This is a genomic window from Nocardia sp. NPDC051787, from assembly GCF_040681325.1.
In the GTDB taxonomy this organism is placed as follows: domain Bacteria; phylum Actinomycetota; class Actinomycetes; order Mycobacteriales; family Mycobacteriaceae; genus Nocardia.
Window position 1 is genome coordinate 112937 of sequence record NZ_JBFAYO010000014.1, and the last position, 55785, is coordinate 168721.

58 protein-coding genes and 2 pseudogenes (2 of these 60 only partly in view) are annotated in these 55785 nt (G+C 67.6%); 33 read left to right on the forward strand and 27 right to left on the reverse strand.

What is annotated here, in order from left to right:
* Positions 1-865, forward strand: the 3' portion of a protein-coding gene (locus tag AB0M45_RS17190; protein ID WP_364329355.1) for a DHA2 family efflux MFS transporter permease subunit. 674 nt of this gene lie to the left of the window's left edge; only the last 865 of its 1539 coding nucleotides appear in the window; its start codon lies beyond the left edge, outside the window; the stop codon is at positions 863-865.
* Positions 866-1033: 168 nt separating this feature from the next.
* Here the strand turns inward: AB0M45_RS17190 and AB0M45_RS17195 are convergent, their stop codons facing one another.
* A complete protein-coding gene (locus AB0M45_RS17195; RefSeq protein WP_364329357.1) occupies positions 1034-1465 on the reverse strand; it encodes an SRPBCC family protein in 432 nt (143 codons plus the stop codon).
* Positions 1466-1471: 6 nt separating this feature from the next.
* Between AB0M45_RS17195 and AB0M45_RS17200 the strand changes: the two genes are divergently transcribed.
* From AB0M45_RS17200 to AB0M45_RS17245, 10 genes are all read left to right on the forward strand, one after another.
* Positions 1472-1804: a hypothetical protein gene (locus AB0M45_RS17200; RefSeq protein ID WP_364329360.1), complete on the forward strand. Its 333-nt coding sequence runs from the start codon at positions 1472-1474 to the stop codon at positions 1802-1804.
* 190 nt (positions 1805-1994) lie between these two features.
* Positions 1995-3365 carry an ATP-binding protein gene (locus AB0M45_RS17205; RefSeq protein ID WP_364329363.1) on the forward strand — a complete coding sequence of 457 codons (1371 nt, stop codon included), beginning with the start codon at positions 1995-1997 and terminating at the stop codon, positions 3363-3365.
* Entirely contained in the window at positions 3365-3790 is a 426-nt protein-coding gene (locus AB0M45_RS17210; protein WP_364329366.1) for a roadblock/LC7 domain-containing protein, read from the forward strand. The genes AB0M45_RS17205 and AB0M45_RS17210 overlap by 1 nt, the downstream gene beginning before the upstream one ends.
* A gap of 73 nt (positions 3791-3863) precedes the next feature.
* A complete protein-coding gene (locus tag AB0M45_RS17215) occupies positions 3864-4214 on the forward strand; it encodes a DUF742 domain-containing protein (RefSeq protein ID WP_364329369.1) in 351 nt (116 codons plus the stop codon).
* The gene (locus AB0M45_RS17220; RefSeq protein ID WP_364329373.1) at positions 4189-4794 is read left to right on the forward strand and encodes an ATP/GTP-binding protein; all 606 of its coding nucleotides are present in this window, start codon (positions 4189-4191) and stop codon (positions 4792-4794) included. Before AB0M45_RS17215 ends, AB0M45_RS17220 begins: the two co-directional genes overlap by 26 nt.
* A gap of 35 nt (positions 4795-4829) precedes the next feature.
* Positions 4830-6065 carry a cytochrome P450 gene (locus AB0M45_RS17225; protein WP_364329551.1) on the forward strand — a complete coding sequence of 412 codons (1236 nt, stop codon included), beginning with the start codon at positions 4830-4832 and terminating at the stop codon, positions 6063-6065.
* A 12-nt stretch (positions 6066-6077) separates the two neighbouring features.
* Positions 6078-7307 (forward strand): cytochrome P450, encoded by a 1230-nt coding sequence (locus tag AB0M45_RS17230; RefSeq protein ID WP_364329376.1) that lies wholly within the window; start codon positions 6078-6080, stop codon positions 7305-7307.
* Positions 7308-7615: 308 nt separating this feature from the next.
* Complete coding sequence (locus AB0M45_RS17235) at positions 7616-8914, forward strand: cytochrome P450 (RefSeq protein ID WP_364329379.1); 1299 nt, start codon at positions 7616-7618, stop codon at positions 8912-8914.
* A 197-nt stretch (positions 8915-9111) separates the two neighbouring features.
* Entirely contained in the window at positions 9112-10374 is a 1263-nt protein-coding gene (locus tag AB0M45_RS17240) for a cytochrome P450 (RefSeq protein WP_364329382.1), read from the forward strand.
* A gap of 9 nt (positions 10375-10383) precedes the next feature.
* Complete coding sequence (locus tag AB0M45_RS17245; RefSeq protein ID WP_364329385.1) at positions 10384-11613, forward strand: cytochrome P450; 1230 nt, start codon at positions 10384-10386, stop codon at positions 11611-11613.
* Between the two features lie 43 nt (positions 11614-11656).
* On the opposite strand, the gene AB0M45_RS17250 is transcribed toward AB0M45_RS17245, so the two are convergent.
* Positions 11657-12604 (reverse strand): hypothetical protein, encoded by a 948-nt coding sequence (locus tag AB0M45_RS17250; protein WP_364329387.1) that lies wholly within the window; start codon positions 12602-12604, stop codon positions 11657-11659.
* 542 nt (positions 12605-13146) lie between these two features.
* Between AB0M45_RS17250 and AB0M45_RS17255 the strand changes: the two genes are divergently transcribed.
* Entirely contained in the window at positions 13147-13647 is a 501-nt protein-coding gene (locus tag AB0M45_RS17255; protein WP_364329390.1) for a flavin reductase family protein, read from the forward strand.
* A gap of 24 nt (positions 13648-13671) precedes the next feature.
* On the opposite strand, the gene AB0M45_RS17260 is transcribed toward AB0M45_RS17255, so the two are convergent.
* On the reverse strand, positions 13672-14532 hold the full coding sequence (locus AB0M45_RS17260; protein WP_364329393.1) for a TIGR03619 family F420-dependent LLM class oxidoreductase: 861 nt from the start codon (positions 14530-14532) through the stop codon (positions 13672-13674).
* Positions 14529-14903, reverse strand: a complete 375-nt coding sequence (locus AB0M45_RS17265) for a MerR family transcriptional regulator (protein ID WP_364329396.1) — start codon at positions 14901-14903, stop codon at positions 14529-14531. The genes AB0M45_RS17260 and AB0M45_RS17265 overlap by 4 nt, the downstream gene beginning before the upstream one ends.
* 152 nt (positions 14904-15055) lie before the next feature.
* On the opposite strand from AB0M45_RS17265, the gene AB0M45_RS17270 reads away from it, so the two are divergent.
* On the forward strand, positions 15056-17317 hold the full coding sequence (locus AB0M45_RS17270; RefSeq protein WP_364329399.1) for a hypothetical protein: 2262 nt from the start codon (positions 15056-15058) through the stop codon (positions 17315-17317).
* A gap of 201 nt (positions 17318-17518) precedes the next feature.
* On the opposite strand, the gene AB0M45_RS17275 is transcribed toward AB0M45_RS17270, so the two are convergent.
* Complete coding sequence (locus AB0M45_RS17275; RefSeq protein ID WP_364329402.1) at positions 17519-18379, reverse strand: alpha/beta hydrolase; 861 nt, start codon at positions 18377-18379, stop codon at positions 17519-17521.
* 52 nt (positions 18380-18431) lie between these two features.
* On the opposite strand from AB0M45_RS17275, the gene AB0M45_RS17280 reads away from it, so the two are divergent.
* Positions 18432-19028: a TetR/AcrR family transcriptional regulator gene (locus AB0M45_RS17280; protein WP_364329405.1), complete on the forward strand. Its 597-nt coding sequence runs from the start codon at positions 18432-18434 to the stop codon at positions 19026-19028.
* A gap of 204 nt (positions 19029-19232) precedes the next feature.
* Here AB0M45_RS17280 and AB0M45_RS17285 read toward each other — a convergent pair whose 3' ends face one another.
* Positions 19233-19829 carry a TetR/AcrR family transcriptional regulator gene (locus AB0M45_RS17285; RefSeq protein WP_364329408.1) on the reverse strand — a complete coding sequence of 199 codons (597 nt, stop codon included), beginning with the start codon at positions 19827-19829 and terminating at the stop codon, positions 19233-19235.
* Positions 19830-19894: 65 nt separating this feature from the next.
* Here AB0M45_RS17285 and AB0M45_RS17290 point away from each other — a divergent pair, with 65 nt between their 5' ends.
* Positions 19895-21193: a DUF3533 domain-containing protein gene (locus tag AB0M45_RS17290; RefSeq protein WP_364329411.1), complete on the forward strand. Its 1299-nt coding sequence runs from the start codon at positions 19895-19897 to the stop codon at positions 21191-21193.
* Positions 21194-21408: 215 nt separating this feature from the next.
* Here AB0M45_RS17290 and AB0M45_RS17295 read toward each other — a convergent pair whose 3' ends face one another.
* Positions 21409-21672, reverse strand: a complete 264-nt coding sequence (locus AB0M45_RS17295; RefSeq protein ID WP_364329414.1) for a hypothetical protein — start codon at positions 21670-21672, stop codon at positions 21409-21411.
* Positions 21673-21859: 187 nt separating this feature from the next.
* Positions 21860-22474, reverse strand: a complete 615-nt coding sequence (locus AB0M45_RS17300; RefSeq protein ID WP_364329417.1) for a TetR/AcrR family transcriptional regulator — start codon at positions 22472-22474, stop codon at positions 21860-21862.
* A gap of 72 nt (positions 22475-22546) precedes the next feature.
* Here AB0M45_RS17300 and AB0M45_RS17305 point away from each other — a divergent pair, with 72 nt between their 5' ends.
* Complete coding sequence (locus AB0M45_RS17305) at positions 22547-23116, forward strand: maleylpyruvate isomerase family mycothiol-dependent enzyme (RefSeq protein ID WP_364329420.1); 570 nt, start codon at positions 22547-22549, stop codon at positions 23114-23116.
* A 24-nt stretch (positions 23117-23140) separates the two neighbouring features.
* Here the strand turns inward: AB0M45_RS17305 and AB0M45_RS17310 are convergent, their stop codons facing one another.
* From AB0M45_RS17310 to AB0M45_RS17335, 6 genes are all read right to left on the reverse strand, one after another.
* Positions 23141-23473 carry a metalloregulator ArsR/SmtB family transcription factor gene (locus AB0M45_RS17310; protein WP_364329423.1) on the reverse strand — a complete coding sequence of 111 codons (333 nt, stop codon included), beginning with the start codon at positions 23471-23473 and terminating at the stop codon, positions 23141-23143.
* Positions 23463-23894: an SRPBCC domain-containing protein gene (locus tag AB0M45_RS17315; RefSeq protein WP_364329426.1), complete on the reverse strand. Its 432-nt coding sequence runs from the start codon at positions 23892-23894 to the stop codon at positions 23463-23465. The genes AB0M45_RS17310 and AB0M45_RS17315 overlap by 11 nt, the downstream gene beginning before the upstream one ends.
* Before the next feature lie 218 nt (positions 23895-24112).
* Complete coding sequence (locus AB0M45_RS17320; protein ID WP_364329429.1) at positions 24113-24523, reverse strand: RNHCP domain-containing protein; 411 nt, start codon at positions 24521-24523, stop codon at positions 24113-24115.
* Between the two features lie 9 nt (positions 24524-24532).
* Positions 24533-24916, reverse strand: a complete 384-nt coding sequence (locus tag AB0M45_RS17325) for an RNHCP domain-containing protein (protein WP_364329433.1) — start codon at positions 24914-24916, stop codon at positions 24533-24535.
* Between the two features lie 245 nt (positions 24917-25161).
* Positions 25162-25725, reverse strand: a complete 564-nt coding sequence (locus tag AB0M45_RS17330) for a TetR/AcrR family transcriptional regulator (RefSeq protein ID WP_364329436.1) — start codon at positions 25723-25725, stop codon at positions 25162-25164.
* Between the two features lie 41 nt (positions 25726-25766).
* The gene (locus tag AB0M45_RS17335) at positions 25767-26252 is read right to left on the reverse strand and encodes an OmpA family protein (protein WP_364329439.1); all 486 of its coding nucleotides are present in this window, start codon (positions 26250-26252) and stop codon (positions 25767-25769) included.
* A gap of 322 nt (positions 26253-26574) precedes the next feature.
* Here AB0M45_RS17335 and AB0M45_RS17340 point away from each other — a divergent pair, with 322 nt between their 5' ends.
* Positions 26575-27150, forward strand: a complete 576-nt coding sequence (locus AB0M45_RS17340) for a potassium channel family protein (RefSeq protein ID WP_364329441.1) — start codon at positions 26575-26577, stop codon at positions 27148-27150.
* Positions 27151-27164: 14 nt separating this feature from the next.
* Here the strand turns inward: AB0M45_RS17340 and AB0M45_RS17345 are convergent, their stop codons facing one another.
* The 6 genes and pseudogenes from AB0M45_RS17345 to AB0M45_RS17370 all read right to left on the reverse strand — a co-directional run bounded on the left by AB0M45_RS17345 (position 27165) and on the right by AB0M45_RS17370 (position 31364).
* Positions 27165-27563, reverse strand: a complete 399-nt coding sequence (locus tag AB0M45_RS17345) for an NUDIX domain-containing protein (RefSeq protein WP_364329444.1) — start codon at positions 27561-27563, stop codon at positions 27165-27167.
* 55 nt (positions 27564-27618) lie between these two features.
* Positions 27619-28386, reverse strand: coding sequence for a glucose 1-dehydrogenase (locus tag AB0M45_RS17350; RefSeq protein WP_364329447.1), 768 nt, complete (start codon positions 28384-28386; stop codon positions 27619-27621).
* 75 nt (positions 28387-28461) lie between these two features.
* Positions 28462-29316, reverse strand: a complete 855-nt coding sequence (locus tag AB0M45_RS17355) for a helix-turn-helix transcriptional regulator (RefSeq protein WP_364329450.1) — start codon at positions 29314-29316, stop codon at positions 28462-28464.
* A 31-nt stretch (positions 29317-29347) separates the two neighbouring features.
* Positions 29348-29641 carry a cytochrome P450 gene (locus AB0M45_RS17360; RefSeq protein ID WP_364329453.1) on the reverse strand — a complete coding sequence of 98 codons (294 nt, stop codon included), beginning with the start codon at positions 29639-29641 and terminating at the stop codon, positions 29348-29350.
* Between the two features lie 184 nt (positions 29642-29825).
* A pseudogene (locus AB0M45_RS17365) lies at positions 29826-30536 on the reverse strand (cytochrome P450); the annotation flags it as partial.
* A 411-nt stretch (positions 30537-30947) separates the two neighbouring features.
* Positions 30948-31364: a hypothetical protein gene (locus AB0M45_RS17370; protein ID WP_195130169.1), complete on the reverse strand. Its 417-nt coding sequence runs from the start codon at positions 31362-31364 to the stop codon at positions 30948-30950.
* A 167-nt stretch (positions 31365-31531) separates the two neighbouring features.
* Between AB0M45_RS17370 and AB0M45_RS17375 the strand changes: the two genes are divergently transcribed.
* The 3 genes from AB0M45_RS17375 to ald all read left to right on the forward strand — a co-directional run bounded on the left by AB0M45_RS17375 (position 31532) and on the right by ald (position 33770).
* On the forward strand, positions 31532-31945 hold the full coding sequence (locus AB0M45_RS17375; RefSeq protein ID WP_364329457.1) for a TIGR03668 family PPOX class F420-dependent oxidoreductase: 414 nt from the start codon (positions 31532-31534) through the stop codon (positions 31943-31945).
* A gap of 79 nt (positions 31946-32024) precedes the next feature.
* Complete coding sequence (locus AB0M45_RS17380) at positions 32025-32456, forward strand: nitroreductase family deazaflavin-dependent oxidoreductase (protein WP_364329460.1); 432 nt, start codon at positions 32025-32027, stop codon at positions 32454-32456.
* A 207-nt stretch (positions 32457-32663) separates the two neighbouring features.
* Positions 32664-33770: an alanine dehydrogenase gene (gene ald / locus AB0M45_RS17385; protein WP_364329463.1), complete on the forward strand. Its 1107-nt coding sequence runs from the start codon at positions 32664-32666 to the stop codon at positions 33768-33770.
* 23 nt (positions 33771-33793) lie between these two features.
* Here the strand turns inward: ald and AB0M45_RS17390 are convergent, their stop codons facing one another.
* The 5 genes from AB0M45_RS17390 to pruA form a co-directional block, all read right to left on the reverse strand.
* Positions 33794-34279: an Lrp/AsnC family transcriptional regulator gene (locus tag AB0M45_RS17390; RefSeq protein ID WP_364329466.1), complete on the reverse strand. Its 486-nt coding sequence runs from the start codon at positions 34277-34279 to the stop codon at positions 33794-33796.
* Positions 34276-35682, reverse strand: coding sequence for an amidase (locus AB0M45_RS17395; RefSeq protein WP_364329469.1), 1407 nt, complete (start codon positions 35680-35682; stop codon positions 34276-34278). The genes AB0M45_RS17390 and AB0M45_RS17395 overlap by 4 nt, the downstream gene beginning before the upstream one ends.
* 199 nt (positions 35683-35881) lie before the next feature.
* Entirely contained in the window at positions 35882-37330 is a 1449-nt protein-coding gene (locus AB0M45_RS17400) for an amino acid permease (RefSeq protein ID WP_364329472.1), read from the reverse strand.
* Between the two features lie 249 nt (positions 37331-37579).
* A complete protein-coding gene (locus AB0M45_RS17405; protein WP_364329475.1) occupies positions 37580-38536 on the reverse strand; it encodes a proline dehydrogenase family protein in 957 nt (318 codons plus the stop codon).
* A complete protein-coding gene (gene pruA / locus AB0M45_RS17410) occupies positions 38536-40173 on the reverse strand; it encodes an L-glutamate gamma-semialdehyde dehydrogenase (RefSeq protein WP_364329479.1) in 1638 nt (545 codons plus the stop codon). The genes AB0M45_RS17405 and pruA overlap by 1 nt, the downstream gene beginning before the upstream one ends.
* A 151-nt stretch (positions 40174-40324) precedes the next feature.
* On the opposite strand from pruA, the gene AB0M45_RS17415 reads away from it, so the two are divergent.
* From AB0M45_RS17415 to AB0M45_RS17425, 3 genes and pseudogenes are all read left to right on the forward strand, one after another.
* Positions 40325-41584, forward strand: a complete 1260-nt coding sequence (locus AB0M45_RS17415) for a helix-turn-helix domain-containing protein (RefSeq protein WP_364329482.1) — start codon at positions 40325-40327, stop codon at positions 41582-41584.
* A 57-nt stretch (positions 41585-41641) separates the two neighbouring features.
* Positions 41642-41866 (forward strand): annotated as a pseudogene (locus AB0M45_RS17420) (dienelactone hydrolase family protein); the annotation flags it as partial.
* A 27-nt stretch (positions 41867-41893) separates the two neighbouring features.
* Complete coding sequence (locus tag AB0M45_RS17425) at positions 41894-42208, forward strand: PQQ-binding-like beta-propeller repeat protein (RefSeq protein WP_364329485.1); 315 nt, start codon at positions 41894-41896, stop codon at positions 42206-42208.
* Positions 42209-42255: 47 nt separating this feature from the next.
* On the opposite strand, the gene AB0M45_RS17430 is transcribed toward AB0M45_RS17425, so the two are convergent.
* Complete coding sequence (locus tag AB0M45_RS17430) at positions 42256-42726, reverse strand: hypothetical protein (RefSeq protein ID WP_364329488.1); 471 nt, start codon at positions 42724-42726, stop codon at positions 42256-42258.
* Between the two features lie 604 nt (positions 42727-43330).
* Here AB0M45_RS17430 and AB0M45_RS17435 point away from each other — a divergent pair.
* The gene (locus AB0M45_RS17435) at positions 43331-44473 is read left to right on the forward strand and encodes an acyl-CoA desaturase (RefSeq protein ID WP_364329491.1); all 1143 of its coding nucleotides are present in this window, start codon (positions 43331-43333) and stop codon (positions 44471-44473) included.
* A gap of 256 nt (positions 44474-44729) precedes the next feature.
* The gene (locus AB0M45_RS17440) at positions 44730-46055 is read left to right on the forward strand and encodes an immunity 49 family protein (RefSeq protein WP_364329494.1); all 1326 of its coding nucleotides are present in this window, start codon (positions 44730-44732) and stop codon (positions 46053-46055) included.
* A gap of 379 nt (positions 46056-46434) precedes the next feature.
* Here the strand turns inward: AB0M45_RS17440 and AB0M45_RS17445 are convergent, their stop codons facing one another.
* A complete protein-coding gene (locus tag AB0M45_RS17445; protein WP_364329497.1) occupies positions 46435-46866 on the reverse strand; it encodes a MarR family winged helix-turn-helix transcriptional regulator in 432 nt (143 codons plus the stop codon).
* Between the two features lie 129 nt (positions 46867-46995).
* Between AB0M45_RS17445 and AB0M45_RS17450 the strand changes: the two genes are divergently transcribed.
* The 8 genes from AB0M45_RS17450 to AB0M45_RS17485 form a co-directional block, all read left to right on the forward strand.
* On the forward strand, positions 46996-48087 hold the full coding sequence (locus AB0M45_RS17450) for an alkene reductase (protein WP_364329500.1): 1092 nt from the start codon (positions 46996-46998) through the stop codon (positions 48085-48087).
* 120 nt (positions 48088-48207) lie between these two features.
* Positions 48208-49131, forward strand: coding sequence for a zinc-binding dehydrogenase (locus AB0M45_RS17455; RefSeq protein ID WP_364329503.1), 924 nt, complete (start codon positions 48208-48210; stop codon positions 49129-49131).
* A gap of 208 nt (positions 49132-49339) precedes the next feature.
* A complete protein-coding gene (locus AB0M45_RS17460; protein ID WP_364329506.1) occupies positions 49340-50656 on the forward strand; it encodes an FAD-dependent oxidoreductase in 1317 nt (438 codons plus the stop codon).
* A gap of 4 nt (positions 50657-50660) precedes the next feature.
* Complete coding sequence (locus tag AB0M45_RS17465) at positions 50661-51524, forward strand: alpha/beta hydrolase (RefSeq protein ID WP_364329508.1); 864 nt, start codon at positions 50661-50663, stop codon at positions 51522-51524.
* On the forward strand, positions 51521-53056 hold the full coding sequence (locus tag AB0M45_RS17470) for an aminotransferase class III-fold pyridoxal phosphate-dependent enzyme (protein ID WP_364329512.1): 1536 nt from the start codon (positions 51521-51523) through the stop codon (positions 53054-53056). The genes AB0M45_RS17465 and AB0M45_RS17470 overlap by 4 nt, the downstream gene beginning before the upstream one ends.
* Before the next feature lie 29 nt (positions 53057-53085).
* Positions 53086-54600 carry an FAD-binding protein gene (locus AB0M45_RS17475; protein WP_364329515.1) on the forward strand — a complete coding sequence of 505 codons (1515 nt, stop codon included), beginning with the start codon at positions 53086-53088 and terminating at the stop codon, positions 54598-54600.
* Positions 54601-54630: 30 nt separating this feature from the next.
* Positions 54631-55158 carry a nuclear transport factor 2 family protein gene (locus tag AB0M45_RS17480; RefSeq protein ID WP_364329518.1) on the forward strand — a complete coding sequence of 176 codons (528 nt, stop codon included), beginning with the start codon at positions 54631-54633 and terminating at the stop codon, positions 55156-55158.
* 79 nt (positions 55159-55237) lie between these two features.
* Positions 55238-55785 carry the 5' portion of an alpha/beta fold hydrolase gene (locus AB0M45_RS17485; protein ID WP_364329521.1) on the forward strand. 241 nt of this gene lie beyond the right edge of the window, so only the first 548 of its 789 coding nucleotides appear in the window; its start codon is at positions 55238-55240; the stop codon falls past the right edge of the window.

Here is a 55785-nt window from a genome sequence, read left to right on the forward strand (position 1 = left end):
GTTCCTGTTCGGTGTCTCCTCCATCCCCGGGGAGGGGACGGTGATCGCGGCGAAGGTGCTGATTCCCGCCGCCATCGGCGCGCTGCTGATGGTCGCGTTCGTGTTCCACGCGCTGCGCACCGAGCACCCGCTGATCGATCTGCACCTGTTCGGCAACCGCCCGCTGACCTTCGCGGTACTCACCATGGTGTTGTTCGCGATCGCGTTCTTCGGCGCGGGTCTGCTGCTGCCGACCTATCTGCAGCAGGTGCGCGGTGAGTCGGCGCTGCAAGCAGGTCTGCTGGTCGCGCCGCAGGGCATCGGCGCGATGCTCACCATGCCGGTCGCCGGTCGCCTGGTGGACAAGATCGGCCCGGGCAAGATCGTGATCGTCGGCATCACGCTGATCTCGATCGGGACGACCTACTTCGTCCAGCTCGACGCGCACAGCTCCTACCTTTTCATGATCGCCGCCCTGTTCGTGATGGGTCTCGGCATGGGCTGCACGATGATGCCGATCATGACCGCGGCCATCCAGACCCTGACCCACCAGCAGGTGGCGCGCGGCTCGACGCTGATGAACATCGTCAACCAGACCGCCGGTTCCATCGGTACGGCGACGATGTCGGTGGTGCTCACCAACCTGCTGAACAACGAGCCGCTCGCCCGTCCGGCGATCGCGGCGAACTTCGATCCAACGCTGGCGGACAAACTTCCGCCGGGTGCGGTGGGAACCGGTCTCCAGCAGGCGGCGCAGGCGTTCAGCCACACCTACGTGGTGGCGCTGGTGCTGATCGTGCTCACCTTGGTCCCGGCGTTCTTCGTGCCGCGGACCAAGCCGGCGAATCCGGAGGTCGCCGAGGCGGCCACCACGGTGTCCGCGTAGCTCCAGGGTCCCGAGATCGCCTGTTCGGCAGGCGATCTCGGGCGGTCGGCGGCGGATGGGGCGCGATGCCCTGCTGGAGTCCGCCGACGTGCATTGTGGTGGGAGGGTTGCGTCGATTCCCGGGATCGGTAATACCTGTTCGTTATAACAAAATTCGATTAATGATTCTCAGGCGTAAAGGGCGATGAAACGGTCGAGGGATCGTTGGATATCCCCTTTGACGGCGCGGGCGACGCCCGAGCCGATCGGGCCGAACAGCGGTGGGCCGCCGAGTTCGATGTCGACGGTGACCTCCGAACCCGAGCCCTTCGGAGCGACGAGCAGTTGCAGCCCCAGTTTGGTGCCGCCCTTCCCCGCGCCGGTCAGTTGTAGCCGGCGTGGCGGCTCGGCGGCCCGCACGGTCCAGGTCACCCGGTTGCGCAGGCCCTTCACGGACGCGATGCCGACCAGTTGGGTACCGACGGTCAATTCGGCGGGGACATCGCCGCGCCACGCTTCGTGCATGGTCAGCCACTTGTCGAGTTCGGCGAGGTTGGACGTGTGCGACCAGGCCTGCGCGGGGGAGATCGGGACGTCGACCGAGACCTTCAGCTTTGCCATGGGCGCATGGTATCCGGTACCGGCGGTCCGCCCTCATCGGTGAACCCGCGTTCTGCCGGTGGTTTCCTGGGGCCGGCGAAGGCGCAGCTTCCGGTATGGGCCATGCCTTCGCCGAATCACTCCAGCGGCCGGACCTCGCGCAGGGCAACGGTGATCGAGTTACACGGCAGCCCAACATTATTGCGCATCTATGTCGCGATCAGCGGCACCTATCGTCCCAGTTGGGGGAATCCGAAAAGTGTCGGCGGGATCGGCAGAGACTTTCTTGGAATGCTGCTAATGTGCGGATGGTCGGGTTCTGGTAACCGTTCGGACACGATTCGAGCGGTCGGCGATTGACGTGTAATCGCCTGTCCTGCGGGCACTGTGCGGTAGGCGCTCGGGTGAGCGCCGGCGTCGACGCGGGGCTCCGGGGCTCCGACGCGGACTCAACCGACCGGTCCGTCCATGGTCGGCAGGCGAGGGAAGGCGAGCGAAGCAGGATGGCAGAGGGCCGACTCCTCGAGACCAGTCAACGACGAAAGAACTGATGAATCAAGATATCGCCGTGGTGCTTTCATGGATCCTCGCCGTCGCTTTGGTGATCGCCGTAGCGGTGGCGTTGTACGCAGTGCAGTATGCCAAGGCTCAGCGGGTCAGGGTCGAGGCCCTGACCAGGGAACAGCGCGCGACGGAGGACACGCTGGAACGATTCGCGGCCACCACGCTACCCGCGGTGGCCGAGTCGATCCGCCGGTTCGAGTCGCAGGTGCCGCCGGTAGAAGTCCAGGCGGGCATGGAGAATTCGCGACTGGCGCAATGCCTGCGCTGGATTTCCGAGCGGTACGCCGACGATCTGAGCCTCATGCGCTCGGAGACCAGGGAACAGACCAACACCGAAGCGCACCAGGCGATCAAAGCCGCCGAGGAGACCGCGCGTAATGAGGTCGCCGCGGCGTCGCGCCAGGCGTCCAGCGCCGCGGTCCGCTCGTTCGGTACCTCCGTGGTCAGCCTCGGCGCCGACGTCAGCCAGGTGGTGAGCGCCGCGCTGCGCGAGCACCGCGATGACCAGGTGTACGAAACCCTTACCCGCATCGACCACACCGTGCAGCAGATGATCCGTCAGGCGCAGTCCTACGTGATCGTCTGTGGTGGCCTGCCCGGCCGTCGCTGGCCGGCCCAGACGCTGACCGACGTGGTCGGCGGCGCCATCGGCCGCGTCCGCGAATACCTGCGCGTGCGGCCGGGCCAGCTCGATCGCGTGGTGATCAGCCGTGCGGTGGAACCGCTCGTGCACACGCTGGCGACCTTGCTCGACAACGCGTTGCGGTATTCCCCGCCGACTTCCTACGTGGACGTCAGCTTCCAGGAGGGCCACCACGGCGTCACCGTGATCATCGATGACGCGGGCGTGCGGATGAACGCCGAGCAGATGGAGGAGGCCCGCCAGGTGCTCGCGCACGAGCGGCCCGTCGACATCCACCAGCTCGGCCCGTCGCCGAAGGTCGGCTTCCCGGGTATCGCCGCGCTGGCGCGCCGCTACGGCTTCACCGTCTACATCGACGGCCCGAACGTCTACGGCGGCATGCGCGCGATGGTCTACATCCCGGAGTCGCTGCTGGTCGCCCCGCAGAAGGTCCAGGAGGTCGCACCCGTGACGGAGGCACAACCCGAGCCGGTCACGGTTCCGGCTCCGGAGAGGCCGAGCGAGCAGTCCGGCGAGGACGAGCAGTCGCTCTCGGTGAGCGAGATAACCAGTGGCGGCCTGCCGAAGCGACGCCGTCGAACGGTCGCGTTGGCCCCGGTCGGGCCGCGCACCGAACCTGGTCTCGCTCGCCCCGAGATCGCCGCAGCTTGGCAGACGGGTTCCAAGAGCGGCCGCGCCGCCGCATCCGATGACACGGAAGGGATGACATCCTGATGGCCACACCCGTGACCGACAGCAGCAACAAACTGGGCTGGCTACTCGAAGATCTCAGTATCTCCGGGGTCAGATTCGCGGTATTGCTGTCCGAGGACGGCCTGCGGATCGCGCACTCCTCGGGGATCAGCCGGGACGAGGCGGAACGCTTCGCCGCCGCCGCCTCCGGCCTGCGCTCGCTCGGCAAGGCGCTGGGCGAGTTCTGCGGTGATGCCACCAACGGCGTGCGGCAGAACATGACCGAGTACGACCAGGGAATGATCCTCATCACCGCCGCCGGGGAGGGCGCGCTGCTCGGCGTAGCGACCACCAACGACATCGATGTGGCCCTCATTGCGCACCGGATGAACGAGCTGGCCGGCCGGGTCGGACGCGAGCTGGGCAGCCAGCCGCGCAGGCGGGTAGACGGCGGCGAAATGCCATGATCGAGCGCGGCGAGCGAGTCACAGGCACCGCGCCGCTGGGCATTACGGACCCGAGTAACCACGAGGTACCGTCATGAGCAAGCCACGGCGCGATCCGGACCTGGTCCGGGCTTACGTGCGCACCGGAGGACGTACCCGTCCCACTCGCGAGCTGGACCTGGTCACTTTGGTCCTGACCGCCAAAGATCCGCTCCCCGGCGCGTCGCCCGACGCGCGCCGGGTCATGGCCCTGTGCAGCCGTCGGGGTGCGCTGTCGATCGCCGAGATCGCCGCGTACCTCGACCTGCCGCCATCCGTCGTCAAGATCGTCGCGTCCGACCTCATGGACGGCGGAAATCTGGTCACCCCTACCCCGGCCGAGTCCCTGCCGGAGATCGCTCTGCTGGAGGAGGTACTCAATGGGCTCCGTGCTCTCGCCGTCTGATCGCGCCGTCGACTACGTGCCCGAGACCGTGACGCGCTCGGTGAAACTGTTGGTCGCGGGCAACTTCGGTGTCGGCAAGACCACGTTCGTGAGCAGCGTCTCGGAGATCAAGCCGCTGCGCACGGAGGAGACCATCACCGAAGCCAGTGTCGGTGTCGACGACATGGCCGGGCTGCCCGGCAAGTCGCAGACGACCGTCGCGATGGACTTCGGCCGTATCACCCTCAGCCCCAAACTCGCGCTCTACCTGTTCGGCACGCCGGGCCAGCAGCGTTTCGTCCCCTTGTGGGAGGAGCTGGCCCGAGGTGCGCTCGGTGCCCTTGTGCTGGTCGACACCCGCCGCATCGAGAAGTCCGACGAGGTGCTCTCGGTGCTCGAAGAACGCGGTGTCCCGTATTCGGTGGCGGTCAACCAGTTCGAAGGCGCACGGCCTTACCCGCTCGACGAGGTGCGCGATGCCCTCGACTTGGAACCCGGCACACCGCTGACGTCGCTGGACGCGCGTGACCGAGGCACCTGCCTGCGTTCGCTGATCACGCTTGTCGAATTCTTGTTCCATCGTTTGGAGTCTCGTCTTTGACCACGCCCCAGTCCTCGTCCACGCTCACCAGCCATATGGCCGCGGGCGGCTGCCCGGTCGCGCACGGATCGCCGATCGACACCAGCGGTCCCCGCATTCCGCTGTACTCGGAGGAATTCGCGGCCGATCCGCACGGGACCTACCGGGAGATGCGCAGACGTCACGGCTCGCTGGTGCCGATCGAGCTGTCGCCCGGTGTACCGGCCACGCTGGTGATCGGATACCAGGACGCCGTGCGGATCCTCAACGATCCCGAGCACTTTCCGGCCGATCCGCGCACCTGGCAGAAGAACATTCCCGAGGACTCGCCCATCCGCCCCATGATGGAGTGGTACCCGAACGCGCTGCGCAACAGCGGGGCGGCACATGCCCGCTATCGGGGTGCGTACACCGCGAGCATCGACGCCATCGACCTGCACGAAGTGCAGACGACCGTCGAGCGCATCGCCATCCCGCTGATCAACTCCTTCTGTCAGGCCGGATCCGCGGACCTGGTCACGCAATACGCGTTCCCGCTGGTCTTCGAAGTGCTCAACCGGATGGTGGGCTGCTCGGCGGAGCTGGGTCAGCGCGTCGCGACCGGCATGGCGATGCTCTTCGACACGGTCGAAGCCGCCAAGGGTATGCAGATGCTCTCGGAGGCGCTGATGGAGCTGGTCCACCTGCGCCGTGCGGATCCCGGCGACGACGTCACCTCGCGACTGGTCCATCACCCGGCCAACCTCGACGACGTGGAAATGCTGTCGCAGCTGATCAGCCTCTACGGGGCGGGAATAGAACCGCAGCAGAACCTGATCACCAACACGCTGCTGCTGATGCTCACCGACGACCGGTTCGGCGGCGAGGTCCTCGGTGGCAGCCTGTCGACGCGCGACGCGCTCGACGAGGTGCTGTTCAACGACCCGCCGATGGCGAATTTCTGCATCACCTACCCGCGCCAGCCCATCCTCATCGCCGACACCTGGCTGCCCGCCCATCAGCCGGTGCTGGTCAGTCTCGCGGCCTGCAACAACGATCCGGCGATCCGTGGCGGGGATCGTGCCGGTAACCGCTCCCATCTGGCGTGGGCGGTCGGACCGCACGCCTGTCCCGCGAAGTCCGTGGCCTCCGTGGTCGTCCAGGAAGCCATCGATCAGCTTCTCGATGCTCTCCCCGAAATGCGGCTGGCCGTGCCCGTGGACCAAGTGGTCTGGCGGCCCGGCCCGTTCCACCGGGCGCTGGCGGCCTTGCCGGTCGTCTTCCCCGCGTCCCCTCCGTTGAACCTGGTATAAGGAGAGCGTCCGATGTCGCAAGAACCGATTGTCCTGGACCTCACCGGTACCGATATCCAAGGCGAGTCCGCGCGGCTGCGCGAGCGTGGGCCGGTTGCTCTGGTGGAGCTACCCGGCGGGGTGCCCGCGTGGTCGGTCACCGACGCCGTCGTGCTGAAGAGCCTGCTGGCCGACCCGCGTGTGTCGAAGGATCCACGCCAGCACTGGGCGGCCTTCATGAACGGTGAGATCACCCAGGAGTGGCCGCTGCACCCCTGGGTGGCCGTGGACAACATGTTCACCGCGTACGGTTCCGATCATCGGCGGCTGCGGAAACTCGTCGCGCCCGCGTTCACGCACCGGCGCACCATGGCCCTGCGTCCGCGCATCGAGGCGATCACCCAAAGCTTGCTCGACCAGCTGGCCGCGACCCCGCCGGGGGAGGCGGTCGACCTGCGCGAGGGATATGCCTACCCGGTGCCGATCCAGGTCATCACGGAACTGATGGGTGTGCCCGAGCACCTCGGGCCCGCCGTGCGCACCTGTGTCGACGGGTTCTTCGACACCTCGTTCGGGCCGGAGGAGGCCCAGGCGAACTATCTCGAAATGTACCGGCTCATAAGCGAACTCGTGGCGTACCGGCGGGAGACCCCCGGCGAGGACATCACGAGCGTGCTGATCAGCACCCGCGACGAGGACGACGGCTCGCAGCTGACCGAGAAGGAACTCGTCGACACGCTGATGCTGGTCATCAACGCCGGGCACGAGACCACGGTGAACCTGCTCGACCAGGCCATCTTCGCGCTGCTGACCCGCGCGGACCAGCGCGCCGACGTGGTCGAGGGCCGGGTCGCCTGGTCCGATGTGGTGGAGGAGGCGTTGCGTTTCGAGGCGCCGGTCGCGCACCTGCCGCTGCGGTATGCCGTCGACGACATCGAGATCGCCGGTATCCGTATTCCCAAGGGCGAGGCGATTCTCGCCTCCTACGCGGCGGCCAACCGTGATCCGAAGGTGCACGGCCCGACGGCTGACCAGTTCGACGTGCGGCGCTCGGGCAAGGACCACTTGGCCTTCGGTTACGGCGCGCACCACTGCCTGGGTGCGCCACTGGCCCGGATGGAAGCCGAGATCGCGCTGCCCGCCATCTTCCGGCGCTTCCCGGACATGCGCTTGGCGGTCGATCCGTCCGAAGTCGGCACCGTGCTCAGTTTCATCTCCAACGGACACTCCGAACTGCCCGTCTTGCTGACGGCGCAGAACTAGTCCCGCACTGCCCGGCATCGAATACACACCGCGACAACGAACCTCGCTGACATGGCGTTCGAGACCGAAACCCGCGTAGCCCGGTGGGAGACGCGGGTACGGGTCTGTTCTCCCGTGCGGACGCAACCGCCGTCTCGGACCGCACTGCTGGTCTTGGCACGAGATATGCTGTGCCGCAAGGGAATACGACATCACGCCGGAGTCTGTCATGTCCGCTCCGGCCACCTCGACGCACGTGACCGAGGCACGTGCCGCGCGCTCTTGACCATGCTCGTCGAACGTTCTGCCCCCGTTTTGGAGTCACGTTTTTGACCACGCCCCAGTTCTCGCCGCACACTTCGGCAGCCGCGAACGGCTGCCCTGTCCAGCATGGTTCGCCGATCGACACCGACGGGCCGCGCGTCGCCCTGTACTCGGACGAATTCGCCGCGGACCCGCACCGTGTCTACCGCGAGATGCGCGGCAGATACGGGCCGCTGGTGCCGGTGGAACTGGCGCCCGGCGTACCGGCGACGCTGGTCGTCGGCTATCACACCGCGCTGCGAATCCTGAACGACCCCGACCACTTTCCGGCCGATTCGCGCACCTGGCAGGCGACGGTGCCCAGTGACTGCCCGGTTCTGCCGATGCTGGAGTGGCGTCCGGCCGCGATCCGCACCACCGGGGCGGCGCACACCCGCTACCGGCAGGCCACCGTCGCGGGCATCGACGAGATCGACCTGTTCGGTCTGCGCGCCACGGTCGAGCAGATCGCTGTTCCGCTGATCAACACCTTCTGCGGGGATGGCTCGGCCGACTTGGTCGCGCAGTACGCGTTCCCGCTGGCCTTCGCGGTGATCAACGCCATGCTCGGTTGCCCGCCGGACATCGGGCAGCGGGCGGCGATGGGCATGGCCGCGATGTTCGAAGGTATCGAGGCCGAGCAGGGTAACGCGATGTTCGCTTCGGCGATGGCAGACTTGGTCGCGCTCAAGCGAACTCAGCCCGGCGACGACATCGTCACGGGGCTGTTGCGGCACCCGGCCGGCCTCGACGACGCCGAGATGATCCACCAGGTGCTGTGCGTGTACGGCGCCGGTATCGAGCCCACGAAGAACCTGATCATCAACACCCTGCGGCTGATGCTCACCGACCAGCGACTCGCGGGCGGCATTCTCGGTGGCAGTCTCTCCACCCGCGACGCGCTGGACGAGGTGTTGTTCACCGATCCGCCGCTCTCCAACTACTGCGTCACCTTCCCGCGGCAGCCGATGCTGATCGACGGTGTCTGGCTACCGGCACACCAGCCCGTGGTCGTCAGCATGACCGCCTGCAACAACGACCCCCAGATCAACACGGGTGCGTACACCGACAACCGAGCGCACCTCGCCTGGAGTGTCGGTCCGCACGCCTGCCCGGCCAGGTCGGTGGCCTATCTGATCGTCCAGGACGCCATCGACCAGTTGCTCGATGCCCTGCCCGAGATGCGGCTCGCGGTCGCGGCCGAGGAGCTGGTCTGGCGGCCGGGTCCGTTCCAACGGGCGCTGACCGCGCTCCCGGTCGTCTTTCCGCCATCCCCTCCGCTGAACGTATTCCCGGATCATCCTCGAGGACCATCGGCGTCATAGCCTCGATCCGCTCGGCGGGGGGACACCGCACACCGATTCAGAAGGGAGGCAACGCCCAAGGGCGTGTACATCGAGGTACGCGCCGATCGACCTGGCACCCCGATACGCCTGTACCGAGTCGACTTCCGTGATCGGAGCGCGTGCCCGCATGCTCGACCGCGGTCGTCAACTGTCTGTTCGTTTCTGGAGTTACCTTCGTGACCACGCCACATTTCCCGCCGCCCGCCTCCCCGAGCGGTTGCCCTGTCCAGCACGGTTCGCCGATCGACACCGATGGGCCGCGTTACCCGTTGTATTCGGAGGAGTACGCCGCGGATCCCCATCGGGCCTACCGCGAAATGCGCCGCAAGTACGGCCCGCTCGTTCCGGTGGAGCTGTCCCCGGATGTGCCCGCCACCTTGGTGATCGGCTACCACACTGCGCTGCGCATCCTCAACGATCCCGAGCATTTCCCGGCCGACCCACGCACCTGGCAGAAGAACATTCCCGGCGAGTGCCCGATCCTGCCGATGCTGGAGTGGCGGCCGAACGCGTTGCGCAGCGCGGGCTTGGAACACCTGCGCTACCGGCAGGCGAACGTGGCGAGCATCGCGGAGATCGATCTGCACGCCCTGCACAGCACGGTCGAGCGGATCGCCATCCCGCTGATCAATGCCTTCTGCGAGGACGGCGCCGCGGATCTGATCAGCCAGTACGCTTTCCCGCTCACGTTCGCGGTGCTCAACGCCATGCTCGGCTGCCCGCCGGACATCGGTCAGCAGGTCGCGACCGGCATGGCCGCCATCTTCGAAGGTGTCAACGCGGACAAGGGCAACGCCATGCTCACCGACGCGCTGTTCGAGCTGGTGCAGATGAAACGGAAGGAACCGGGCGACGACGTCACCTCCCGGCTGCTGTGCCACCCCGCTGGCCTGAACGACGTGGAGATGATCCACCAGCTGGTCACCTTGTACGGCGCGGGCATCGAGCCGCAGCAGAACCTGATCGTCAACACTCTGCGGGTGATGCTCACCGACGACCGGTTCGCGGGAGACTTTCTCGGCGGAAGTCTTTCGACTCGCGACGCCCTCGACGAGGTCTTGTTCAACGACCCGCCGATGCACAACTACTGCGTCAGTTATCCGAAACAGCCGATCCTCATCGACGGCGTGTGGTTGCCCGCGCACCAACCAGTCTTGATCAGCATGGCGGGCTGCAACAACGACCCGGCGATCGGCGTCGGCAACCGCGTCGACAGCCGCGCGCATTTGTCCTGGAGTGTCGGACCGCATGCCTGCCCCGCCCGGTCGGCCGCGTACCTGGTGGTGCAAGACGCCATTGATCAACTCCTCGACGCACTGCCCGAGCTGAGATTGGCCGTCGTGCCGAACCAATTGACCTGGCGGCCCGGTCCGTTCCACCGCGCCCTGGTGTCCCTACCCGTCGTCTTCCCGAAATCCCCTCCGCTGACCGTGCTTTAAGGAGACCCGATGGACACACAGCCCCTAGTACTCGACCCGGCGGGCACCGATATCCAGGGCGAGTCCGCTCGAATCCGTGCGCGTGGACCGGTCACCCTCGTCGAGCTGCCCGGCGGCGTGCGTGCGTGGTCGGTATCCGATGCCGACCTGCTCAAGCGCCTGCTGGCCGACTCCCGGGTGTCGAAAGATCCCAGGCAGCACTGGCCGGCGTTCATCAACGGGGAGATACCGCAGGACTGGCCATTGTTCCTGTGGGTGGCGGTGAACAACATGTTCACCGCGTACGGCGCCGATCATCGCAGGCTGCGCAAACTGGTCGCGCCCGCGTTCACCCACCGCCGCACCCAGGCGATGCGTCCGTTGATCGAGGAGATCACCGCGAATCTGCTGGCCGAACTCGCGGCAACCCCCGCGGGCGAACCGGTGGACCTGCGCGAGGGTTTCGCCTACCCGCTGCCGATCCAAGTGATCAGCGCGCTGATGGGTGTTCCGGAAGCCCTGAACGCCGGTCTGCGCAAGTGCGTCGACGGCATCTTCGACACCTCGCTCGGCCCGGAGGAGTCCCAGGCCAACTACATGGAGATGTACCGGATCCTGGGTGAACTCGTCGCCTACCGGCGCGAGACGCCCGGTGACGACATGACCAGCCTGCTGATCTCACACCGGGACGAGGACGACGGTTCGCAGCTGACCGAACAGGAGCTGATCGACACGCTGCTGCTCGTCATCAGCGCGGGGCACGAAACGACGGTGAACCTGCTCGACCAGGCCATCTTCGCGCTGCTGACCCACGAGGACCAGCTCGCCCAGGTGACCGACGGCGCTGCGGGCTGGACCGACCTGATCGAGGAGGCGCTGCGCTTCGAGGCGCCGGTGGCGCACCTGCCGCTGCGCTTCGCCGCCGACGACATCGAGATCGACGGGATTCGGATCGCCAAGGGCGAGCCGATTCTCGCGTCGTACGCCGCGGCCAACCGTGATCCGAAGCTGCACGGCGCGACCGCCGACGACTTCGACGTGCGCAGGCCCACCAAGGAGCACTTGGCCTTCGGCTACGGGGCGCATCATTGCCTGGGCGCGCCGCTGGCCCGGCTGGAAGCCGAGATCGCGTTGCCCGGCATCTTCCAGCGCTTCCCGAAGATGCGGCTGGCCGTCGACCCGGCCGAACTCGGCAGCGTACCCAGCTTCATCTCCAACGGTCACGCGAAGCTCCCGGTCTACCTGGAGACCGCGGACTAGCCCAGGCTGGTGCCGACGTGCCCGCGGACCAGCCCCGGGCACGTCAGCGCACGGCCTCGGCTCTGCCGGACTTGCGCGCACGGGCGAGTCCGCGGCGCGCGAGAAAACCATTGGCCAGCAACAGGATCGTCTTGTTCGGCGGCGCCGTGAACCCGGCGGCGGTGTGCGGCGCGTACACCGCCGCCGAGTCGGCGACCTCGAGCCAACCGGTGTACTGCCGTGATTCCAGGCCGATCAGCTGCGGGCGATAGGCGTGTGCCAGTAGTCCGGCGCGGCGCCCACCCTGCGGCAGGCCCGCCGGAACGGTGAGATGGACGCCGCCCCCGCTGGATCCGGCTACCCGCACCGGAACAACCCTGGGGTAGCCGTCGGCCTGCCGGTAGCCGAGCAGCCGGTGCGGCAGCTTCGCCACCCGCGCCGCGGTTTTCGTGACATCAACTCGAGCGCCGGTGCCCTTCACGGGCGGACGCTGCGGGTCGGGCTCGACGGATGGCAATGCGGCGCCGAAGATGTCGGGCGTGCCCGTGGCGGCGAGATCCGGCCACACGAGGATCCGCTCGACCGTCACCGTCACCAGGACACGGTCGGCGTAGTACGCGCGCAGCCAGCGATCCCAGAACGCACCGCGCCGCGGTGGGCCCAGATAAGGCGCCGACTGGTCGCCGATGCGGTCGAGCGCGTCTCGATCCGGTGTCGGATCGAAGCTCGCCGTGCCCTGTACCAGCACGAATCGCGGGTTGTCGAGGTCGCCGATGCCATGCTCGCGCGTGTGATACGCCAGTGCCACCTTCGGGTCGCGTTTGATGCGCTCTAGCTTGCGCCCGAACCCGAGTGACGTCGTGAACCCGACCGTGCCCGCCGCCCGGTCTCGCAGCCCGATCGGCGCCACCGCCGCCACCACCGCGCCGCCCGCGGGCGTCACGTACGCCGCCGCGCAGGTCAGGTCGCCGCCGAGCACCTCGTCCACCTCGTCCGGCCAGGTGACTGCCATGAGCGGAGTTTACTGCGCGCGTCCGATCGTGCCGGGAATCGTCGTCGCCGGATCCTGCTGCTCGACGAATCCAGCCATGTGGCACCGCATCGGTTCGGAACGCCGAGCTGGATCGGCCGCGTCATGGGACGGTCGGCGCGGTCGCCACGACACTGGCCTTGGTGTCCGACACCAGATCGCGTTCAGCGGACGGCGTGCGCCATCCTGTTTCGCAGGGTACCGACACGGTCGGGGGTATGCGGGAAATGCGGTGGGCGTGGGGTTGCGCCCTTGTAAGCGCAGGTGCACACGCAATGTGGCACTCGCCACTCGGCATTTTCAGTGTGGGCGCGGAAGTCGTTGCGGTGGACTATCATCCACGGAACGTAGATCAGAAAGCGCTGACCTACGCAGCCGTCTCATGGGCACCGCACCCCTGTTGGCGTCACCGTCTCAGACGATTCGCCGCCGCAGTTGTAGGGTGAGTGGTGCCCAGCCCGGAACGTTTGCCCGAGGATCGCGCGGGCATCCGGGGAAGACGTCGCATCACGCTGGGAGGACCCATGGCTACCGAAGACCGGACCGCAGTGTTCGACGCGGTGGTCGCGGCGGCGGACTATCCCGTGCTGCTGGTCACCGTCCAGGCCGATGGGCGGCGGGCCGGATGTCTCGTGGGCTTCGCGACGCAGGTGAGCATCGAGCCGCGCCGGTTCCTGGTCGGCCTGTCCAAACGCAACCACACCTACCGGGTCGCCCAGCGCGCCGAGCGGGTCGCGGTGCATGTGCTCGGCAGTGAACAGCTGTCGCTTGCCCGGCTGTTCGGCGGTGAGACCGGCGACGACATCGACAAGTTCGTGCACTGCGACTGGACCCCTGGGCCCGGCGGCGTGCCCGTGATCAGCTCCGTGCCCAGCTGGTTCAGTGCCCGCATCCGGGACCGCTACGACTTCGGCGACCACGTGGGGATACTGCTGGAACCGGAGGACGGAGCAGCGCCGCGCCGCGGGGCCGAGACGCTGCACTATCACGCGGTGGCCGACCTGACCGCCGGACACGCGGTCTGAGGCCGTCCGCGTCCGGCTGCCGGGTCAGGCCGGTGCGTGCGCGAGTCCGAAGCGCTCGGCGAAGCCGGACAGCTCCTCGCGCGCCTGCTGCGGCTCACCCGTGCTCGCGCTCACCACGATGCGTGTGACACCCTGCTCGACCAGCGCTTCGACCCGCTCGACCGGCATATCGAGCGATCCCCAGCGGGTGTACTCGAACGCGTCGATGCCCCGGTCCGCCGCCGCGGCGCGGGCGATCTCCAGCTGGACGGCGCGTTCGCCGGGACCGAGCGCGCCGCCGGGGAAGTAGCCGTCACCACGGGCCCCGGCCCGCCGGGCGGCGGCCCGGCTCGATCCGCCGACATGAATCGGCAGCCGCTGGCTCACATAGGGTTTCGGGAAGCTGCACAGGTTCTCGAAGCGGAAGAACTCGCCCTCGAAGCTCACCCCATTCGAGTCGCCCGACCACAGCAGGCGCAGCACGTCGATGGCCTCGTCGGCCCGGCGGCCGCGGGTGCCGAAATCGACGCCCACCGCCTCCGCCTCACCGGGCAGAGTGCCCAGCCCCACCGTCAGCAGGCGCATCCGCCCCTGGGACAGCACATCGATGGTCGCCAGGCGTTTGGCCAGCACCACTGGATGGTGGTACGGCAGCAACAGCACCGACGTGCCGAGCAGGATCCGGTCCGTCGCGGCGGCCACGAAGCTCAGCGCGTCGAGTGGGTCGGCGAACGGCACCGACGGCGTGATCTCCATCGGCCCGACCGTGGCGCCCGGGTACAACGCGATGTGCTCGGGCAGGTAGATGGCTTCGAAGCCGCAGTGTTCGGCGTGCTGGGCGTAGCCGATCAGCCGGTCCGGGTCGGTGCCGAAGAACGGAGTGCTGTAGCTGACCGCGAACTTCACCGGCCCTCCTCGATCCGGTCGAACTCGCAGGCCGCCGTGAGCTGGCCGCGCAGTTGACCGCGAACGGTCTCCAAGCGGTCGATGTAGGAATCGACCTCGGCCAGTTTGCGCCGCAAGGTGGAGACCGAGTCCGGGCAGATGTCGCCCGAGGGGTTGCCCGCCCGCAGGCAGGCGACGAACGGGCGGATGTCGTCGAGATCGAAACCCGCTCCGAGCAGCGCGCGAATCTCCGCCACGATCCGCAGCTCCGCCTCGTCGTACGAGCGATACCCATTGGCCGCGCGGCGCGGCCGTACCAGGCCGTGCTCCTCGTAATAGCGCAGGGCACGCGTGCTGGTACCCGCGCGCTGCGCCAGTTCGCCGATTCGCATCCATCCTCCTTCACCGACGTCACCGCAACGCTAAACCTTCTCGTCGACGTCAAGGCAAGTCGGCGCACTTCCTCGTCCGATGGCGAAAACCCGGACATATCGCGTCAACAGGACGTGACGAGTTCACCCGTCGCCACTACACTGCGCGCTTTGTGAGGATTGGCGCGGCGCCCGGAGCGCGAAAAGAGCACTACGTCTGGGGTGCGGCCACCGTCATCGGCGTGATCGCCGGGTATGCGGCGGTGCTGCTCGCCGACGCCAGGCACTACTACACCGACGACACCGAGGCGCAGTACGCACCCATGTGGGTCAGGCTCGGAGAGCTGTTGCGCGACGGCAGGTTTCCCGCCCTCGTTCCGCACGAGTGGATGGCGGGCAACTACACCCTGGAAGAGGCGGCACTGTTCAATCCGCCGCAGCTGCTGGTCTACCTGCTCGCACCGTCGATGGACGATCTGGCCGCCTACGCGACGGCGGTGAAGCTCGTCTTCTCGATCATCGCCGCGCTCGGCGTGTTCCGCATCTGCCTCGCCTACGGCGCCCGTCCCCGCTGGGCGGCGGTGGCGGGGATCGCGTTCCCGCTGAGCGGTTGGTTCTTGTTCTTCGATCAGGCGAGCTGGTTCACCCCGCATGTCGCGACCGCGTGGATGGTGCACGCGTGGGCCTCGGCGGTGCGGTATGCCCGCGGTCGGAGTGGACCGTTGCCGGTGTTCGTCTTCCTCTATCTGACGCTCACCGTCCAATATGCCTTCCCAGCAGTGGAATCCGCGCTGATCATCGCCGCGGTCGCGGCCGGTGAGGTCGTGCATCAGCGTCGGTGGGGGCCGACGGTACGACTGTGCCTGGCGGCGGGATGTGCCGCGCTCACGGCGGCTGTGGCGAACCTGTCCGGGATTCTGTCCTCGCAGGTGACCTGGCGGGGGAGCGCCCAGATCCACAACGATCCGTTCCTGACGGTGCCGTGGTCGGAGTCGCTGAATGCCAGTCTGCCGAGCACCACGCCGGCGTTCACCGCATGGTGGGGGCATGTTCAGCCGCTGCCGATGGTCTATATCGCCTGGTTCCTCATCCCGGCGCTCGCATTCGTCGACTGGCGTGCCGCGCGTGCCGCGGCACGGGAGTTGAGCGGTGTGGCCTTCTTCGCCACAGCGGTGCTGATGTGGACGGCCGGACCGGGCGCCATCGGACCGCTGCGCTGGCCCGCCCGGGTCCTGCCGATGCTGGCCGTCGTCCTGCTCGTGCTGGTGTGCGTATTGCTCAGTCGTTACGGCGCTTTCGCCGCCTCGCGCCGCCGCGCCACGGCCGCCGCGGTGCTGGTCGGGCTGTTGTTCGTCCGGTCGGTTTCCGCCGCGCCGGACTTGGTGCTGCGCCATATGGTCGCGGTGCTGGCGGTCGTCGCCCTAGGCGCCGCCGCCGTATGGCTTGCGCGCAACCGCGGGACGGTCGCCGCGTGCGCGTTGACCATCGCCGCGATGTTCCCCATCGCCTACGAGCAGGTGCGAGGCGCGCCGATGACGCCGATGTCCTACGACTTCCCGGAACGGCGCTCGGCGATGCGTGCGGCGTTTCCCGATTTCGACGGCCTCACCCTGCAACTGGCCGACCGCGCCGCCCTGGCCCCCGAGGACAGGAACGTCGCGGGCGCGTACGGCTCGCTGGCCATCGGCAACTACGCCAAGGCCGTCGGGCTCGACTACGTCAACGCCTACACGCCCATCGGCCACGCCGCTTTCGCGGGCATGTTGTGCATGGCCTGGGACGGCAGCACCTGTCCCGACGCGTACCGCCGCGCCTTCGCGACCGAAACCGCCACGGGGGCATCCATCGTCGATCTGATGAAGGTCGACAGGGTGGTACTGCATCGCGTGCAGTACCCCGACGCGCGCGAACGTCCCGCGCCCACCGGCTGGCGGTGGGTCGACTACCCGGGACACGAACGGCACATCTGGGTGCTGGAACGCGCCGATGGGCAGGTTTCCACCCGCAACGGCCCGATCGCTCACACCGCGGGCGTCACCGCGGTGTCGAGCAGTTCCCTGGACGACATCACGGCCCGTGCCGTGGTGAGCTCGGCCAGCGGCGGGCGCGTCGTGTTCGCGCGGCTGGCCTGGCCCGGCCACCGGGTCACGCTGAACGGCCGGGAGCTGTCCGCCCACACGATCGGAGGCGTATTCCTCGCCGTCGACATGCCCGCGGGCACCGAGGACGCGGAACTGGTCGTCGACTGGCGCCCGCCCGGCAACCGGATCGGCATCGCGACAACCATTGCCGGACTCATCGGGATCAGCCTGCTGCAGTGGGCCCATTACCGGTCGCGGAGGCGCGCTGACGACGAGCCCCCTGAGCCGTTCGAGATCCAGGAGATCCCGGAGACTCCGGCGGCTCCAGCGGAACTGGCGACCGTGAAAGTCTGATCCGGATCGGCGGCTGGTCGAGCGGCGGCCATCGGACGTCGTCGCGCCGGTACATGGTGCAGGCGGTGGCTGGTGGTCGCCGCATCGGCATGAAGCGCGGGGTGGAAGCCCATGCCGGATCGACAACGCTGGTGCTCTGGCCCCGCAGCCCGTTCGGCACGGTGTGCGCATCGCCCGCGCGTCGAGCTTCCTGGCCAACGTCTACCGCGTGTTCGGCCCCGGAGTGGCGCGGTGTTCGGTGAGGAACGCCGACATCGCCTCGGCGACCGCGGTGGGCTGGTCGAGCATGGAAAGGACGTAGGCGTCGTCGATTTCGACCAGTCGCGCACGGGGGATGAGTTCGGCGAGCCGACGCCCGTGCTCGCGCGGCATCACCTTGCCCGCCGACGACCACAGGATCAACGCCTCACCCGCGAAGTTCCGCAGCGCTTCGGTATGGGCGATGAGTTCGCGCCTGCGGAAGCCCGATTTGGTATAGGCGAGCAGGTCGCGCCGGATGCGGCCGTCCCGCAGTCCGGGTTCGGTCCAGCCGCGCACCAGGTCGTCGGACAGCCGGCGGCGCGCCATCCAGCCGAACAGCAATGGTGAGCGACGCAGCCACGGGACGCGTAACTGCCGCAGCGCCACGGTGATTCCGCCGGGCAGATAGGTCGCGACAGTCGCCATCTTGCCCGGCAGGCCGGGCGGGAAGTTGTCGAAAGCCTCACACGGCAGCACGATCAGCCTGCCGACGCGCTCGTCGAGCCCGTAAGCGGTGAGGAACAGCGCACCGCCCCAGTCGCTGTGCACCAGCGTCACGTCGCGCAGATCCAGTGCGGCGAGGAAATCTGCGAGCAGCTGGTTCAGGCCGCGCAGGCTCAGGTCGACGCCCGGCTTCAGCGGTATGGGGTGCGCGCCGAGGGGAAGGTCCGGCAGCACGTACCGGAAGCCGTCGGGGAGCAGGCCGAGCACCTCGTCCCACAGCGTGTGGTTCATCAGCAAGCCGTGCAATAGGACGACGGGCGGTCCTTCGCCCCGCTCGACGTAGTGCACCCGTCCCGCGGGAAGGTCGATTGTCGGCATATTCGCCTCCATTCGAGCGATCGCTCTAGAGTATTTGCTCTAGTCTGGTGGGGTGACCGAGAAGATGTCAACCAGCACCTCCGAGCGCCTGGTCACCGCCACGGCCGAGCTGATGCGCACGCAGGGCTACGCCGGAACCAGCGTCAAACAGATCACCGTCGCCGCCCGCGCGCCGATGGGCTCGCTCTACCACCACTTTCCCGGAGGGAAACCGCAGGTTGCCGCCGCGGCCCTGCGCAGATCCGGGGCCGCCTACATCCAGTTGCTCCCGCTACTGTTCGACCCGCACGACGACCTGAGCGACGCGGTCCCCGCCGCCTTCGAAGCCGCCGCCGAACAGATCGAAGAGACCGGCTGGATCAACATGTGCCCGGTCGGGACCGTCGCGGGCGAGATCGCCGACAGCGAACCGGCCCTCCGCGACGTCGCCGCCGAGGTCATCGGCTCCTGGATCGACGAGGGCACCGCCTACTTCGTCGGCCGCGGCCTGTCGGCTCCGGACGCCCGTGACTTCATCCTCGCCGTACTCGCCACCCTCGAGGGCGCCTTCGTGCTCAGTCGTACGCTTCGCTCGACCGAACCCCTGTATGCCGCGGGCAGATCGCTGCGCGCTCGCATCGACGAAATGCCGGCGGGGGTGCGCAGCTGACGGGCGGGCGTGCGACCGGGTCGATTGTTGCCGCTGTGCTTGCCGCCTCGGTACGGTTCCGGCGCACTGGCCGCGAGCGTTGTCTTGGCGGAGTTCGATCCGCCACGTCGGCGACCCGCGTATTCGCCGGGCGCACCGGGAGTAAAGGCTCGTTATCGTGCGCAGGATGTTGCGGACCGATCCGCCCGGCGCCGTGCCGCGGCATCACGGACGTGGGCGCAGTCCCTCGATCATGTGGGTGGTGGTCTCGTCCAAGAGTTCTTCGGCGGTCTCGGCGGCGATCACGCCGGAATTGACGAAGGTGGCCAGTCCTTGCAGGATGGCGACCGCGGACAGTGCGATGCGGCGCGGTTCGCCCGCGATGACCTCACCGCGCTTTTGCGCTTCCGCGATGAGCGCGACCGGTGTCGCGAAGACCGCGTCCACCGCCTGGGACATCGCGTCGCCCGCGGCTGGGCTGTGTCTGCGGGCGAACATCAGCGCGACGAGTGCCGGGTTCTCCGTCGCGAAGCGGAGATAGGTCCTGGCCATTGCGCGGACGTGCCCGTCGAGCGAGCCCGTGGCGGTCTGCTCCAAGGCGGCGGCAAGGCGTTCGAATCCGGACACCGCGAGTGCGTCCAGCAACGCCTGCTTGTCCTTGAAATGCCGGGTCGGGGCGGCATGACTGACACCGATGTCGCGGGCCAGCCCGCGCAGCGACAGGCCGTCGGCCCCGGACTCGCGCAGCGTCGCCTCGGCCCGCTGCAGCAACTCGGCGCGCAGGTCGCCGTGATGGTAGGAGCGGGCTCGGCTGATCGGCATGGTGTTGGCAGGATAACAAAATGTAGTCATTGCCAACTTTGTTGGCACTGGCTACATTGGCTCGCATGACGGTTCGGACCTTCACCGCCCCGATCGCGGTGCTGATGGTTTTCGCGGCGCTGCTCGCGACCATGTACCTCGGCTACTCCGGCAATACCGAGAAGAACCTGCACGACTTCCCGGTGGCCCTGGTCAATCAGGACGTCGGCGATACGATCGACGGCAAGCCCGCCAATATCGGCGCGTCTGTCACCGACGCGCTGGTCGCGGGTATCTCGCCGGAGAAGATCGACCTGCGCGTGGTCGGCATCGCCGAGGCGCGTAAAGAGTTGGGGCACGGCGAGGTCTACGGTGCGATCGTCATCCCGTCCGACTTCACCAAACGGCTGGCGATCCTCGGCGCCGCCGCCGTGGTGCCCGGCGAGATCGAGCGTCCGGTGATCACGGTCCACACCAACCCGCGCGTCGGCCCCTACACCACCGGGATCATGCAGCGCATCGCCGACCGCGCGCTGCACCAGGTGGACGAGACGGTCGGCAAGAACCTGACCGATCAGGTGAACGCCGCCCTCGCCGCGGGTCCCGGCGCGCCGGTCGAGCCCAGTGGCGCCGCCCGGCTGATGCTCACCGACCCGGTGCAGATCGTCACCGCGGCTTACCATCCCATGGACGAGTCCGCCGGGCAGGGTCTCGTCGCTTTCTTCTACACCCTGATCCTGCTGCTCGCGGGCTTCACCGGCGCCATGATCATCCACACTCTCGTCGATTCGGTACTCGGCTTCACTCCCACCGAATACGGCCCGTGGTTCGTGCATCCCCCGGCCACTGGGATTTCCCGCTTCCGCACCCTGCTGGTGAAATGGGCTGTTGTCGCCACCGCGGCGCCGATTCTGTCCGGGATATTCCTCGCCGTGGCAACGGCATTGGACGTTCCGCTGGGCAGTCCGCTGCTGTTGTGGCTGTACGGAACTCTGGCCATCATCGCCGTCGGCGTGACCGCGCTGGCTGTCCTCGCCGCCTTCGGGACCGCGGGACTGATGGTCAACCTGGTCCTGTTCGTCGTTCTCGGCCTGCCGTCCTCGGCGGCCACGGTCCCGCTGGAAGCGACGCCCACCTACATCGCGCACCTCGCCGGATTCGAACCCATGCACCAGATCTACTTGGCGGTGCGCGCCATTCTGTTCTTCGACGCGCGTATCGAAGCCGGTTTCGGCCAAGGCCTGTGGATGACGGTGCTCGGCCTCGCCGTGGGTCTGCTGCTCGGCGCGGGCGCCACCTACGCCTACGACCGCCGCGGACTACACCGCGCGACGGCACCTGGTGATACCGCGGTGGTCCTGCGTACGCCTGCTGTTGCTCGGTGACCCTACGACAAAAGCTATGTGATTCCGGTTAGCGACCGCACCGCCGTCACCACAGCGCAGGTATCGGTCAAGTCGGTGAAGACCTCAGCGGAACCGGCCGCCACCAACTCACCCACCGTATCCTTGCCGGTCGCAACCCCGATCAAAGTTCCGGCCGAAGGATGAGAGCTAAACGGGCACGCCGATGCGGCGGCTCAGGTCTTGCACGTCGCGGCTCATTCCTGTTGGCGGGCGGCCTGCTGCGCGTCCCTGATCAGGCCGGGCAGCAACGCCCCCAACTGGGTTCGGTGATCGGGGCTGGTGTGGCGGATCTTCCACGCCTGATCCAGCCGGATAGCCAGATGGTCAACACCGGCCGGGCGTGCACCGGTCGCCATCCGATAGGTGGTGAGCGCGTGACGCACCTCGGCCAGCGCCGGCTGCGCGGATGCTGCGGTGCCGGGTATCGACATCCGCCAGGCGCGCGGCATCATCGCCATCCACGAGCACTGCGTCCCGGCCTGTCCTAGGAAGCGCACCGCGACCGAATATCTGCGGCAGCAGGATGTTCTCACGGAAGACGAGACTGATGGAGCTCACGGTTGATACCGCGATGGGTAGCTCAGTGAACCGCTGTTACCCGTCGGAGTATGGTGGGGTCGCGGGGCGCGAGTCGCCGCAGCCTCGTCAAAGCTCGGCTGGTGCGGGCAGTCCGGCCGCGTTGCGCATGGCGGCTCGTCCGCGCTGGGCGGCGGAAAGGTCACCGAGCAGTTGGATCTCCTGGTTCACCGCCATGGAAATGCCGATGAGGACGGTGGCGACCTCTTCCGGAGATCGATGCGGGGCGGGTGTTTCGGCTTGTGCCGCGGCGACTTCCGCGGTGAGGAAGGCGCGCCAATCGGTGACCACGGTGCATAGCCGGTCTCGCAGCGGACCCGGCCTTCCGTCGAGTTCGGTCGATGCCGCGGTGACGAAACACCCTCCGGGGAAGGGGCATTCGGCTAGGTAATCGATCCAGATATCGATCAGCCGTGCCAGGCGGGCCGTGCCAGGTGACAACTCGGCGAGTGGTGCGATGACGGCTGCGCGAAAGATTCCTCCCGCCTGTTCCAGTGCGGCGTGCTGGAGGTTCTCGCGAGACCCGAACGGGCCGACGACACCGGCCTTGCTCATTCCGAGCCGGTCGGCGAGTGAACCGATCGTGAGGCCGTCGACGCCGATCCGCGACGCGTTCTCGACGGCGACCCGGACGATCCGTTCCCTGGTGCGGGCTGCTTCGGCGTGTGAGTTGCGGGGAGACACGGACCCATCATAGCGACCGGTCGTTCGCTAAAATGATAGCGAACGACCGGACGCTAATTCTTAGGAGTGACTTTGCGGGATCTACTGCGTTTCGACGCGACGGCCCTGGCGCTGATCGGCCACGATGTCGCCACCGTCCCCGACGTCGACCTCGGTGCGCCGACACCGTGTACCGGATGGACGGTCGCGGACCTGATCGAGCACATGAATGAACGGCATGAGGCCGTCATCGCGTCGGTGTTCGCGCCGCTCGAAGAGCATGCCGACGATCCACGCGATGGCTTCGCCCGCACCGCCGCCCGGTGGGTGGTGGCGATGGAACAGGTTGGCGACGTCGTGGATCTGCCCGAAGCCGGTGCGATGGCTACTGACCTGGTGCTGTCGGTCCACTTCGTCGACATGCTGGTGCATCGCTGGGATCTGTCGCGTGCGCTCGGCCGACCCTGCGCAGTTCCGGACCGTCTCACCGCTGTAGCGCTGCCTATCGCGCGGTCGATCACCGCCCCGGGCAGTCCGCTCAATGGTCTGGGCGGGGTCTATCGTCCCTCGTTGGGGGAGGGCCGAGCGCTGTCCGCGATGGACAACATGGCGGCCCTCCTGGGCCGGGACCCACGCTGGCCCGTTGCCGACGTTCCCGGGTAGCCGCCGATCCGGGTGAATGGCGCACTACCTGTTGTCAAGGTGTCTGCGTAAGGCGTCGAACTGGCCGTCCCAGTCGCGGGCGAGCGCGGCCAGGAACTGTTGCGCCACTTGCATCGGGGCGGAATTGAGCCGGTATCGGATCCGGCGTCGTTCCCCTGGTTCGGCCGTGACCAGGCCCGCGTCCGCCAGGAGGGCGAGGTGTTTGGCGATCGCTTGCCGAGTGATCGGCAGGCGATCGGCCAGATCCGTTGCCGTGGCGGGACCACCGGCTGCCAACGCGGCGAGGATGCCGCGGCGGCTGGGGTCGGCCAAGGCGACGAAGACCTGCTCGGCGATCGCCTCGATATCAGGCTGCATCAAGGTATTCGACCAGTTCACCCAGTTCGCTCGCCCAGCCCTCGGTGTTGCCGTCGAACGCCTTGCGGTGGTCGTCGGCCGACAGCTGGGCGAAACCCGTTTCCGTCATCGTGAGCCGGGTCCCGGCGCCGGCCGGTTCCAGCGTGAACTCGACATAGGTACGGCGCGGGTCGCCCTCTGGCAATCCATAGATGTGCCAGGTGAATCCGAACACGCTCGGCTCCTCGACCCGCTCGATCCGCATATCGGCGCTGTGGCCGTTCTTCCAGGTCATCTGCGCGGCGCCACCGGGACGCAGGTCGATCGTCGCCGAATGACCGAACCACGTGCCGAGGCCCTCGGCCGTGGTCAGCGCCGCCCACACCTTGGCGGGCGGGTGCGCGAGCTCGACTGTCCGCACGATCTGATCGGGGAATCCCATAACAACCTCCAGTGTATAGCAACCAATCGGTTGCCGCTGACAATATTGCAACCAACCGGTTGCGTCAAGGGGGCGGCGCGGTCTTCACCAAACTCGGTGACGGCGTGGCCTATACGACGCTGGCCATGCGCCGCATCGAGCGGAGCCGAGCAGCCGATTTTGGTCGGTTCGCCGCCCGGGCCGAGAACGACTCGGCCCGGGCGGGTTTCACCGATCGGTCACAACGACAGCAGTACCCGCTGGCCGATCCGCGGATCCGCCAGCGGGCGCAACGCGATCCGCATCAGCGCCACCGCGTTGTCGTCGCCGGCGATGCGGTTCGCCCGGACGCAGCCGCAGGCCAGGCACTGGTGAACCAGCAGCCATTCGCCGTCGTCCCGGGCCGACATGCTCACCGCGGCCATCCGGCCGCGGCAGGCCTCGGCGCGGTCGCCCGGCACGCGCCGGTCGACGTGCTTGCTGGCCAGGCAGTGCGGACAGTGGTTGCGGTGCGCGGTACCCGGCGTGACGACCGGGACCTCCCTGCGGCATTCGACGCAGCGGAACATGTCGCCGGATTCGCCTCCGCGCCCGTGCAATACATGCTTGGGGCGCTGGGGGCGACGTGCCTCGGGTTTCCTTCGTGGCATCGCGCACCCCTACAGATCGCCGAACACTTCGAGCGGGAACGGCGGCTCGGCCAGCGGGCGCACGGCCATGCGCATCAGCATCAGCTGATTGTCGTCGCCACACACGGGGTGCAGCGCGAGCTCCTGACAGCGGGTGCACCGGTGCACCACGGCCCATTCGCCGGTGCGCAGCACGGCGATCGAGAGCGGAGCCATGCGGGCACCGCAGTCGGACGCGCCGCCCTCGACGTGGTCGTGGGTGTGCCGCGAACTCAGGCAGCTCGGGCAATGGTTGCGCCAGCTGTCGTCCGGCGCGAGCGTCGCGACGACGAGTCCGCAGCGGACGCAGGTGAAGGTATCGGTCCGCAGCGACGGGCTGGGACCGTGATGAGACGAAGAGGTGTTGCTCGACACCCGGATCACTCCTAACTGAGCAGTGTTGCGATGCAGCAGGAGAAGACCGAGCGCGCCTCGATAAGCGCTTGCGGCGTCGGCTGGGTCAGGCGTGGCCGGACAGGTCGTTCGGATCCACACGGTGAGGCGCGCTCGGCGCTCGCCGGGACATAAACCACTCCTTCGCAGGTCGGCAAACCCTCGCAGCGGCGAGGTCGCGCAACCCTATCGCCGCCCGCCGCGACGCCACCACCGAATTTCCGTGGCTACTTGGTCGGGAGGTCGAGCAGAAAGCTCCCGGCGCGTGCGACGACTTCCTCGCGGGTGCGGCCGTCGTGCTCGGCGGCGAGGAAGTGTTTGCCGATCGCCAGGCAGAAGGCGAGCATGCTGCGAGCTTCGACGTCGTCCGGATCCGAGCAGTAGCTGCCGAACAGTTGCCGCAAGTAATCCATGCGCCGGTTGTCCACACGGCGCAGCCGCTCGGCGACGCGGGGATCGCGCCGGGCCCAATCACGGACGGCGAGGTCGATCGGGCGCAGCCGGTCATCGGAGAAGGTGAGCAGACCCGCACGCCGGATCTTCGCGCGCGCGTCGCCCCCCTCGCTTTCCACCCGGGTGATGACGTCGTCGGTGGTCTCGCGTTCCCAGGTGTCGAGCATCTCGGCCAGCAGCGCGTTCCGGTCGGCGAAGTGCCCGTAGAAACCGCCTTTGGTCACCCCGAGCGCCGCCGCCAGGCTCTCGATCCGCACGGCCTCCAGCCCACCCGCCGCGAGCGCAGCGAGGCCCTGCTCGATCCAGCTGCTGCGTGGGGTGCGTGTGGCGGCGACCATGCCCCCAAGTATGGCCGACGGTGTCGATGGCGGTTTCGCGCCTAGCCGACCACCTTGATCCCCGCCTCGTCGACTTCGACGTCCTCGCCGGTCGGGTTGGCCTCGGCTTTCACGCTGATACGCGCCTTCTCGATGCCCTCGGACTCGAGTTCGGCCGCGACGTTGTCGCCCCGCGCCTCGGCTAAGGCTTTGGCGGTCGCGGGGTTCGCGTCCTGGGCGTAGGTCGTGATCTCTACCTTGGCGTCGGTGCCCTTCAAGGGGACCGCGACCGCTTTGATGGTGGCGACGTCCCCCGCACTGAGGTCCGAGCTACCACTGTCGAAGGTGATCGGAGCGGCGGCCAGCGCCGCGTTGACCGCGTCTTGGAGCGCATTCCGCGCGGTCGTGGCGATACTGCTGCGCATGGGGTGCGTCTGTTCGGTGGTCGTCGGCGTCGTCTCCGCGCCGTTGTCGTCCCCGCATGCCGCGGTCATGAGCAGTACGACCGCCACGGCGGCAATTCCGGTGACGCTTTTCCTGGATGTCATCGGCCTACTCCTGGTCGGGTGGAGAATTCCGGTTTGCGTCATTCGATGTCTGGAATTGATCAGCATTTGTGCGGTATCGAATCCTGTTGACGGATCCGAGTACGTCGATCGATCACGCCGGTGCTCAGATCCTCGCATAGTTAGCTCATCCGGACGGTCGTTTCGAAGTCGCTCGATATCTCGAACACCGTCGCGCCGAGAATTCGGCACCGGAATTGATCTACTTCGGCGAGGAGGGCCGGTAGCGTCGATCCGGCAGTAGGCATGCTCCTTGCGATCCAGCAGGCGACCGGCCGGACGCCGATGCGGGAGGGGACCCTCGATGTCGACAGCGAACGGTTCGCGCAGTGGGCCGACCGGAGACCGACGGCGGGTGCGCCGCCGGGCGCTGCTGCCCCCGATCGTCACCATCACCGCCTTGCTGCTGGCGTATTTCGCGCTGCCCTTCACCCGGATCAGCGGCATGCATACGCTGCTACTTCTGCTGCTCGGGCTGGTGGCGGTGTGCGCGGTGGGGACTTGGCAGATCCGTCAGGTGCTGCGTGCGTTCGACCCGGTCGCGCAGGCATTGCAAGCGCTGGCGGCGACGTTCGGCCTCTATCTCGTCGGCTACGCGACTGTCTACGCGGTGCTGTCCGATGCCGCTCCCGGCGACTTCAGCGAACCGCTGACGCGGCTCGACGCGCTCTATTTCTCCGCAACGGTTTTCACCACAGTCGGATTCGGCGACATCGTGGCGACGTCCCAGACCTCCCGAGCCGTCGTGCTCAGCCAAATGCTCGCCAACCTGGTCTTGATCGGCTTGGTGTTCCGGCTCCTGGTTCTCTCGGTTCGGCTGCGTCGAGAGCAGCTGCACCGATCCCACCCATTCGCGACCGGCAACAGCGAGGAGAGGTGAGTGCTGCTTGGGGGTTACCAGTCGACCGCGCCGAGTTCGTGCAGTCTGCGGAAGACCATCATCGAGCCGGGGGCGACCTGGTCCATGGCGGCGTACTCGCGCACGGTGAAGTAGCGCAGCTCGGCGATTTCGCTGGTCGGTCGCGGTTCGCCGTCGAGTTCGGCGGTGAAACACGTCATGTGCAGCCGGGTGCCGGGGGAGTGCCCGTACGCCTCGGCCCGGAATACCCCGAGCTCGGCGTAGGAGACGACGCCCACGCCGAGTTCCTCGCGCACCTCACGATGCAATGCCGCCTCGGGCGTCTCCCCGGGGTCGATTTTGCCGCCGGCCATGTAGAAGACGTCCTTGCCGACCGAGCGCGCCTGCAACAGGCGGCGATCCCGGATGTGGGCCAGCGCCGCGGTGCGAATCACCGGCCCACTGTACTGAGCGGCCCGAACAGGGCGTCAACCGGATTTCGCGCGGTGGCTAGAGCATCTGGTGGGCGACGGCCGCGACCAGTCCGCCGTCGATGATCAAGTCCTGCCCGTTGACGTAGGACGCCTCGTCGGACGCGAGGAAGGCGACCGCGTCGGCGACATCCTCAGCGGTGCCGAGCCGACCGCTGGCCACCTCGGCGATAACCGCCGTGTGCGCTTCCGGACTCACGTTGTCGTGGAACATCGGCGTCTCGATATACCCGGGGCTCACGGAATTGACGCGAATTCCCTTGGGTGCCAGTTCGGCGGCGAGGGTGTGTGCCAGGTTGTGCACGGCAGCTTTGGTCGCCGCGTACAGGGAGGCGCCGGGCAGACCGCGGTGCAGCGTCCACGACGCGTTGATGACGATCGCCGCGTGCTCGGACAGCAGCGGCAGGGTCTTCTGGATCGTGAAGAACACGCCTTTGAAGTTGATGTCGACGACGCGGTCGAATTCGTCCTCGGTGATCTCGCCGTGCGGCTGGAACGAGGCGACGCCCGCGTTGGCGAACACCACGTCCAGCCGTCCGTACCGCTCGCGGATGGCGGCGGCGAGCGCCTCGAGATCGGCGAGTCGCCCCGCGTCGCCTGGTATCGCCACCACGCGGTCTTCGCCGAGCTGCTCGACCGCGGCGTCCAGCCGGGTCTTGTCCCGGCCGGTGATGATCACCTGTGCGCCCTCGGCGAGCAACCGTCGTGCGGTGGCCAGGCCCATGCCGCTCGAGCCGCCGGTGATGAGTGCGATCTTGCCGTCGAATCGGGAAATGCTGTGCGTCATGGGAATCAGCGTGCCGAAGGGCGCAGTGGGCGAACAGTGTGCAGTTGACCTAGGTGTGGCACCACCAGGCTACGGTCACGCCAGGGCGGCGAGCCGGATGCGCATCAGCCCGTCCACTCGGTCCGCGGTCTCGGTGCCGGGCTGCGGGTTGTACAGCACCAGGAACCAGTCCGGATTGTCCGCCACCGCAAGAGTCGTCGTATCGAAGAACAGGTCACCGGCCTCGGGATGACGCACCGCCTTCACGGCCTGGACCGGGGCATTCACCTCGTGGCGGGCCCACATCTCGGCGAACTCGGGGCTGGTGGCGGCGAGTTCGCCGATCACCTTGCCGAATCGCGGATCACCGGGGGAGTGCGCCGCGTCGGCGCGGAACGCCGCGACCACCGCGGGCGCGATCGCGTTCCACTGCGTGTGCATGCCGCGGTACCGGGCATTCGTGAAGAACGAGACCAGGCAGTTGTAGTCGGCGTCGCCGAACCCGAAAACGGCGCGGGCTGTGTCGTTGATCGCGAGCAGATTCCAATACCGGTCACGCAGCACCGCGGGCCGCGATCCCCACGCGTCGAGCAGCTGGCGTAGCTGCGGGGTGACTTCGGCGTCGCGCGCCGTGCCGGGCGGCGGCGGGTTGAGCCCGGCGAGCAGGTACAGATGGGCCCGCTCCGGCTCGGTCAACCGCAGCGCCGCCGCGATCGCGTCGAGCACGTCGGTCGATACGGTGATGTCGCGTCCCTGCTCGAGCCAGGTGTACCAGGAGGCGCCGACCCCGGCGAGCACCGCGACTTCCTCACGGCGCAAACCGGGTGTCCGCCGCCGCCCCACCGCGGGCAAGCCGATGTCCTCCGGTGTGAGCCGGGCCCGACGGGTGCGGAGGAAGTCGCGGAGCTCGGCGCGCCGGTGCAGCGCTGCCGCAGAGGATTCGCTGGCCATACGCCACGGTAACAACCGGGGCGTGCTTCGATCAGTTCCGGAGATACACGGGGAACGCTTCGAGGTCGTTCTGTGTGAGCACCGGGAGATTCCGGAGTTCCTCGACCGGCACCGCCGAGCGAAGGCCGGGGAAGCGAGCGAACAGGGCGGGCAAGGCGATTCCCGCTTCCAGGCGGGCAAGGGCCGCCCCGGGGCAGATGTGCGGACCGTAGCCGAAAGCCATGTGCCGGTTGGCCGTTGGGCGGGTGATGTCGAAGTCGTCGGCATCCGTGCCGTGCACGGCGGTGTCGCGCCCGATCGCGCGGTAGGAGATCACCCCCCTCACCTCGCTCGATCACGGCGTCGCCATCGGTGATGTCCTCGGTGGCGAAACGCATCAGCAGATGCGTCACCGGACTGTCCCAGCGCAGCGTTTCCTCCACCGCGGCGTTCCAGGCGAACTCGCCGGTGCGGATGGCGCGCAACTGGTCGGGGCGGCCGAGCAGGGCGCGCACGGCATTGCGGATGAGGCCGATCGTGGTTTCGTGCCCGGCGGCGACGAGCGCCTTCAGGTTGCCTACCACTTCTTCCTCCGTCAGTGGTTCGGCGTCGACGCTGCCGAGGATGAAGGCGCTGGTCAGGTCGTCGGTTGGGGCGGCGGTCTTGGTGCGAACCAGGTCGGTGAAATACGCGTCCAACTCGTCGATCACGCGCAGCCGCTCGTCCTGCGGTGTCAGCAGCGAGAAAAACGCCTTGTACTGGGCGAGCAGCATCGGATGGTCGCCGCAGTCCACACCCATCAGCTCGCTGATCACCCGCATCGGCAGCGGGTAGGCGAACACTGTTTTCAGATCGACCACCGCCCCGTCCCGCCCGGTCTGCTCGAGATCGTCCAGCAGCTCGGCGGTCATCTGTTCGATGGCCGGGCGCAGCGCGTCCAGACGTCGTCTGGTGATCGCCTGGGTGGTCTTGATCCGGAGCCTGCGGTGCTCGGCGCCGTCCACGGTGAACATCGAACGACCTGCGTCGATCATGCCGATCAGCGGCCACTGCCTGGTCGCCACGCCGGACCGCCACAGCGACCAGGCGTTGATGTCCTTCACGAGCCTCGTGTCCACGAGCAACTGCCTGGCCGAAGCGTGCTGGGTCACCGTCCAGGCGGGCACGCCGAGTAGGTCGATCCGGGTGAGCGGACCAGCGGCGCGCAGCCGGTTGGTCTCTCCGGCGAGGTCGCCGACCATGGGATCGATGACGAGCGGTACTGCGTGGGCATTCTCGGCTCACGGGCTACCTCCGGCGGCACGAACGGGCCGCCGAAATACCTGGAGCGGCAAGCACTTCCGAACCTTTCGGCCCCGAGCATGCCGGAAGATTTCGCAGATTATCGGTTAGTGGTAGCCCATTACTGCGGCTTCCGTCCCGCCGCGGCTTTCGCTTGCGGCGGAATCCCTGGTGCGGCGGAGCCGCGCTCATATGTGTCGGCCACGGCGACGTACTTCGTGGTCTGGACGCCACGGCGTGGCGGGCTCACCAGGTGCCGGAAGGCGGAGCAGTGTCGCCGCGTGGTCGGCGGTGAAATCGGCCCACCGGGCTGCCCGAGCCGTCCAGCTGGTGGCATCCGGGGGCCGATCCGAGCCGCTGTTTCTGGTCGATCAGAGTTGTGCGGTTTGCTCGGTCGGGGGCAGGCCGTCGGCTTCGCGGAGGACGTCCGCGACCGACTCCAAGTAGAGCAGGGTGCGCAGCGAGACGCCGTCCACGGCCTGTCCGAGGCGGCGCAGGGCCGAATTGTCGAGATGGGCGAGAACTTCCGCGTCCTCGGCCTGACCGGGCCCCGGGTCGAAGCCGAAGTAGTTGGGGTCGAGGCCGAACACATGGGCAAGGCCCGCGCGGGCCTGCTCGGGAAGCGTGGTGGCTTGCCCGCGCCGCACCTGCCCCAAGTAGCCGGGCGCCAGGTCATACCCGGCGGCGGTCAGCCATGATGCGACCGTCTCGTCGGCCAGCGGGCGCCCGTTCGCGCGTTCCCACATCTCGAACGCTAGGTTCAGCCTCGTCGTGATATCGATGTCCACTACCGCCTTCCTTCTGGCGACAACGCCTGTTGACGGGTCAAACATTGACTCGACCGTAGCGTGGGAGTGGACGATCGCTGGGATTTCATGGCAAATGTCCGGATGTATAGGGGGCGGAACGGACCCGATCCCCGATTAGCGGGTTCGCCGACATCGAGGAGGCGTGTATGCGGCTGAGTTCCGAGGACGCGCGCGAGCGATTCGCGGCAAGTCCGGTCGCGCGGTTGGCGACCGTTTCGACGGCGGCACGCCCGCATCTGGTCCCGATCGTGTTCGTCGTCGTCGGCGACCGGATCTATACCAGCGTCGACGCGAAGCCGAAGACCACCACGGCGCTGCGCCGGCTGGACAATATCGCGGCGAACTCCGCCGTGACCGCGCTCGCCGACCACTACAGCGACGACTGGACTCGGCTGTGGTGGGCGCGCGCCGACGGGGACGCCCGCATCGCGGACGCCGCCGAGGCCGAAATGGCGAAGCGCCGATTGGCCGCCCGTTACCCCGACTACCGGGTCCAGCCGCCGCCGGGACCGGTGATCGCGATCGAGGTGACGCGGTGGTCGGGATGGTCTGCGCGGTGATCGCCTGCGGTACAGTCCGAATCGCCGCTGACGCCGGCCGTGGCGCCGAGCTATCCGAAGAGAAGACTGTGAGGATCACATGCCCTCGAATTTCGCGCTGAAGGCCATGAATACGGCGCATCGCGCCTTGCTGAAGATCAGCTTGGGGAAGGTCGGCAACGAGTTCTCGGGGATGCCGTCGCTCGAGCTCACGACCACCGGCCGCAAATCCGGGCGCCCGCACGCGGTCATGCTCACCGCGCCGGTGGTCGACGGCGACACCTACGTCGTCGTGGCCTCGCGCGGGGGCGACCCCGTGCATCCGGCGTGGTTTCTGAACCTGCGCGACAACCCGGACGTCGTCGTGTCCGTGCGGAGCGGTCCGAAGGTGCCGATGACCGCCCGGGTGGCGACGGGGGAGGAGCGCGCGACGCTGTGGCCGAAGGTCGTCGACGCGTATCCGACGTACGGCGACTACCAGAAGAAGACCACACGGGAGCTTCCGCTCGTCTTGTTGACGCCGAAGAACTGAGACGTCCCGGTTCCGGTCCGAAGATATTGCGGACGGTGGCCGGTGAAGGGCCGTGTGCTCGTGGATTCGGATTCAGTTCGCGCCTATTTGAGAATTATATTCAGGAATATAGATCCGAACTTGCAGAATATTCATACTCCTGAGGAGCGGTGACCACACTCCGGTGCGTGTCGCCGATACCCGTCCCATCGACGATCAGGAGTGCAGGTGCGAATCGGAATCCCCCGCGAGATCAAGAACCACGAGTACCGCGTCGCGTGCACGCCGGCGGGCGTGCACGAACTCGTGTCGCGCGGTCACGACGTGTACCTCGAGGCGGGCGCCGGACGGGGTTCGGCCTTCCCGGACGAGGCCTACACGGTCGCGGGCGCGCGCGTGCTCGACAGCGCCGACGAGATATGGGAAACCGCCGATCTGGTGCTCAAGGTGAAGGAACCGGTGGCCGAGGAATACCGGCGCCTGCGCGCGGACCAAGTGCTGTTCACCTACCTGCACTTGGCCGCGTCGAAGGAGTGCACCGACGCGCTGCTCGCTTCCGGTATCACCGCGATCGCCTACGAAACAGTGACCGGCCGCGACGGCTCGCTGCCGCTGCTCGCACCGATGAGCGAGGTCGCGGGACGGCTGGCGGCGCAGGCGGGCGCCTACCACCTGATGCGCAGCGCCGGTGGACGCGGTGTGCTGATGGGTGGCGTGCCGGGCGTGCGGCCCGCCAACGTCACCGTGCTGGGGGCGGGCGTCGCGGGCGGCAACGCGATCGCCGTGGCGCACGGCATGCGCGCCGAAGTCACCGTGCTGGATCTGAACATCGCCCGCCTGCGCGAGATCGACGCGCAGTATCGCGGCCGGGTGCGCACCATCATGTCCAACAAGCTCGAGGTGGAGACCGCGGTGCGCGAGGCGGACCTGGTGATCGGAGCCGTGCTGGTGCCGGGCGCCAAGGCACCGACCCTGGTGTCCAACGACTTGGTCGCCCAGATGAAACCGGGCTCCGTGCTGGTCGATATCGCGATCGACCAGGGCGGTTGCTTCGCGGACTCGCGGCCGACCACGCACGCCGAGCCGACCTACCAGGTGCACGATTCGGTGTTCTACTGCGTGGCCAACATGCCCGGAGCGGTGCCCAACACCTCCACTGTCGCGCTGACCAATGCCACACTGCCGCACGTCGTTTCGCTCGCGGACCGGGGATGGCGCGGCGCCTTGGCCGCCGATCCCGGACTGGCCGCAGGGCTGAGCACCGACCGCGGCGTGCTGCTGTCTGCAACGGTGGCGCAGGCGCACGGCTACGCGGCGAAACGTTCTGCCGCGTAACGGGCGTGGCCGGAGGAAATCCGTCAGTCGGTCCTCGACCTGGGGCGCATGTGCTCGAAGATGAGGATGGTCTCGGTCGAGGCGACCGCGGGATGGGCGCTGAGGTGATTCAGCACGAACGTGCGCAGCTCGTCGGTGTTCGCGGTGGCGACGTGGACGAGATAGTCGTCGGCGCCCGCGATGAAATACACGTTGAGCACTTCGTCGAGTGCCGACATGCGCTCGCCGAACTCGGCCAGTTGCCTGCGCGCGCCGGCGTGCAGGCGGACCGCGATCATGGCTTGCAGGCTGCGGCCGAGCGCGGCCGGGTCGATGTCGGCGTGGAAGCCGCGAATGACGCCGCGCTGCACCAGCGCCCGCACCCGTCCCAGGCAGGTGGACGGCGCGATCCCCGCGGCGGCGGCGAGGGCGTTATTGGTCATCCGTCCGTCCCGTGCGAGGTGGTCGAGCAGGATCCGGTCGATGTCGTCGAGCGCGACACCCGAGGGTGGGTGGCCGGCGGCGCTCATGCCGCCGATCCCCCCGGACGAGGCTGCGGTCGTGCCTGTTCCAGTTGCGCCGCCACCGGCAGAATCGTCGTCTCACCGTTCGCGGAAGCGACCAGCTGAACCGACAGCGGCAGCCCGTCCTCCCCGACGCCCGCGGGCACGGCGGCCGCCGGATGCCCGGTCACGTTCCACAGCGCGGTGTAGGCGACCATCGGCACGGAGGCGAGCTGGGCGCGCACCGTGTTCGCGCCGTCGAGCACGCCGAGCAGCGGCGGGCGGATCGCGATGGTGGGCGTGAGCAGCAGATCGCATTCGGTGAAGATCCGCTCGACCTTGCGCGCCAACACCTCTCCGCGCCGGATCGCCCATTCGACCACGGGTCCGCGCGCCCACGCGCCGAGCGCGACCGTCTGCCTGGTGCGGCGTTCGAGCAGTTCGGGATGATCCATCTGGGGTAGCTCGGCGCGCACGCCGCCATAGAACTGCGGGAAGAAGGCGTGCGTCGAATCCGGGTAGGCCGGATTGATTTCCATGACCGTGTGGCCCAGCTCCGCAAGGAGTTTCGCGGTGTCCAGGACCGCCTGAACATGCAGCGGATCAGGTTTCACCAGCGGCGTGGGGGATTTCATGCTGTAGCCGATGCGCAGCGGCCGCGCGGGTGTGCGGGCCGCCGCCTCGAACGACGTCTCCGGGTCGGGCGCCCGGAACCGGTCGGTGGGGGTGCTGCCCCGGATGACGTCGTAGATGACGGCGGAGTCCAGCACACTCCGGGTGAGCGGTCCGGCGGCACCCAGCGCCCACCACAGGTGTTCGTTCGGGGCGATCGGCACCCGCCCGCGCTGCGGTTTGAGTCCGAACAACCCGCAGCACGCCGACGGGATCCGGATCGATCCGCCGCCGTCGCCGCCGAGCGCGGCGGGCACCAGCCCGGCCGCCACCGCCGCCGCGGACCCGCCGCTCGACCCGCCGGTGGAGCGGGCGGGATCCCATGGGTTGTGCGTCATCCCGAACGTGCTGGACTCGGTGAACGGCCACTGACCGAACTCCGGCATCGCGGTCTTGCCGACGATGATCGCCCCTGCCGCGCGCAGTCTGCGCACCATCTCGGCATCCGCCGCGGCAGGTGTCGAGTTCGCCCGGGTGCCGAACGTGGTGACCACACCGGCGACGTGAAACTCGTCCTTCACCGCGATCGGGACGCCGTGCAGCGGTCCGACCGCCTCGCCCGCGGCGCGCTCCCGGTCCCGCTCGGCGGCCTCTGCCCTGGCTTCCGCATACCGCACGTGGGTGAAGGCGCCGAGATCCGCGGCCGCGTCGATGCCGTCGAGTGTCGCCTCGACGAGTTGTCGCGCCGAAACCAGACCCTGCGCCACCAGTTCGCGCTGTTCGAGTACGCCTGACGAGACGACGTCCTGGAGTTCCATCCGCTCCCGCTCCTCTCGGCCCTGTGCGAGCCGCCACGTATGGCCCCCGGCATCGATGCCCGACACCCCGACCGTATGTAGTCGAGCGACCGATCTGCAAGGAATACTCCCGGCGAGCCGGTTCGGTTCACCGGCGGCGTCGGACGGGGCCGGGTGGGTGGACGATCCACCCACCCGGCCGATTTCCGAGCGGCCGGCGTCAGTGCCCCTCGGAGGTCAGCGGGCCCGCCGATGCGGCGGTGCGCTCGAGCTTGGAGTGCGTGCGTGAGTAGCCGAAGTAGACGATCAGGCCGACGACCAGCCAAACCGCGAAGCGCGCCCAGGTCTCCCACGGCAGCGACCAGATCAGATACATCGAGAACCCGATGCCGATCAGCGGGACGACCGGCATGAACGGCAGCCGGAACTCGCGCGGCTCGTCGGGCCGGGTGCGCCGCAGCACGATTACCGCGACCGACACCACGATGAACGCCATCAGGATGCCGATATTGGTCAGCTCGGCGACCACCGTGATGTCCAGCAACCCCGCCATCAGCGCCGATCCGATGCCGACGATCCAGGTCACCCGGGTGGGCACTTTCCGGACCGGATGGGTCTTGGCGAACCATTCCGGCAGCAGCCCGTCGCGGCTCATGGCGAACCACACCCGGGTCACGCCGAGCATGAAGGTGAGCACCACGGTGATGATGCCGACGATGGCGCCGACCGCGATGATGTTCGCGACCCCTGGCTGCCCGACCGATTCGAAGGCGGTGGAGAACCCGCTGGTCGGGCTGATCTCGGTGTACTTCTGCATGCCGGTCAGCACCAGGGTGGCCAGCACGTAGAGCACCATGGCGATGGCCAGCGAGTAGATGATCGCCTTGGGCAGGTGCTTCTTTCCGTCGGTGGACTCCTCGGCGGCGGTGCTCATCGCGTCGTAGCCGAACACGGCGAAGAAGACGGTGGCCGCGCCGGTCCACACCGCACCCGCGCCGAAGGGGAAGTACGGGGTGTAGTTGGAGCTGTCGATGTGGAACACGCCGAGCACGATGATCAGCACGACCAAGGCGACCTTGATGCCGACCGCGACGGTCTCGAACCGGCCGACGCTGCGGATGCCGCGCGAGAGCAGCCAGGCCGTGCCGAGGCAGAACAGCACCGCGAACACGTCGATCACGTGGCCTTCTCCAGTGCCGGAGGCGCCCATCATCCAATCCGGCAGCGTGATGTCGACCTGCTCGAGCAGGAACTTGAAGTACCCGGATACGCCGATGGCGACCACCGCCGCGACCGCGATGTACTCCAGCAGCAGGTCCCAGCCGATGAACCAGCCCGCGATCTCGCCGAGTGACACGTACCCGTAGGTGTAGGCGGACCCGGCCTTGGGCACCATCCCGGCGAACTCGGCGTAACACAGCGCGGCGGCGCCGCTGGCCACGCCCGCGATGAGGAACGAGATGAGCACCGAGGGCCCGGTGACGGAGTGCGCCACCGCACCGGCCAAGGTGAAGATGCCCGCGCCGATGATGCCGCCGACGCCGATCGCCGTGAGCTGCCACAAACCCAGCGACCGCGCCAGCCGCTCGTCGGCGGGAGCGCTCTCCTCCTCGATCTCGCCGAGAGGTTTGCGGCGCACCATCTGGCTGCGTAACTGCGCGAGGGACATGTACATCCTTTCGTCCACCTGCGGTACGCGGAGAGGCAGTAACGCAGATCACATTTTCAGCTGCCTACTCAATACGACCACAGCGACGCTGTGATCGTTCAGTTGGACAAATAAAGTTCTGTGGTTTTGGCCGCGCGAACGGGCGATGCTCGGTCCGCCAACCTGAATATTCACGCTTCGTGCTATGGCAACCACGCCGGCCCAGCACCGCTTTTCGAGCGAAGCGAGACCAAGCGCTGCAAAACCAGCTCATTCTCGGCCGAAGGAGCGCAGGAAGAACGCGATGTTGGCCGGGCGCTCGGCCAATCGGCGCATGAAGTAGCCGTACCACTGGTCGCCGTAGGGCACGTAGACGCGCAGCGCGTAGCCCGCCGCGACCAGCCGCCGCTGTTCGGCGTCGCGAATGCCGTGCAGCATCTGGAACTCGAAGTCCCCGCAGGCGCGGCCGGTTTCGTGCACGTACCGCAACGCCTCGTCGATGAGCGCGGGATCGTGTGTGGCGACCATCGGATAGCCCTTGCCCTCCATCAGCACCCGCAAGCAGCGCGCGTAGGACTCGTCGACCGCGGCTCGGCTCTGATACGCCACGGATGCGGGTTCGCTATAGGCGCCCTTGCACAACCGGATCCTCGATCCGGTACCGGCGAACGTCCGGCAGTCTTGCTCGGTGCGTTTGAGATAGGCCTGCAAAACCGTGCCCAGCCAGGGGAAATCCAGGCGCAGCTCGCGCACGATGGCCAGTGTGGAGTCGGTGGTGGTGTGGTCTTCCGCGTCGATGGTCACCCAGATACCCGCGTCCCTCGCGGCGGTGCAGATCTGGTGCGCGTGCTCGCGTGCGATGGCGTATCCGTTCTGGGGAAGCGACTGGCCCAGCGCGGAGAGCTTGAGCGATACCTCCAGTGGGCGCACAGGTTGCTCGTCCTCGGCCCGCAATTCGGACAGCGCCGTCAGCAACCGCAGATAGTGCGCGACGGTGGCGCGGGCTTGGTCCAGATCGGTGGTGTCCTCGCCGAGATAGTCGATCGTCACGGCGCGTCCGGAGCGCAGCAGCGCCGAGGTCGTGGTCACCGCGTCGGCCTCGGTCTCGCCCGCGACGAAACGGTCGACCACCTTCTTGGTGGCCGGCATGCGGGTGATCGTGCGCTCGATGCGGGGGGAACGGGAGGCCGCCAGCACGGCGGGCCGGAGCAGTCCGGAGAAGGCCATCACAGCTCCTGGTGCGGGTAACGGTGGTCGGTCGCGGGGACGAACGTTTCCTTGATCGTGCGAGCGGAGGTCCAGCGCAGCAGGTTCTGCGCCGAGCCTGCCTTGTCGTTGGTGCCGGACGCGCGCGACCCGCCGAACGGCTGCTGGCCGACGACCGCGCCGGTGGGTTTGTCGTTGATGTAGAAGTTGCCCGCCGCGAAGCGCAGCCGGTCGGTGGCGGTGACTATTGCCGCGCGGTCCTCGGCGATGACCGCGCCGGTCAGGCCGTAGGGGGAGCCCTTGTCGACCAAGTCGAGCGTGGACTCGAACGATCCACGCACCGAGTCGTCGTAGACATGCACCGCCAGGATCGGGCCGAAGTACTCGGTGCGGAATGCCTCGTCGGCCGGGTCGTCGCCGAGCAGGACGGTGGGCTCGACGAAGTAGCCGACGCTGTCGTCGGCGTGCCCGCCCGTGGCGATGGTCAGGCTCGGGGTCGCCTTGGCACGCGCGAGAGCGTCGGCGTTCTTCGTGAAGGCGCGCCGGTCGATGAGCGCGCCGCCGAAGTGGCTGAAGTCGGTGACGTCGCCGTAGCTGAGGGTGGCGACCCGGTCGACGAATTCGCGGCCCATTCTGGCCCACACCGACTTCGGGATGAACGCGCGCGAGGCGGCCGAGCACTTCTGGCCCTGGTAGTCGAACGCGCCGCGGATCAGCGCCGTGCTCAGCACATCCGGGTCAGCCGAGCTGTGCGCCACGACGAAGTCCTTGCCGCCGGTCTCGCCGACCAGACGCGGGTAGGTGTGGTAGCGGTCGATGTTCGTCGCGACCGTGCGCCACAGGTGCTGGAAGGTCGCGGTCGATCCGGTGAAGTGGATGCCCGCGAGGCGGCGATCGGCGAGCGCCACCTCCGACACCTCTGGTCCGGCGCCGTGCACCATGTTGATCACGCCGGGTGGCAGCCCCGCCGCTTCCAGCAGTTTCATCGTCCAGTACGCCGCCACCGACTGGGTGACCGCGGGCTTCCACACGACGGTGTTGCCCATCAGAGCGGGCGCGGTGGGCAGGTTGCCCGCGATGGCGGAGAAGTTGAACGGCGTGATCGCGTAGACGAAACCCTCCAGCGGGCGGTAGTCCACCTTGTTCCACACACCTGGTGTAGAGATCGGTTGATCCGCCAGAATGCGGCGGGCGAAGTGCACGTTGAACCGCCAGAAGTCGACCAGCTCGCAGGGGGTGTCGATCTCGGCCTGGTAGGCCGTCTTGGATTGGCCCAGCATCGTTGCCGCGGCGATGGTTTCGCGCCACGGTCCGGCCAGCAGGTCGGCGGCGCGCAGGAAGATCGCGGCGCGGTCGGCGAAAGACAGGGCCCGCCAGCCCGGGGCCGCGGCGGTCGCCGCCGCGATGGCGTCTTCGACGTCGTTCGGCTCCGCCGTGGTGAGCGTGCCCAACACGGCGGCGTGCCGGTGTGGTTGCACGACCTCGAGCCGGTCGCCGTGACCGCGCCGATGCTCACTGCCGATGACGTGATGGATTTCGGTCGGCGTCGCGGCGAGCTCGGCCAGCTTCGCCTGCAGGCGGGAGCGTTCGGCGCTGCCCGGGGCGAAGGTGCCCACCGGCTCGTTCACCGGCTCGGGTGGCGACACGACGTTGTCCATGGATCCTCCTGCGGGGTAGGCGGGTCTCTTCGGTCCGGTGTACTAGGCGATTTTCCGGTAGAGCGAAGTCAACACCGGAAAACTGCCCGAAGAATGAGTCAGTCGGACAAAGATGGGGCGAGTGCGTTGTCGAGTTGGCCGAAGGATGGACATGGCCGGGGATGAGGATTCGGTTGTCGCGGACATCGATCTGTTCGGCCTGGCGCAGATGGTCGCGCAGAACGCGGGCGGGATGGTGTCCATCGAGGACCCGAACTCGCACGTGCTGGCGTACTCGGCGTCCGACGAAACCGCCGACCAGTTGCGGGTGCTGTCGATCCTGGGGCGGGCGGGGCCGCCCGAGTACCTGATGGTGCTGCGGAAATGGGGCGTGTTCGACCGATTGCGCAACAGCGACGAAGTCATCGACGTGCCCGCGCACGACGAGCTGAACATCAAGCGCAGGTTGGCGATCGGCATCCGGCATCCCGCGGACTCGGGCGGCCGGACGGTGCGAGTGCTCGGCGCGATTTGGTTGCAGCAGGGCGATCAGCCGTTCAAACCGGACGCGGCCGAGGTTCTACGGGGCGCCGCGGCCATCGCGGGCCGCCTGATCTCCCGCAGCCTCGACGCACCGACCACCGAGGCGCTGCTGATCCGGCGACTGTTCGGCGCGGAAGGCGGCGCGGTCGACTCGGCGGCGGTGGCGAGAGCGCTGAGTGTGCCGGCGAGCGGTCCGGCCGCGGTGGTCGGGTTCGCCCTCACGGCCACCGAGCAGGCCACCGCCACCGAGCCCGCCGCCCTCGGCAGCATTCTCCGCTTGCGCGCCAGCTCTTTTCGCGGCAACGCGGTGACCGCCACGCTCGGCGACCGCGTCTACGTCCTGCTCCCCGGCTACCGCTCCGCGCAAACGGTGACCGCCTGGACACGGCAATTGGTCGAACAGCTCGAGACGAAGAGCTCGCTGGCGTTGCGAGCCGCAATCGCCTGCCCCGTCCCCGATCTCGGCCGCGTAGCCGACGCGCGGGCCGAGGTCGATCGCGTCCTGGACGGCACCGTCGCGACCTACCCGAAGCATCGGGTGACCACCCTCGCCGAGTCGCGGACCGCGGTGCTGCTCGGCGAGGTACTCGATCTCGTCGGCTCGCGCGCCGAACTGCACGATCCACGGCTGCGCGCACTACTCGACTACGACCGCAAACATTCCGCGAGCCTGCGCGACAGCGTGGAGACCTATCTCCGCGAACACGGCGACGTACGCAACGCCGCCGCGGCACTGCGGGTACATCCGAACACGCTGCGCTACCGCATCCGCCGCGTCGAGGAAATCCTCGGCATGGACCTCGGCGACCCCGCCGACCGCCTGCTGCTGGAGATCCAGCTCGCACTGCATCGCCGGATCCCCGCCCGCCCGCCGGAGCCCTCGACCTGACGATGACTTTCTGTCGGATGCCGACAGTAGTGTTCGCGCCGACGCGCCCCGCGCGACGCCGACGCCTACCTCCGGTTCCTCACCACCCAGCCCGAGGTCAGCGCCGGAGCGGTCGCCGTGATCGGCTACTGCATCCGCGTCTCGGCGCTGCGCACCGCAGCGGCCCATCCCGACCAGGTGGCCGTGGTCGCCGGATTCCACCCCGCCTTCTTGGTCACGGACGCGCCCGACAGCCCGCACCGCCTCGTCACCACGCTCGCCGCTCGCGAGTCCACCGCGTAGATCGGCATCGACGAGCACACCGGACGCATGAGCGCGATCGAAGGAGTAGTGGGTAGCACCGTGATCGTCCGATCGCTCGATGGAGCAGAGCTGGCCGGCCTCGATCTCACCGACGGACATCGAATCTGGCAGCAGCCGACGCCGTTCTCGGACACGTCACGCTACGACGGCATAACCGACGCAAGCCACCTCATCCTGACCGACGGCACGACCGTGCACGCGATCGACGCCGACGACGGTTCGACTGTCTGGTCGATGCCGTTACCGCCCAGTGGTGATCCCAGATTGCGCTCGGCGGTGAAGGCGATGGGGTGGCCGCATGGTCACGGTGACCGCGGATGAATTCACCGGATACGCTGCGGCTCGAGCTACATGTCACCCGAGGCCCCCTATCGATCGTGCACCCCCGAAGGCTGCGCCGCCGTGGGGTACAGGCTGCGGCCGAGCACCACATGTCCGGGCATGATCACGCTGCACACCTGGGTGAGCACGGCCGGGACCGCGCCGCCCAGATGCGGCATCCCCGGAACGATCACCGCACCGGCCCGCGTCACGTGCACACGCTCGATCAACGCGAGCAGCGCACCCGAATCGATGCGCGACTCGACCGTGAGTATGTGCGGCAACGCGTAACCGTGGCGATTCGCCAGCGCTTGAATGAGCTCCGCGTCTCGTGCCACGTCGGTATCCGCGACCGCTTCGCAACGGAAACCGAGCGCTCGCGCGGTCTCGGTGTTCACCGTGGAGCCTGCCGTGGTGTCGATGGACTCGGCGCGTAGCCACTTCGCGATTCGTTCCAGATCGGCGAGCCCCTCCGAATACAAATTGCCTCTGTCTGTACCGCCATCGTTCACATTCATCCCCTGCGCCTCCCTGCGGGTTGTGGTGTGACACCCGACGCCGGGGGCTCCTGCACCCAGTCAGCGGCAGTACCTGCGCAGCTGGAGGAGGGCCGCCTCGAGCGCGCCGGGATGAGGAACCGGCCGCTCACCCCGGCGTCGGGGCCGAGGTCAGCGTCACAGGATCAGGGGGGCGCCGACAATGGCAGTCTCGGCGAAGTGCAGACGGAAGTGTCTGCAGTGGCAGCGTAAGGTCTTGTGGCCTCGGATATTCCAGCTGGACGAGAGTCGCGCTCGACCGCTACCGCTGCCGCATGGGCGAGGCGAATCGTGTCGTCGCCCTCATCGGCACCGGCCTACACCTATCCGCCAGAGCTCGGCCTAGCGGTTACAGCCGATGCAGCGCAATCGTCACTCCGATGTGGCGTCCGTCGGTACGTCGGTTAACCTGGCGGTGGTCTCATCGCGACATTCCGTTGTCGAGGTAGGCGAGCCCCCATGTGCTGACTTCCGGTAGCCCGCTGTGCTGGGCACGGGAGTGGAGGACGACAGTTCGAGCCCGGAGACCGACAACGACAACAGGATGCGTAGGCAACCCGTGGTAATCGAAAGTAGTACCGGCAGGGTGGTGCCGAAATCCGCCGCCACACCGGACGCGCTCGTAGCGTTGGAGCGCATCGAGGAAGGCGCACCGGGAAAGGGACGACTTCCCTCGTCGTCGACCCAGACCCGGGGACACGGACCGGCGCGTGGCAGCGAGTACGCGGTCTTGTTGCGTCGGGTGCGGCAGGCGGGGCTGCTGGATCGACGGTTGCGGTATTACGTCTGGAAGAGCGTGGTCACCGCGGTGGCGTTCGCTGCCGGGTGGGCGGCGTTCTTCTTCGTCGGCAACTCGTGGTGGCAACTGGGCGTCGCCGCGTTCTTGGCGGTGGTGTTCGCCCAGATCGCATTCCTCGGTCATGATGCCGGGCACAGACAGATCTTCGGCAGTCGGCGGGCCAACTATCTGTTCGGTGTGATCGCGGGCAATCTCGGTATCGGGCTGAGCATCGGCTGGTGGGTGAGTAACCACAACAGGCACCACGCTCACCCCAACACAGAGGGTTCGGACCCCGACGTGATGGGAGTGCTGGCCCATTCCGGCGATCGAGCACGGGCCGGCAAGGGTTTCCGGCGGCTGATCTTCCGCTACCAAGCTTGGCTGTTCTTTCCGATGCTTTTCCTCGAGGCAGGCAGTCTGCACTACGCGAGTGTTCGGGCGGTGCTGCGCTGGGCGATACCGAACCGCATCTGGGAGGCCGTCCTGCTGGCCGCGCACGCCGCCGGGTATCTCGCCGCGGTATTCCTGGTCCTGTCGCCGGGCAAAGCGGTGGCCTTCATCCTTGTGCAGCAGGGCCTGTTCGGGTTCTACATGGGCTGCACCTTCGCCCCCAACCACAAGGGGATGGAAGTACTGGCCGAAGGCGACTCGACAGACTTCCTGCGCCGTCAAGTGCTCACATCTCGCAATGTCCGCGGCAGCTGGCTCGTCGACGCAGCCCTGGGCGGTCTGAATTACCAGATCGAGCACCACCTGTTCCCGTCCATGCCGCGGGCCAACCTGCGCCGAGCCCAGCCGATGGTCGAAGAGTTCTGCCTCGAGCTCCAGCTGCCCTACTGCCAGACCAGCCTCCTGGACTCCTACCGCCAAGCACTCGGCCACCTGCACACCGTCGGCGAACTCGCCCGCCCACTACCTCCCGCCGTAGCCGCCGGTCGAGGCAACTGAGTTTTCGGATTTCGCGCGCAGGTGCGCCGCAAGACAGGCACAACACGTGAGCGCCGAGACGAATACTCGGGCGACAACGTCGACTCTTGCCGTCAGCGGCTCAGGGTGGTCTCCAGCATCACCGGCGGTGTCGAAAATCGATCTTCGTTCACGACCCGCACCGCACCGCGCGGTAGACGCAGCTGAGTGCGTGTCGCTTTCCCAATGCCGGGGGCGATTGACTCGTTGTGCAGCTCGGCGCCGATACCGTGGGAAAGTGGACAAGGTACGTAGTGCGATCGAGGCGAATGTCCGGCTCGCTGTGGAAGCCATCGGCCCTGGTAGCGGGATCGACTTCGGGCTGAACCGTGCGTCTCTGCAATTGCTGGAGGACTCACTCGAACACCAGCGTGCGGTTCCGGGCTACGATCCCACCCCCGCCGACATCGAGCAACTGGTAGGGCTCGTCGGGTCGTTCCTGGGTGCCTGCATTCTCGCCGAGACCGACGGTGACTGGCACGTTCATGATGACGGCGAGCCTGCTGTGCTGTTGTCGGATGGGAAGCTGGTATTCCCGTTCACCAAGGCACGCGCAGCGATTCGGTCCGGTATCGACGGCGGTGAATCGATCGTCGGTTTCCACCGGACGGTCGTCGACTTGTTTGCTGCCGGCACGATAGATCAGCTGGTTTCCAGCCTTCCTCACCTTCCGCGCCACGACTATCCCACCGATAACGCAGCTGAGGGGCTGGCAGTTCTCGAGGAGAATAGGAGCTGGGTCCTGGCTGGGCTCGACAAGCCGGAGGGCGTCGGGCGGGCCCAGGCTCTGAGCACGACTCTGACCCTGGCGCAGTCGCGGTGCGCGGTGGATCCGGAGGCGGTGAAGTTCGAGACGTGGGAGGCGTGGGTCACGGCGATGCAGACCGGGTCCGCGTTGTTCGCCGCGGCCACCGCCGCCGAGGGCAGCAGCGTGAGCGTGCGGATTCAGGAGCAGGAGCGGTCCTTGCCCGCGATAGGCCCGGAGTTCTGTGTGAACGCAAGCTCTTGGGTTACCTCGTTCTATCTTGCGCTGATCTGCCGGGAGAAGGAGCGGCTGGAGATGTTGGCCAGGGTGCCCGTTTCCCTGCTGCGTGAGTCGATGCGCGGGTCGGGTGCGGAGATCCTCGAGTACATCTACCACTGGGTGGAGGCCCTGCAAGGTGCCTGGCTGGATCGGCCGGACATGGGCGACAAGCTGATCGCCGCGGTCGATGGCACCGACCCGCAGACAGCGCGGTTCGACGGCTCCGACGAGGACGCAACTGCGTTCATCGACAAAGACCTACTGTTGAAAATCGAGTATCCGCCGATCAATCTTTTCTACCGCTATCTACGGCAGGACCACGACGAATTCAACAAGGCGCTGGCCGAAGCGCTGCAGTGGCACAAGGAGTACTGGACCGCGACCGAGGACCGGACCTGGAGCTCTGAGGGTCTGGTCGCCCTCGGCCCGCTCGCCATCGCCTGCCTCGCCCACGACGCCGGCTTCCCCATCGACATCGAATCGGAGTACTTGCCCACCGCACTCCTGAAGTACCTGTGGGTCGGCGAGATCGATACCTGAACATCGGCGCGAAGTTCGACGCGCGCCATCTGCCTGTGGTCGCCATCGGTACGCCGTCTGTCCCCCGTCGCCTCTTCGCCGAAAAAGGCGAGCTCAGCACCGATCCCGAGTTCCGCGCCCGCTTGCTCGAACATGACGCCGCCTCCGACTGGTCGCCGAACGATCCCCGCCCTGGCGGACCGCACCCGGAACTGGTTCGCCAACCGAAAACAGCCGATCCGAGACCCGGCCCGTCGCCAACCCGGCGATCGCCCGGTTGGCCGCGCAGTCCCAGCCCGGAGCCTCCTCCCCAGCTCGGGACCGCCTCGCCCGGCTCATGAACGGCTGGCCTCGATTCCAGTGCGCTGCCGGTATTCGACGGGCTCCCAGGTGGATACCGCTACTGGGGAGGGGTAAGGGCTTTGCGGAGTAGCTCGGCCAGTTGGAGTTGTTCGCCGGGCGTGAGATTGGCGCCGGCGCGGCGAGGGAAGTCGAAGGAATCCTCGAAGGCGGCGTTGACGGCGTCGCCCTCGCGGGTGCGCTTGATCTGCCGGAAGCGGCGGTCATCGGGGTTGGTTTGGCGCTGGACCAGCGAGCGGGCCTCCAGGCGGGTGACGATCTGGGTGATGTTGGAGGCGTCGCAGCCGAGTTCTTCGGCGAGTTCGCCCATCCCCCTGGGAGTGCCGACCCTTCCGAGTACGCACGCGTGGGCCATGCTCATCGCGTGTTCGCGGGCCGCGTCCTCGAAGGCGTGGTTGTAGGCGTCCACGAACTCGAACATCACCTGCTCGAGGTCGGTGGATGTGCTCACGGGGCCTGCCGGTACTGCCATATCGGAATTCTAGGCCAACTTTGCCGCAGATACTTGATCGACTAAAGCGATCTGTGACACGATGATGCTTGATTCGATAAAGTATTCGCGGCGGGCCACCGCGCGCGACTCTGACAAGCTAAGGAGTACATGGTGAGCACCCTGTTCGAGCCGGTCTCGATCGGCAAATTGCAGCTCCCGAGCCGGCTGGTAATGGCTCCGATGACCCGGAACCGGGCCACCCTGCAGGGCCTCGTCACCGACCTCACCGCCGAGTACTACGCCCAGCGGGCGAGCGCGGGCCTGATCATCAGCGAGAGCATCCAGCCCAGCGTGATCGGACAAGGCTACTTCCTGACCCCGGGACTGCACAACGCCGAACAGACCAAGGCTTGGCGCCAGGTCACCGATGCCGTGCACCAGGCGGGCGGGCGAATCTTCGCCCAGCTCACCCACTGTGGCCGGATCGGGCACCCCGCCCTCTACCCGGACGGCGCGCTTCCGGTCGCCCCGTCCGCGGTGCAGTCCGGCGAGCAGCTGTACACGCCCGACGGGATGATCGATCACCCCACGCCCCGGGAAATGACCGCCGAGGACATCGCCACCACGGTCGCCGACTTCACCGCCGCCGCGCGCAATGCCATCGCGGCCGGGTTCGACGGTGTCGAGCTGCACGGCGCGAACGGCTACCTGCTGCACCAGTTCTTGGCCGACAACACCAACCTGCGCACCGACTCCTACGGCGGATCGGTGGCCAACCGCATCCGGTTCGTCATCGAGGTCGTGGCCGCGGTGTCGGAGGCCATCGGTGCCGACCGCGTCGGCATCCGGCTCTCGCCCGGCAACCCGTTCAACCACATCGAAGAACCCGACCCGGCGCCGCTGTACGTCGAACTGCTGACGCAGCTGGCCGAACAGGGCATCGCCTATGTGCACATCGTCGAGGGCGGCGACCGCGAGCTGACCACGAAGCTGCGCGCCGCGTGGCCCGGTGCGCTCATCCTCAACCCGCACCGCACACCGGAGGCTTTCCCCGCGACCGTCGAAGCGGCCGAGGAGGCGCTGGAATCCGGTGTCACGGACGCGGTCTCGCTCGCCACTCTGTGGCTGGCGAACCCGGACCTCGACGCCCGGATCAAGGCAGGCGGTCCGTACAACACCGCCGACCAGGCGACCTTCTACGGCGGCGACCGCACCGGTTACACCGACTACCCGACCCTCGACAAGGTCACCTCGGCCTGATATTCGCGACGACCGCTCCGATGCCGGTCCCGGGCTCCGGGCCACGTCGGGGCGGTCGTGGCGCGCCCGCACCACATCCGCCGGCGCTCCTCGCGCCGGCCAACGGGAGGAACGCAGGAGATGAAGGCACTCGTACACGACAGGGTCAGTCCGCACATGCTGCGGATGGGAGATGCGCAGGAGCCCGTTCCCGGGCCGTCCGAAGCGCTCGTCGAGGTCGTTTCGTTCTCGTTCAACTTCGGGGAGGTCGCTTTCCGGGTGCCCGACCTACCCGACGGTACGATCCCCGGCTGGGATGCCGCGGGCATCGTCGTCACCCCCGCGGCGGACGGCTCCGGACCACCCGCGGGAACCCGGATAGTCACGTTCGGCTGGTCCGGCGCTTGGGCGGAACGGCGCGCGGTCGACACCGCGCAACTCGCCGTGGTGCCCGGCGGGCTCGATCTGGGTGCTAGCGCGGCACTCCCGGTGGCCGGGGTCACCGCGCTGCAGGCGGTTCGGCAACTCGGGTCCATCGTCGGGCGTCGTGTGCTGATCACCGGGGCGTCCGGTGGTGTCGGCAGGTACGCCGTGCAACTCGCGCACCTCGCCGGTGCGGAAGTCGTTGCCTCGGTGGGTAATTCGGAACGGGGGATCGGTCTGGACGAACTCGGGGCCGCCGAAGTGGTAATCGGGCCCGAGGCGATGCGTGGCCGGGCCTTCGGGGTGATCGACAATGTCGGCGGGAAGCAATTGGCCGACGCCTATCTGCGGCTCGAACCGGGCGGCACCGTGGTGGCCGTCGGCAAGGCCTCGCGGGAATCGACCACCATCGACTTCGAGGAAGCCCGTATCCGGGTCGATCGGGGGCGCATCGAGACCTTCAATATCGCCAGCCCCTTGGGCGGCGACCTCGCGCAGCTCGTCCGGTTTGCCGAGCGGGACGAGCTCGACCTGTCGATCGGCTGGCGCGGCGACTGGGCAGACTATCGCGACGCCGTCGAGGCGCTGTTGCACCGCACAGTGCGTGGCAAGGCCGTCCTCGATATCCGGCAATCGGTCTGAGCGATCCCGGCATCCGCCGCGGGGCGGCGCGAATCGTGCGACGCGCCGCCCCGCGACGGCTCGAAAACCGTTCCGGGCTGCACGAATGAAGTCCAGTTTCCCGACGATGAGCGGTCGATGAGGACGCTCTCGATACGGTCGCCCCGTGGCTGGTCGCGGATGGGCGAGGAGCCACTGGCACGAGCTGTACTAACAGAGGAGACAGGCCATGACCAGCCGCGCAGAGAGCCGCGCTGTCGTACTGGGGGGCGGGCTCGCCGGGTTGTTCGCCACCCGCGTGCTCGCGGACCGGTACGAGCGGGTAACCCTCGTCGACCGAGACCACCTCACCGGCCCGAACCTCCTGCGGCGTGGCCTGCCGCAGGGGCACCACCTGCACGGCCTGCTCTCCCGCGGCCAGCAGATCGCCGAAGAACTCTTTCCGGGAGTCACCGACCAGATGGTCGCCGACGGTGCGGCCATCGGTGACGCGTCCGGCGACGTGCGCTGGATCATCAACGGCAAACGCCTGGTCCAGGTCGACTCCGGGCTGATCTGTCTCACCGCGAGCCGGCCGTTCTTCGAGGCCCACATTCGCGAGCGCGTGCTGGCCCTGCCCAATGTGGACCTGGTCGAACAGGCGGACATCAGCCGGCTCGAGGTGGTCGAGAACGGCCAGCGAATCGCCGGTATCTGGGTGTTCCCGGAGAACTCGCACGAGACCCTGCTGCCCGCCGACCTCGTGCTCGACGCCTCGGGCCGTGGCTCCCGCGCGGCGGTGTGGCTCGACGACCTCGACTACGGGCGGGTCGAAGAAGAGAAGCACAAGATCGGCATGGGGTACGCCACGCGGTACTACCGCATCCCGGACGAGGCGTTCGGCGGCGACATCTCGATCAACACCGTGGCCTCGGCGGGCATACCGCGCGGATGTATCTGCCAGAAGATCGACGGCAACCGCGCCATCGTGACGGCCTACGGCATTCTCGGCGACCACCCGCCCACCGACCCGGAGGGGTACCTCGCGTTCATCAAAACCCTTGCCGCGCCGGATATCTACGAAACGCTGCAGCACGCCGAACCGCTGAACGACCCGGTGGCCTACAAGTTCCCCACCAACCTGCGCAGGCACTACCAGCGCATGACCGCCTTCCCGGCCGGATTCCTGGTCATCGGCGACGCGGTGGCCAGCTTCAATCCCAGCTACGCCCAAGGCATGACCGTCGCGGCCATGGGCGCCATGGTGCTGCGCAAGCACGTGCAGGCCGGGGGCGAGATCGATCCGCTGGCCTACTTCCGTGACCTCGCCGCCGAAGCCATCGACGGATGCTGGGAGATGGCGGTCGGCGCCGACCTGAGCTACCCCGAGGTCCAAGGCGAGCGGACCCCGGAGATCCTGGCGGCACACGCGTTCATCGCTCGAGTCCAGGACGCGGCCAGCCGCGACGGCGACGTGTCGCGGGCCTACCAGCGCGTCATCGGTCTGGCCGACCACCCGAGCGTGCTGCACGAGCCGCACCTCGAAGCCAAGATCATGGCGGGGTGACCCGATGTCGCTGAAACGAATTGGCCTGGGCGAGTCGACTTTCGACGTCGATGTCGAGGGGCCCGCGGACGGCCCTGCGGTCCTGCTGCTGCACGGCTTCCCGCACAGCCGGTTGTCCTGGGCCGATGTCGCGCCGATCCTGCACCAGGCCGGGCTGCGCACCATCGCCCCGGACCAGCGTGGCTACTCCGACGATGCCCGCCCGGCGCGGGTGAGCGACTACGCGCTGCCGCATTTGGCCGCTGACGCGCTGGGGATCCTGGACGCGCTGGAAGTGGAGTCCGCCCACGTGGTCGGCCACGATTGGGGTGCGGCGGTGGCCTGGTACCTGGGCGCGCGCCACGCCGGCCGGGTGCGCAGTGTGGTCGCGCTGGCGATTCCGCATCTGGACGCGTACCAGCACGCGTACCGGGTCGACGACGAGCAGCAGCACAGTTCCCAGTACGTGGAATTCCTCATGTCCGAGGACGCGGCGGCGCAGTTCCTCGCCGACGATTCCGCCCAGTTGTGGGCGTGGTTCGCGCAGGCGGGGGAGGGGGTGCTCACGCCGGAGCAGGTGCGCCGGTACGTCACCAAGCACAGCGAGCCGGGCGTGCTCGACGCGGCGCTGAACTGGTATCGCGCCAACAACCTGCTCGGTGAGCCGTTCGGATTCGGTCCGGTCCCGGTCCCGGCGACGTTCGTGTGGAGCGTCACCGATACCGCCGTGAGCAAGCTCGCGGTCACGAAGACCGCCGAATACGTCACCGGACCGTATCGGCTGGTGACGCTGGAGAAGACGTCGCACTGGCAGCCGCAGCAGGCGCCGGAAACCGTGGCGGCGGAGATCGTGAACCTGGTTCGGCTCGAGGAGGTCGAGAACCGATGACAACGGTCGGAACCGAGCAGGAATACGCCGAACCCTACCTGCGTGGGGTGCTGGCCACGGCCGGGCTCGATGTCGAATACACGCGGGGCGAGGCGAACACCCTCTACTATCACCGCGACGGACAGGAAGTCGGGGTGCTCGACTTCGTCGGCGGATACGGCTCGACCCTGCTCGGGCACTCCAATCCCGAACTCATCGACTACGCCAGGGAACTGCTGGCCGGGCAGACGCCGATCCACGCCCAGTTCTCCCGCCACCCCTACGCCAATCGGGTGGCGGCCCAACTGAACCGAATCATCCAACGGGAACTGGACGCCGACGAGTCGTATTACGCGATCTTCGCAAACAGCGGCGCCGAAGCCATCGAAGCGGCGATGAAACATGCTGAGCTGGAACGGTTCTCGCGGATCGCCGAGTTGCGCGCCGAGATCGAGGCGAATGTCGCCGCCGCGCGCGCGTCGGTCGACAGCGGTGCGGTGCGGGAAGAGCGCATCGACGCGCTCGTGGCCGAAGTGAACGAGCACAACCAGGCATTGTTCGACAGCACACCGTTGTTCCTCACCCCGGTCGGCTCGTTCCACGGCAAGCTCGCCGGCAGTGTCCAGCTCACCTACAACCCGATCTATCGGGCGGTGTTCTCGGCATTGGCTGCCCAGGCGCGGTTCGTTCCCGTGGACGAACCTGGTGCGATCGACGAGGTGGTCAGATCCGAGAGCCGCGATCTGCGCGACCTTCAGGTCCAGGGTGATCGGCTGCGGGTGGTCGATCGGCCGTTCCCGGTGTTCTGCGCGGTGGTGCTCGAACCGATCCTCGGCGAGGGCGGAATTCACGAACTGCCGGCCGACTTCGCCAAAGACGTGGCCCGGGTCGCCGCCGACCTGGGCATCCCGGTCGTCATCGACGAGATCCAGAGCGGAATGGGACGCACCGGCGCGTTCCTGTCGAGCACCCACCTGGGCCTGCGCGGCGACTACTACGCCATGGCCAAGAGCCTCGGCGGCGGGATCGCCAAGTCCGCGGTCATGCTGGTGCGAGAGTCGCGTTACCAGCGCGATTTCGAGATGATGCACAGCTCGACCTTCGCCAAGGACAGCTTCTCGTGCCTGCTCGCCGAAAAGGTGCTGGCGATGCTCGAGGCGAATGACGGCGAGGTATACCGCCTGGCCGCCCAGCGCGGTACCGAACTGCTCACCGCGCTGCGCGCGCTGCAGGCGGAATTCCCGACCGTGCTCGCCGACGTGCGTGGAAGGGGCCTGATGGTCGGACTGGAATTCGCGGGCCAGGCCGGCTCCTCGTCGGAGGTGCTGCGGGAGCTCGACGGAAGTGGCTTCTTCGGCTACTACGTGTCCGGCTTTTTGTTGCGGGAGTACGACATTCGCACCTTCCCGACCTCGAGCGCGGTGTACACACTGCGTTTCGAGCCGTCGGTCTACATCGACGCGGCCGAAATCGAGCAGCTCATCACGGCCCTGCGGGACGTGTGCCGCGAGATCCGGGACGCGGGTGGACATCGTTTGGCGGCGATCGCCTGACCAGCAAGCAGCGGACAGAAGGAGAAGCAATGATCGAAACCTTCGATGTCGAGCGGGTAACGCCGGAGGACCCGAGATACGGCGTGCTCGGCGCGAGCTTCAACGGCCGGTGGATGGGCGCACCGGATTACGTGCTGCTGCCCAAGACGGCCGATGAAGCGGTCGAGTCGGTGCAGCACGTGCTCGACCGCGGCGTGCGGTTCGCGCTGCACAGCAGTGGCGCCTGCTACGAGGATCTGATCGCCAACCCCGGGAACAAGGTCATCATCAGCACCTCGCAGATGACATCGGTGGACTACGACCCGGAGCGGTCGGCCTTCGCCGTCGGGCCGGGCATCACCACCGCCGATCTGTACCGGAAACTGTACGAAGGATGGCATGTCACCGTCCCCGCCGGCGTCGGGCCGCCGGTCGCCCTGGGCGGGCAGCTGACCAACGCCGGATACGGTGCGTTGTCGCGGCAGCTCGGACACCTCGTCGACTACCTGGAGGCCGTCGAAGTGGTGGTCGCCGACGCGGACGGTCGTGCGCGCAAGGTGGTGGCGACCCGCCGGGCCGACGACCCGCACCGGGATCTGTGGTGGGCGCACACCGGCGGCGGTGGCGGCACCTTCGGTCTGGTCACCAAGTTCTGGCTGCGGTCGCCCGGCGCCGAGGGCAGTGACCCGGCCGGCCAGTTGCCTCCGGCGCCGCGGGAATTGATCGTTTCCGAGGTCGCCTTCTCGTGGGACGAGCTGAGCGAGGAGTCGTTCGGCAAGCTGCTGGGCAACTTCACCGCCTGGCATGAGCGTCATTCCGGACTCGACTCGCCGTATCTGAATCTGTTCAGCGCGCTCAAGCCCCGGCACATCTCGGCCGGTGAGTTCCTGATGTCTTCGCAGATCGACGCGGCTACCCCGAATGCCGAGCAGCTGCTCGACGATTTCCTCGCCGCGGTCACCGACGGCACCGGCCTGACCTACCGTGTCGAGGTGCGCGAGCGAGTCGACTGGCTCGTGCACGTGACCGCATGGGCCGGACTCGGTGGCGACGGCTGGGAAGGCAAGGGACGGTTCAAGGGCAAGTCGGCGTATCTGCGCACCGCCATGCCCGCCGATCAGGTGCGGGCGATGTATCGCCATCTCACCGACCCGGACTACGACAACCCCGCCACCCTGGTGGAGATCGCCGGATACGGTGGCCGGGTCAACACCGTAGATCCCTCGGATACGGCTGTGTCGCAACGTGATTCGGTGATCAAGTTGCTGTACGTGGTGATGTGGGCCACTGCGGAGGAGGATGCGGCCCACCTGGCCTGGACCCGCCGTTGGTACCGCGAGGTGTACGCCTCGACCGGCGGTGTTCCCGGGCTCGGCGGAGCCAACGACGGTGCGGTGCTCAACTACACCGACACCGATCCGCTCGACCCGGCGCTCAACGGTTCGTCGATCCCGTGGCATCAGCTGTATTTCGGCAGCGCCTACCCGCGGCTGCAGCAGATCAAGGCGAAGTGGGACCCGGCGAATCACTTCACCCACGCCCTGGCCGTGCGCGGCTCGGACTGACGAACTACCCGATCGACCTGGAGGCATCCGATGACATCGCTCGAGAAGATCGAGTACTTCGACCACCGTTACCGCGGTGCACGCGCCGATCTGGGCGGCTCGCTGCCCGGCGCCGACCAGATCGGCGACCTGATGGGCCGCTGGTACCAGGCGGTGAATTCCGCTGACATCGACACACAACTGTCGATGTGCACCGAGGACATCCTCGTGGAGGACCCGGCCATGTTCGGCCGGTTCAGCACGGGACACGCGGATTTCCGCCGCTTCGCCGAGATCACCTACACCGCGTTTCCCGATATGCGATTCGAGGCGACCGCCGCGCCACTGATCGCCTTGGACGGCAACCGCATCGTGATTCCGTGGCGGGGGTCCGGCACCCTCTCCGGGGGTATCTCGGGCTGGCCGCCGGAGCACCCCGAGCCGCCGGTCGCGGCAACCGGCCGCCGGTTCGATATGGAAGGCATGGATACCTACGAATTCCGTGACGGCCTGATCTGCTGGTGGCGCATCAGCTACGACAACTTCGAGATGTCCAAGCAGCTCGGGCTGATGTCCTGATGGTGCACGCCGGACGCCGCGCGGGTGAACTCGCGCGGCGCCCGGCACGGAATCCGATCGAGCAGAGCAAGGGATTCGCATGGCGGACAACCTTCGATTCGAAACACCGGCACGACCGGATCAACGCAAATGGATCCGCCGGTTCGGTCCGGGTGCCGACGCCCCGGATCGGCTGGTGTGTTTTCCCTATGCCGGCGGATCCGCGACCTATTTCCATCGTTTGATGCACGCGCTGGCACCGGAAATCGACGCGGTCGCCGTGCAGTACCCGGGACGGCAGGAACGCCGCACCGAAACCGTCATCGACGATATCGGCGAACAAGCCGATCATATTGCTTCCGCGGTAATTCCATGGATCGATCGGCCCACGGCATTCTTCGGGCACAGTATGGGCGCGATCCTCGCGTTCGAAGTGGCGGCCCGACTGGAAGCTGCCGGTGCCGAGCTCATCGAGCTGTTCGTCTCGGGGCGGCGCGGGCCCGGTACCAGCCGGGACGAGACGACCTACCTGGCCGGTGACGAGGAACTGCTGGCCGACGTGGCCCGTCTCGGCGGGACCGAATCGACTGCGCTGACCGACCCTGACATCGCGGCGATGATCCTGCCAGCCCTCCGCGGCGACTACCG

Bases quoted from the DNA above. Each gene is read 5' to 3' on its own strand.
- AB0M45_RS17380 (WP_364329460.1), top strand. From the start codon at position 32,025: ATGCCCTCGAATTTCGCGCTGAAGGCCATGAATACGGCGCATCGCGCC.
- AB0M45_RS17315 (WP_364329426.1), bottom strand. From the start codon at position 23,894: ATGGGATTCCCCGATCAGATCGTGCGGACAGTCGAGCTCGCGCACCCG.
- AB0M45_RS17275 (WP_364329402.1), bottom strand. From the start codon at position 18,379: ATGCCGACAATCGACCTTCCCGCGGGACGGGTGCACTACGTCGAGCGG.
- AB0M45_RS17205 (WP_364329363.1), top strand. From the start codon at position 1,995: ATGAATCAAGATATCGCCGTGGTGCTTTCATGGATCCTCGCCGTCGCT.
- AB0M45_RS17430 (WP_364329488.1), bottom strand. From the start codon at position 42,726: ATGAATGTGAACGATGGCGGTACAGACAGAGGCAATTTGTATTCGGAG.
- AB0M45_RS17355 (WP_364329450.1), bottom strand. From the start codon at position 29,316: ATGGCCAGCGAATCCTCTGCGGCAGCGCTGCACCGGCGCGCCGAGCTC.
- AB0M45_RS17285 (WP_364329408.1), bottom strand. From the start codon at position 19,829: ATGCCGATCAGCCGAGCCCGCTCCTACCATCACGGCGACCTGCGCGCC.
- AB0M45_RS17220 (WP_364329373.1), top strand. From the start codon at position 4,189: ATGGGCTCCGTGCTCTCGCCGTCTGATCGCGCCGTCGACTACGTGCCC.
- AB0M45_RS17290 (WP_364329411.1), top strand. From the start codon at position 19,895: ATGACGGTTCGGACCTTCACCGCCCCGATCGCGGTGCTGATGGTTTTC.
- AB0M45_RS17455 (WP_364329503.1), top strand. From the start codon at position 48,208: ATGAAGGCACTCGTACACGACAGGGTCAGTCCGCACATGCTGCGGATG.
- AB0M45_RS17340 (WP_364329441.1), top strand. From the start codon at position 26,575: ATGTCGACAGCGAACGGTTCGCGCAGTGGGCCGACCGGAGACCGACGG.
- AB0M45_RS17350 (WP_364329447.1), bottom strand. From the start codon at position 28,386: ATGACGCACAGCATTTCCCGATTCGACGGCAAGATCGCACTCATCACC.
- AB0M45_RS17415 (WP_364329482.1), top strand. From the start codon at position 40,325: ATGGCCGGGGATGAGGATTCGGTTGTCGCGGACATCGATCTGTTCGGC.
- AB0M45_RS17225 (WP_364329551.1), top strand. From the start codon at position 4,830: ATGGCCGCGGGCGGCTGCCCGGTCGCGCACGGATCGCCGATCGACACC.
- AB0M45_RS17465 (WP_364329508.1), top strand. From the start codon at position 50,661: ATGTCGCTGAAACGAATTGGCCTGGGCGAGTCGACTTTCGACGTCGAT.
- AB0M45_RS17475 (WP_364329515.1), top strand. From the start codon at position 53,086: ATGATCGAAACCTTCGATGTCGAGCGGGTAACGCCGGAGGACCCGAGA.
- AB0M45_RS17245 (WP_364329385.1), top strand. From the start codon at position 10,384: ATGGACACACAGCCCCTAGTACTCGACCCGGCGGGCACCGATATCCAG.
- AB0M45_RS17230 (WP_364329376.1), top strand. From the start codon at position 6,078: ATGTCGCAAGAACCGATTGTCCTGGACCTCACCGGTACCGATATCCAA.
- AB0M45_RS17375 (WP_364329457.1), top strand. From the start codon at position 31,532: ATGCGGCTGAGTTCCGAGGACGCGCGCGAGCGATTCGCGGCAAGTCCG.
- AB0M45_RS17335 (WP_364329439.1), bottom strand. From the start codon at position 26,252: ATGACATCCAGGAAAAGCGTCACCGGAATTGCCGCCGTGGCGGTCGTA.
- AB0M45_RS17395 (WP_364329469.1), bottom strand. From the start codon at position 35,682: ATGGAACTCCAGGACGTCGTCTCGTCAGGCGTACTCGAACAGCGCGAA.
- AB0M45_RS17450 (WP_364329500.1), top strand. From the start codon at position 46,996: ATGGTGAGCACCCTGTTCGAGCCGGTCTCGATCGGCAAATTGCAGCTC.
- AB0M45_RS17215 (WP_364329369.1), top strand. From the start codon at position 3,864: ATGAGCAAGCCACGGCGCGATCCGGACCTGGTCCGGGCTTACGTGCGC.
- AB0M45_RS17390 (WP_364329466.1), bottom strand. From the start codon at position 34,279: ATGAGCGCCGCCGGCCACCCACCCTCGGGTGTCGCGCTCGACGACATC.
- AB0M45_RS17470 (WP_364329512.1), top strand. From the start codon at position 51,521: ATGACAACGGTCGGAACCGAGCAGGAATACGCCGAACCCTACCTGCGT.
- AB0M45_RS17210 (WP_364329366.1), top strand. From the start codon at position 3,365: ATGGCCACACCCGTGACCGACAGCAGCAACAAACTGGGCTGGCTACTC.
- AB0M45_RS17405 (WP_364329475.1), bottom strand. From the start codon at position 38,536: ATGGCCTTCTCCGGACTGCTCCGGCCCGCCGTGCTGGCGGCCTCCCGT.
- AB0M45_RS17310 (WP_364329423.1), bottom strand. From the start codon at position 23,473: ATGCAGCCTGATATCGAGGCGATCGCCGAGCAGGTCTTCGTCGCCTTG.
- AB0M45_RS17480 (WP_364329518.1), top strand. From the start codon at position 54,631: ATGACATCGCTCGAGAAGATCGAGTACTTCGACCACCGTTACCGCGGT.
- AB0M45_RS17200 (WP_364329360.1), top strand. From the start codon at position 1,472: ATGGTATCCGGTACCGGCGGTCCGCCCTCATCGGTGAACCCGCGTTCT.
- AB0M45_RS17400 (WP_364329472.1), bottom strand. From the start codon at position 37,330: ATGTCCCTCGCGCAGTTACGCAGCCAGATGGTGCGCCGCAAACCTCTC.
- AB0M45_RS17425 (WP_364329485.1), top strand. From the start codon at position 41,894: ATGAGCGCGATCGAAGGAGTAGTGGGTAGCACCGTGATCGTCCGATCG.
- pruA (WP_364329479.1), bottom strand. From the start codon at position 40,173: ATGGACAACGTCGTGTCGCCACCCGAGCCGGTGAACGAGCCGGTGGGC.
- AB0M45_RS17250 (WP_364329387.1), bottom strand. From the start codon at position 12,604: ATGGCAGTCACCTGGCCGGACGAGGTGGACGAGGTGCTCGGCGGCGAC.
- AB0M45_RS17445 (WP_364329497.1), bottom strand. From the start codon at position 46,866: ATGGCAGTACCGGCAGGCCCCGTGAGCACATCCACCGACCTCGAGCAG.
- AB0M45_RS17330 (WP_364329436.1), bottom strand. From the start codon at position 25,725: ATGGTCGCCGCCACACGCACCCCACGCAGCAGCTGGATCGAGCAGGGC.
- AB0M45_RS17195 (WP_364329357.1), bottom strand. From the start codon at position 1,465: ATGGCAAAGCTGAAGGTCTCGGTCGACGTCCCGATCTCCCCCGCGCAG.
- AB0M45_RS17255 (WP_364329390.1), top strand. From the start codon at position 13,147: ATGGCTACCGAAGACCGGACCGCAGTGTTCGACGCGGTGGTCGCGGCG.
- AB0M45_RS17295 (WP_364329414.1), bottom strand. From the start codon at position 21,672: ATGGCGATGATGCCGCGCGCCTGGCGGATGTCGATACCCGGCACCGCA.
- AB0M45_RS17460 (WP_364329506.1), top strand. From the start codon at position 49,340: ATGACCAGCCGCGCAGAGAGCCGCGCTGTCGTACTGGGGGGCGGGCTC.
- AB0M45_RS17265 (WP_364329396.1), bottom strand. From the start codon at position 14,903: ATGCGAATCGGCGAACTGGCGCAGCGCGCGGGTACCAGCACGCGTGCC.
- AB0M45_RS17320 (WP_364329429.1), bottom strand. From the start codon at position 24,523: ATGCCACGAAGGAAACCCGAGGCACGTCGCCCCCAGCGCCCCAAGCAT.